The following is a 53,569-nucleotide window of genomic DNA, read 5'->3' as shown; positions in this document are numbered from 1 at the left end:
CAGCAAGCCGCCTGGACCAGCGCGCAACCGCGCGCGCCGCCTGCCCGCGCCTGATTCCGCACAGTTGCACGTGGGCGCCGCAGCGCGCCCCGTGCCTACCCCATCCGTTTTCACAGGATCACCATGCAACGCCGTTCATTCATCACTACGCTGGCCGGGTTGACGCTGGCCGCCTCCACCGCACAGGCCGCCGCCGGCTTCAACGCCATCGACATCACCGGCAGCACCATCGGCCCGGACTACAAACTGACGTATGCCGACGGCAAGCCGGCCTCGCTGCGCGACTTCCGCGGCAAAGTCGTCATGCTGTTCTTCGGCTACACCCAATGCCCGGACGTCTGCCCGACCACCCTCGCCCGCGCAGTGGAAATCAAGCGCCTGCTGGGCGCCGACGCCGACAAGCTGCAAGTGGTATTCATGACCGTCGACCCCGAGCGCGACACCGGAGCGCTGCTGAGCGAATACATGCGCGCCTTCGACCCGACCTTCGTCGCCGTGCGCGGCACTGCCGAACAGACCGCCAGGACCGCCAAGGATTTCAAGGTCTTCTACCGCAAGGTACCGAGCGGCAGCTCGTACAGCATGGACCACACCGCCATCACCTACGTGTTCGACGCCAGCGGCAAAATCCGTCTCGGCTTCAAGCACGACGCCACCGCCCAGCAATGCGCCGACGATTTGCGTCTGCTGCTGCATCCCCCTAAAAAAGACCAAGGCATACTGAAAGGACTGTTCCAATGAAAAAACTGCTCTCCCTGCTGCTGCTGGCCGCGCTGCCTGCACTCGCCCAGGTCACCGTCAGCGAACCGTGGGTACGCGCCACCGTCGCCGCGCAAAAAGCCACCGGCGCCTTCATGACCCTGACCTCGACGCAAGCGGCGAAGCTGGTGGCGGTCAGCTCGCCGGCGGCCGGCGCGGTCGAAGTTCACGAAATGAAAATGGACAACGACATGATGCGCATGCGCCAGGTGCCGGCGCTGGACCTGCCGGCCGGCCAGCCCATCAAGCTGGCACCCGGCGGCTACCACCTGATGCTGCTGAACCTGAAGCAACCGCTGAAGGACGGCGACAAAGTGCCGCTGACACTGGAAATCGAAGACGCGCACAAAGTACGCAGCAAAGTCGAAGTCGAAGCGCCAGTCAAACCGCTGACCGCCGCGCACTAAAAAAAGTCTTACAGCAGCCACCAAAGGCAGGCGGCAATCAGCAGGTAGGGCCAGGATTGCAGCGCGATTTTCCAGTCGGCGCTCGACGGCCAGAATGCCAAAAACTGTGGCGCGACGGCAAACGCCAGCGCGATGTCGACCCACTGGAAGTTCAGGCCGCTCCGGGTACGCCACCAGGCCACCGCGAACGGCAGCAGCACCACCACGAATGGCGCCAGCGCCGACGGCGCGGCGTTGTACCAGCGGACGTTGGTCAGGTGTACCGAACCCAGTTCCCACCCTTGCTTGATGCGCCGAGGTTTCACTGTGAAAGCCGCCGGCCGCGCGCCGGTCAGCGTACCGGCAATCAGGTGCGCCAGTTCGTGCGAGATGGTTCCCGCCAATCTGAACAGCAAAAAGAAGGGGTGCCGCACCGCCAGGGCGCGGATCAGCAGCGCCAGCAGTACGGAGGGCGCAAGGTAGATCAGCATGTCGCGATGGCTGCATAACCACGCCGGCGCCCACACGCTGCATTCGAACAGGCTGTTCATGGCGGCATCCTCGCATGCCGTGGCGGCGCCGTCAATTCTGTGCCTTATGAGGGAGGCGCCGCTTGCCAGTTCAAGGGATTTGCCGCCGCGCCGGGCTGCCTACAATCCGCCATCATCCCCAACCTGCGAGAATCATCATGCAAGATTTACTGACTCCTCAAAACTGTGCCCTGGTGCTGCTCGACCAGCAGGCCGGCCTGCAATTCGGCGTGCAATCGATGGAGCGCCAGACGCTGCTCAACAATTCGGTGGCGCTGCTGGAAACCGCCCTCGCCTTTGCGCTGCCGACCGTGATCAGCACGTCGGCTAGCAAGGTCTACAGCGGCCCGCTGCTGCCCGACCTGCACGCGCTGGCGCCCGAGCATCCGGTGCTGGAACGCCGCAACATGAATGCCTGGGAAGACGACGCGGTGCGCGCGGCGATCGAAGCCACCGGCCGCAAGAAGCTGCTGTTCTCCGGCATGCTGACCGAAGCCTGCATCAGCTTCGCGGTACTGAGCGCGCTCGAAGCCGGTCATGAATGCTATGTAGTGGGCGACGCCTGCGGCGGCCTGACGCTTGCCGGCCACGATCTGGCGCTGCAGCGCATGGCCGGCAAAGGCGCGCAGATGACCAGCTGGCTGCAGGTGCTGCTGGAGCTGCAGCGCGACTGGACCCGCCGCGAGACCTATGACGCGGCGCGCGCGGTGATCGAGAAAAACGGCGGCGGCTACGGCGTGGGATTGCGCTACGCGCGCCAGATGCTGACGCCGCCGTCGGCATGAAAAAAGGGCAGCTTCGCGCTGCCCTTTTGTATTACGCCGCCTCGATGATGGCGTTCAGCGTCGCGCTAGGACGCATCACTTCCGCCGTCTTGACCGGATCAGGGTAGTAGTAACCGCCGATGTCCTTGGCCTGGCCTTGCACGCTGTTCAGCTCGTCAACGATCTTGGTTTCGTTTTCCGACAGGGCCTTGGCGATCGGCGCGAACTTGGCGGCCAGTTCCGCATCTTCGCTCTGCGCCGCCAGCGCCTGCGCCCAGTACAGCGACAGGTAGAAGTGGCTGCCACGGTTGTCCAGCTCGCCGGTGCGCGACGATGGCGACTTGCTGTTGTCCAGCAGCTTGCCGGTGGCGTCGTCCAGGGTCTTGGCCAGGATCTTGGCCTTGGCGTTGCCGTTCTTGATGCCCAGCTCTTCCAGCGACACGGCCAGCGCCAGGAATTCACCCAGCGAATCCCAACGCAGGTGGTTTTCTTCCACCAGCTGCTTGACGTGCTTCGGTGCCGAACCGCCGGCGCCGGTTTCGTACATGCCGCCACCGGCCATCAGCGGCACGATCGACAGCATCTTGGCCGAGGTGCCCAGTTCCAGGATCGGGAACAGATCGGTCAGGTAGTCGCGCAGGATGTTGCCGGTCACCGAGATGGTGTCCAGGCCGCGCGAGACGCGCTCCAGGGTGTAACGCATGGCGCGCACTTGCGACATGATCTGGATGTCCAGGCCGCTGGTGTCGTGGTCCTTCAGGTAGGTCTGCACCTTCTTGATCACTTCGTTTTCGTGCGGACGGTACGGGTCCAGCCAGAACACGGCCGGCATGCCCGAATTGCGCGCGCGGGTCACGGCCAGCTTGACCCAGTCGCGGATCGGCGCATCCTTCACCTGGCACATGCGCCAGATGTCGCCCTGCTCCACGGTCTGGGTCAGCAGCACTTCGCCGGTTTCCAGGTCGGTGATGTTGGCGATGCCGCCTTCCGCCACTTCGAAGGTCTTGTCGTGCGAGCCGTATTCCTCGGCCTGCTGCGCCATCAGGCCGACGTTCGGCACGGTGCCCATGGTGGTCGGGTCGAAGTTGCCGTGCCATTTGCAGAAGTTGATCATCTCCTGGTAGATGCGGGCGAAGGTCGATTCCGGCATCACGGCCTTGACGTCGGCGGTGCGGCCATCGGCGCCCCACATCTTGCCGCCGATGCGGATCATGGCCGGCATCGAGGCGTCGACGATGATGTCGTTCGGCGAGTGGAAGTTGGTGATGCCCTTGGCCGAGTCGACCATGGCCAGCTTCGGACGGTGCTCGTGGCAGGCGTGCAGGTCTTTCAGGATCTCATCCTTTTGCGAGGCCGGCAGCTTTTCGATTTTCTCGTACAGGTTGACCATGCCGTTGTTGACGTTCACGCCCAGTTCTTCGAACACCTTGGCGTGCTTCTCGAACGCGTCCTTGTAGAAGATGCGCACGCAGTGGCCGAACACGATCGGGTGCGACACCTTCATCATGGTGGCTTTCACGTGCAGCGAGAACATCACGCCGGTCTTGTAGGCGTCGTCGATTTCCTTCTCGTAGAACTCCAGCAGCGCTTTCTTGCTCATGAACATGGAGTCGATGATCTCGCCGGCCTGCAGCGCGACCTTGGGTTTCAGCACGATAGTCTTGCCCGAGGGGGTGATCAGTTCCATCTTGACATTGCGCGCCTTGTCCAGGGTCATGGACTTCTCGCCGTGGTAGAAGTCGCCATGGTGCATGTGCGACACGTGGGTGCGCGATGCCTGGCTCCATTCGCCCATCGAGTGCGGGTGCTTGCGCGCGTATTCCTTCACCGCTTTCGGTGCGCGACGGTCCGAGTTGCCTTCGCGCAGAACCGGGTTCACGGCCGAGCCGATGCACTTGCTGTAACGCGCTTTCAGCGCCTTGTCTTCGTCGGTCTTCGGATCTTCAGGGAAGTCCGGCAGCTTGTAGCCCTTGCCTTGCAGTTCGCGGATCGCCGCTTGCAGCTGCGCCACCGAGGCCGAAATGTTCGGCAGCTTGATGATGTTGGCTTCCGGCTTGAGCGTCAGGGCGCCCAGCGCGGCCAGGTTGTTCGGTACTTTTTGCTCGTCGGTCAGGAACTCGGGGAACTCGGCCAGCACGCGCGCCGCGACCGAGATGTCGCTGGACACCACGTCCACGCCGGCCGGGGCGGTGAACTTCTTGATGATGGGCAGCAGGGAATACGTCGCCAGCAGTGGGGCTTCGTCAGTCAGCGTGTAGATGATTTGTGGATTATTTGTTGCCATGTTCATTCCCTCGTAAACGATCGGTGCTTAAAGTTAATACCGCCCGTTATTTTAAACTGTTGCACCGGTGTTTGTGCAAACGATGCCATAGTGTATAAAAAACATCTGGTTGTCTGACAACTACGACCAGGGCGTCACCCGGTCATCTGCTTAAGAATCAGCCAGTTAAACGTTTACTCATGAAATATCTGCAGACATGCAGTTGTATGATGTCTGATATCTGGATATGATCGGCGGACCAATAGTTAGGAGACTGTATGACTACCCAAGCACCACCCGCAAGCGGCGCCACGCGTGTCCGCTGGCTGATCCTGGCAATCCTGTTTGCCGTCACCACCATTAACTATGCCGATCGCGCCACCATCGCGATCGCCGGCCCCGAACTCAAAAAGATGCTGGGCCTGTCTCCGGTACAAATGGGCTTCGTCTTCTCGGCCTTTGCCTGGTCCTACGTGCTGGCGCAATTGCCGGGCGGCTGGCTGCTCGACCGCTTCGGCTCCAAGATCACCTATTTCTTCAGCATCTTCCTGTGGTCGGTGTTCACCATGTTCATGGGCGGCGTCGGCTTTTTCACCGGCGCCACCGCGGTGGCCGTGCTGTTCACGCTGCGCCTGCTGATCGGCGCGGCGGAAGCGCCCTCCTTCCCCGGCAACTCGCGCATCGCCTCGGCCTGGTTCCCGACCGCCGAACGCGGCACGGCGGCCGCCATCTTCAACTCGGCCCAATATTTCGCCACCGTGCTGTTCGCGCCCATCATGGGCTGGCTGGTGCACAGCTTCGGCTGGCAGAGCGTGTTCTTCGTCATGGGCGGCCTGGGCGTGATCATGGCCTTCATCTGGCTGAAAACCGTCTACGGCCCCAAGGATCACCCGCGCGCCAACGCCGCCGAGATCGCCTACATCGAAGCCGGCGGCGCACTGGTCGACCTGGAAACCAAGAACAAGGCGGTCGCCGCCACCCAGCTCGACACCTGGGCCTGCATTCGCCAGCTGCTGGGCAACCGCATGCTGCTGGGCGTGTACATCGGCCAGTACTGCATCAACACCCTGACCTATTTCTTCCTGACCTGGTTCCCGGTCTACCTGGTGCAGGAGCGCCACATGACGATCCTGAAGGCCGGCTTCGTGGCCGCGCTGCCGGCGGTGGCGGGCTTCCTCGGCGGCGTGCTGGGCGGCGTGATTTCGGACCGCCTGATCAAGTCGGGCCGCACGCTGTCGGCGGCGCGCAAGATCCCCATCGTCGGCGGCATGCTGCTGTCCACCACCATGATCATCTGTAACTACGTCGAGGCCGACTGGGTGGTGATCCTGGTGATGTCGCTGGCCTTCTTCGGCAAGGGCATAGGCGCGCTGGGCTGGGCAGTGGTGGCGGACACCTCGCCCAGGGAAGCGGGCGGCATGAGCGGCGCGCTGTTCAACACCTTCGGCAACACCGCCGGCATCACCACCCCGATCGTGATCGGCTACATCCTCGAAGCCACCGGTTCCTTCGCCGGCGCCCTGGTGTTCGTCGGCGCCAACGCGCTGGTGACCATCCTGTGCTACCTGCTGATGGTCGGCGAGATCAAGCGTTTCGAGTTCAAGACGCCGGTGATGCGCAACATCGATCAGGACCGCAGCGCCGCTTAATTCCGCAAGCGGGCCGCACAAGGGGCAATCTTCAGGCAAAATTGGCGGTTTCCAATTTTTGTTTCCTGAATATGCCTCCTCGGCCACGGCTCCAGTTTTCCCTGCGGTATCTCCTGATCATGCTGACCGCGATCGGACTGCTGCCGCTGGCCATCCTTGGTGCGTGGAGCATCCACACCGCCGGTCAGTACCGCGAGCGCGAACAGGAACGCTGGATGCTGGACCTGGCGCGCGCCTTGTCCAGCGCCACCGACGCCGAGCTCGACAACGCGGTTTCCATGCTGGTGACGCTTGGCACCACGCCGGCTTTCCAGCAAAACGACCTGCGCGCCTTCCACCAGGTGGCGCGCACGGCGGTCCAGACCCAGCCCGACTGGCTGGGTATCATCCTCACCGACGCCGGCGGCCGGGTGCTGTTGCGCACCATGGACGCATACGGCGCGCCGCCGCCGCCGCCGGTCGATCCCGCCAGCCTGCGCCAGGTGCTGAGCACACGCCAGCCGGTCGCCGGCCATATCACGCGCGGGCCGGGCGGCCGCCCCGCCTTTCCGGTGCGCATCCCGGTGCGTGACGCCAGGGACAAGGTTTATGTGCTGAGCGCCGTGATCGCGCCGGACCGCATGCTGCGGTTGATCGAGCGCCAGAAAGTGCCGTTCGACGCCGTGATCGCGGTGCGCGATGGCGCGCGCTCGGTGGTCGCGCGCTCCAAAAACCAGGCCGGCCTGGTCGGCGCACCGCCCAGCCCTTCCCTGCTGGCGCTGATGCGGGCGGCCGGTCCGGAAGGCTTCGGCACCGCCATCACCACCGAAGGCAAGGAGACCGCCACCGCGTACACCACGCTGTCGCGCTACGGCTGGGCGATCGTCGTCGGCCGTCCGGCCGCGCAGCTGCATGGCGCCGCGCTCGAACGCATGGGCGTATTCGGCGCCGGCATCGTGCTGTCGCTGCTGGGCTGCATGGGCCTGGCCTCGCTGCTGGCCAACCGGCTGCTGACCACGGTCCGCGCGCTGCAGCAGAACGCCGCCGCGCTGGGCTCGGGCGCGCCGCTGGCGCTGGCGCCGTCGCCGATCACGGAAATCGACATGATCAGCCATGCGCTGGAACTCGCCGAAGGCCAGCGCACCGCGCAGGAACGCGAACGCGCGCAGCTGCTCGATTCGCTGAACCGGGCGCTGGCCAGCCACCAGGCCGCGCTGGCCGAAGCGCGCCAGGCCGGCCGCGCCAAGGATGAATTCCTGGCGGTGCTGGGCCACGAGCTGCGCAATCCGCTGAGCCCCATCGTCACCTCGCTCGACCTGCTGGACTTCCGCGACGAGCCGACCAGCCGCAAGGAGCGCGCCGTGATGCGGCGCCAGGTCAGCCATCTGCGGCGCCTGGTGGATGATCTCCTGGACGTCTCGCGCATCACCTCGGGCAAGCTGCAGCTGGATGCGCGGCCGATCAACCTTGCCGAGGTGGTGCGGCACGCGGTGGCGGCGGCGCCGGGACCGGGCCTGCGCCTGACAGCGCCGGTCGCCGTCTGGGTGCATGGCGACGACAGCCGCCTGACCCAGGTGCTGAACAACCTGCTGTCCAACGCCGCGCGCTTCGGCAGCAGCGCCACCCAGGTCACGCTGGGCGCGGACGAAACGCACGCGCGGCTGCTGGTCAGCGACAATGGCATCGGCATGAGCGAAGAACTGATGACGCGCGTGTTCGAGCCGTTCCAACAGGCGCCGCAATCGCTGGCGCGCCGCACCGGCGGGCTGGGACTGGGCCTGGCCATCGTCCGCAAGATCGTTGAACTGCACGGCGGCCAGGTGACGGCGCGCAGTGACGGCGCGGGCGCGGGCAGCCAGTTCGAAGTAGTGCTGCCGCTGTGTGCCGCGCCGAGCGCCACCGCCCCGGCCGCGGCGGCGGTGGACACGTCCGGCCTGCAGATCCTGCTGGTCGACGACAACGTCGACGCCGCCATCGCCGGTGCCGCGCTGCTGGAGCTGCTGGGCCACGAGGTACGCGTCGCCCACAGCGCCGCCGACGCCTTGCTGGCCGCGCGCCAGCGCCTGCCGCAGGTGGCCATCCTCGACATCGGCCTGCCGGACCTGGACGGCTACGCGCTGGCCGCCGCCATGCGCGAACTGGCCGGCGCGGCGCCGCTGCGGCTGGTGGCCCTGACCGGCTACGGCCAGAAGGACGATGTCGCCCGCGCCTACGCCGCCCGCTTCGACATGCACCTGACCAAGCCGGCCAGCCTGCCCGACCTGCAGCGTGCTACCGCGCCGCTGCAGTGACGGCGGCGAAGCTGCTGGCGTGCGAAAAACCGTGGTGCTCGAGGATCGCGATTAATTCGTCCGGCGCGCCGCCCAGTCGCAGGTTGTCGGCGATCCAGCCGTGCCAGTCCGGCGTCACCACCCGCTCCTCTTCGGCCAGCTCGACGCCCATGATGATACGGGCCAGCAGCGCGTTGATGCGCCGGGTGTCGATCAGGTGCTGCACCACCGTGTGGCCCGAATATGGGTAAGGATACAGCGTGCAGTTGCCCATCAGCGCCAGCCGGTGCGCGTGCATGGCATCGAGGTTGACGGCTTCCTTCGTATTGTCGGCATCCGGCTTGGTGCCGAACAGGAGGTGGATATCCGGCAGCGCGCCGGCGCGGGAAAGCCCCAGCGCCTGCAGGTCGTAATAGCGCGATGGCGGCGGCTTCGCGGCCAGGTCGCGTATCACCGACAGCCAGCGGCGCTCGTGATACAGCAAGGCCTGCGCCGGATCGAGGAAGGACAGCGGCCCGAAAGCCAGCACCTGGTCCGCCTCCAGCAGCAGGCCATACATCAGCGCCGCGTAGGCGCCCATCGACTGGCCGATGGTGATCACTTTGGCGGGCCGGATCGCATCGATCAGCGCGCGCAGGCTGGCCGCCGTTTCATCGGGATGAGCGCCCAGCCCATCGACCCGGCGGTGATACCAGCTGTTGCCCGAATCGCGTACCAGAATCTTGTTGATATGCCGGCCGCTGAGCTGTTCCAGCTTCTTCAGGCGGCCATAAAAATCGAAGTCCGGCCGCGTTTCCCACGAAACGAAGCCGAACGCGATCACCAGGATGTCGCCGGCAACGACGCGGTCGACCAGCACGTCGTCGGTGCTGGTCTTGACGCGGCGGTTATCCAGCGGCGGCAGGTCGGCAATGGAGAGGGACATGACGCCAGCCTACCGCACTGTCGCCGCAGCGTCCACCATTTGCTGTGGTCAGCCCGGTACCGCCTGCGCCAGCCTGGCGCCGAACGTGGTGTCGCTCCAGGCCTGGCGGTTGCCGATCACGTACAGCCGCCGCTTGGCGCGGGTCACCGCGACGTTGACGATGTTGGGCGTGGTCGCCGCCCAGGAACGCGCACCCGGCGTTTTGCCGCCCAGGATGAAGACCACCGACTCGCTCTCCTTGCCCTGGAAGGTGTGCACCGTGCCGACGTGGGATTTCAGCCAGTCGTCGACCGTCTCGTCCTCCACGCCGTCGGCCCAGCGTTCGACGTGCTCGCGCAACAGCGCCTGCATTTCCTCGGCCACCGATTTGAACGGCGATATCAGATACAGCTCCGGCAATTCATCCTTGGCGTCGCACCAGCCCTGCTGCGCGTAGGCGATCACGATGTCGAGCGCCTTGCGGCCCTCTTCCGGATTGAAGTGCTCCTCGAATTCGCCGGCCGTGACATCGATCCAACGCGAAGGCCCGAGCAGCGGCCGCGCCAGCGAAGCCTGTTCCTCGTCGCGCGGATCGGGGCCGAACACCATCTTGTTGTTGTAGGCGATAGCGTTGGAGACGCTGAACATCGGATCGACGCAACGGCGGTGCACGCGCAGCGGCGAGCCGACCCACAGTTCCGAACCGTCGTACTGGCGCACCTGCGCGCCGTACCGGTTGGCGCGGTCGGCCAGATGCTGCGCCGAATAGCTTGTCAGCTGATGCGCCTCGGACGCCTGGTGGAACTTCAGGATTTCGTAATCCAGCTTGCGGTCCATATTGATCACCGGCTCCACCTGCAGCGGATCGCCGACGACCAGCGCCCGCCGCGCGCGCCAGATGGCGCCCAGCGCATGGGACGGCACGGCTTGTCCAGCCTCGTCGATCAGCAGCAGACCGATCTCACCCTCGCCCAGATCGCGGAAGCAGCGCGCCACCGAGGCAAAGGTGCTGGACACCACCGGCACCACCAGGAAGAACGTGGCCCACAGGTGGCGCGCGATCAGCGGCAGATGCTGCTGGACGTGCGCCTCGCCGGACAGCATGGCCAGCGCCAGCCTGAAACTGGTGGCGAACGGCTTGCCCGCCGCCTTGATGAACGCCTGGTGCAGCGCCAGCCCGGCGATGAACACCTCGGCGCGGGCGCGCTGCAAAGCATCGTTGGTGCGCGGCAGCGCCTTTTGTTGTTGGTCCGCCGGCAGCGCGGCGAATTCGGCCGGGTCGAATGCGGCCGGTCCCAGCTCGGCGCGCAGGCGCGCCAGCTGCGCTTCCAGCGCGGCCGCTTCACGCTCCAGCCGTGCCGCCAGCGCGGCCGCATCCTGCTCCGCGCGCTGCAGCGTTGCCAGTTCCGCCTGCCGCTCCGACTGCGTGCGCTTGTTGGCGGCACGCGTTGCGCGCAACTGCAGATAGTCGCTGGCCAGCTCCGCGCGCTGGCGCCCCGCTTCGGCGTGCGCGCCGCGGTTGAACAGATAGGCCAGCAACAACCGCCACCACGGCCAGTCACGGGCCAGTTGGTTGCGCTCGGACAGGTTGACCTGCAAATCGCTGTCCAGCCGCGCGGCATCGGCATCCAGCTGCTCCAGCGCCGCCTGGCATTGTCCGCGCTGCCCGGCGGCCGTTTCCAGTGCCGCCCGCGCCACCGCCAACGCTTGCCGGGCCGACTGGCAGGCCGGCAGCGCCGCGTCGAAGGCGGCGACGCGCTCCTGTATCGCCGTCACGCGCGCGATGGCGTCGGCGAAGCGGGCGCGCGCGCGGCTCCAGTCCAGGCGCTCGGTCGGCAACTGGTCCAGCATGTTCTCGATGCCGTTGTCGGCGAAAACGCCAAGCTGGTCGGCCACGTGGCCACGGTTGCTCTTCTTGCCCAGCGGCGCGGAAATCAAGCCCCAGCAACGCAGGCCATCATCGTCACCGCCGGCCGGCGCAGCCTCGTCGTCATCCGGCGCCGGCTCGTCGCCGTTATCGCCCCGTGAGGTCTTGCCGCCCAACACGGCCTGCGCGGTGGCGGCAAAATAGTCGAAGTCCTGGCCGTCCAGCTGCAGCGGCTGCGGCCAGACCTTGTCCATGTTGGGCAGGTCGCGGGTGATGTTTTCCACCGCCTTGTTGTTCGCGCTGGCGACCACGATGCCGGCGTCGAGCAGCGCTTCATCGAGAAAATAGCTGGGGCCCGTGTAAATCTTGCCGCCCTTGTTGGGCGGATAAGTGATGGTGACCGGGGATTTGCCGAATGCCTGCTCCGGCACGTCGTAACGCGCCAGCACCTCGGCGCGCTGCACGATGCGCGCCGCAATCACGTCCATCAGCAAGGTGGTCTTGCCGGTGCCGGGCGGGCCGTTCACCGAGAAGATACCGCCATCGGCCAGCGTGCGCAGCGCCGTATTGACCGCCACCTGCTGCATCAGGAACAGCGGGAATTTGCTGGGCCAGCGGCCGGGCGGAAAATGATCGGCCCGCAGCAACGCATCCACCACCGGCGGTTGCGTGACATCGATGCGATCTTGCCCGCCACCGGCGCCATCGAGATATGCCTGCACCTGCGACGCGCAGGCGCCACTGCCCGCCATCCCATCGCTGATGCGCTGCAGGTCGTCGACGTAGAAGGAATTGATCGGGTCCATTTCCGGCGGCTTGCGCAGCGGCTTGCCCTTGGCGCTCACCAGCGGCACGCGGTGGATGCAGATCTGCTCGGTCGCCATCAGCTCGCGCGGCTGCCAAGCTAGTTCGCCGACCAGGAATTCGATCACCTGCTGGAACCAGGCACCGTCGGCCACGCCGGACCCGGTATCGGATTGGACGTTGGCGATCTTCTCCTTCAGCGCCTGCAATACCAGTGGCGCGCTGACCGGGCGCCCGAACTTCTTGCTGGCGAAGGCGGCGGAAAAGGCCGCCAGCTGCAGGGTGGCGATGGCGGGACGGCCGTCGGCGCCGACTTCCATCGCGCACAAAAACGTCTTGCCGGTCCTCTTGCGCTGGTGATTACCGCCCGGATCGGGCTGCGCGCTGGTGCGGAACAATTCGAACAGCTCCGTTTCCAGCACCTGCTTCTGCACCAGCGCGAAATACACGAAGTATTTGTGGTCCTGCACCAGCGGCTGCCCGGTCTTCTGCCACGGCAGCGGGTCGCTGTAGCGCAGCGTGTAGTGGCGGCGCTTGCGCGGGCTGGGAATGTCCGGATACGTCAGCGCATCGACGTCCAGCCAGTAGCGCAGCGTGTTGGCGTGGGCGGCCACGGCTTAGTGCGTGTCGGAATAGAAGCAGCGGCCGCAGGCCTGACGGTAGCTTTCGTTGCCGCCGATGCTGATCTGCTCACCTTCCTTGATGCGCTTGCCATCGGCATCGACACGGATGTTCATGGTCGCCTTCTTGCCGCAGCTGCAGATGTTCTTGATTTCCTCGATGTCGTCGGCCAGCGCCAGCAGGTAGGCCGAGCCGGGAAACGGTTCGCCCAGGAAGTCGGAACGCAGGCCGTAGGTGATCACCGGAATGCCGCGCACCTGCGCCAGCTGGTGCAGCTGGCGGACCTGCTCGCGCGACAGGAATTGCGCCTCGTCGATCAGCAGGCAGGCGACCTTGGTATCGATCTTGTCGAGGAAATTGGTCTGCGCGTCGAACACCTCGGTCTCGCGCTGCGGTCCCAGGCGCGAAGTCACCTTGCCGACGCCATAGCGATTGTCGATCGCCGCGGTGAACAGGCGCACTCGCTGGCCCTGCTCTTCATAGTTGTGCGCCACTTGCAGCATGGCGGTGGATTTGCCTGCGTTCATCGCAGAGTATCGGAAATAGAGCTTTGCCACTGACAGCCTCTTATCGGTAAGAGCGCCATTATAGCGCCACTTCAAGCCGATAAATTTTGCCTATCATCACCATTGATAAAATTCTCTTCCGATTTAATCGGACGCGCTGTAATATTCACACATCGGGCAACAACGCCCAGCCACTCACCAGGAGAAGATCATGAAAACCATCGCCATCGCTCTGTCCGTTGCCACCCTGTTCGCTTCCGCCGCCGTCTCCGCGCAGGAAACCGATTACACGGGCTATACCGGTTTCGTCTCCACCAAAACCCGCGCCGAAGTCAAAGCCGAAACGCTGGCCGCCATCCAGCGCGGTGAAGTGCGCGACGGCGAACAATATGGCGCTCCGGTCCAGGCTGCGCCCGTCGCCAAAACCCGCGCCGATGTGAAAGCAGAACTGGCCGCTTATCGCAAGACCCACAAGGAAGTGGCCGACGACATCGTTTCGGTTCAATAATTCATCGCATACGCTTAGATAGCACAAACTTAAAAACAGCTTAAGGAGTACCATCATGAAAAACATCGCCATCGCCCTGTCTGTCGCCGCCCTGTTCGCTTCCGCCGCCGCCTCGGCCCAGGAAAACGTCGCATATCCGGACACCGGCGCCATCGTCTCGACCAAGACCCGCGCCGAAGTGAAAGCCGAAACCCTGGCCGCCATCCAGCGCGGTGAAGTACGCGACGGCGAACAGTATGGCCAGTTCCCGACCGACGTCCGGGCGCAGTCAAAAACCCGCGCCGACGTGAAGGCGGAACTGGCCGCGTACCGCAAAACCCACAAGCAAGTGCCCGACGACACGGCCTTCTGATCGGGCTGCGGCATCCGCCGAAACAGTGCATACTGGTCGCTGGCATAGCCAGGAGACCATTATGCGCACCCCTGCACTATTCAAGCTGATCGGCAATACGCCGCTGGTCGAGGTGACCCGCCTCGATACGGGGCCTTGCCAGCTGTTCCTCAAACTGGAATCGCAAAACCCCGGCGGCTCGATCAAGGACCGGATCGGCATCGCCATGATCGAGGCGGCCGAAGCCCAGGGCTTGCTCAAGCCCGGCGGCACCATCATCGAAGCGACCGCCGGCAACACCGGCCTTGGCCTGGCCCTGGTGGGCCGGCTGAAGGGCTACCGTGTGCTGCTGGTGGTGCCGGACAAGATGTCGACCGAAAAGGTGCTGCACCTGAAGGCGCTGGGCGCCGAAGTGCGCACCACGCGCTCGGACGTCGGCAAGGGCCACCCCGAGTATTACCAGGATTACGCCGCGCGGCTGGCCGCCGAGATGCCGGGCGCCTGGTTTTCCGACCAGTTCAACAATCCCGCCAATCCGCTGGCGCACGAAACCACCACCGGCCCGGAAATCTGGGAACAGATGGGGCATGACATCGACGCTATCGTGGTCGGCGTAGGCTCGTCCGGCACGCTGACAGGGCTGACGCGCTACTTCCGCAAGGTCGCGCCCCACGTCGAATTCATCCTGGCCGATCCCGCCGGTTCCATCCTGGCCGAATACGTGGCCACCGGCCATGTGTCGGAAACCAGCGGCTCATGGGCGGTGGAAGGCATAGGCGAGGATTTCATCCCCGCCATCGCCGACATGACGGCCATCCGCAAGGCCTACACCATTCCCGATGTCGAAAGCTTCGCCACCGCGCGCGCCCTGCTGCGCGAGGAAGCCATCCCCGGCGGTTCCTCCACCGGCACGCTGCTGGCTGCCGCGCTGCGCTACTGCCGCGAACAGACCGCACCCAAGCGCGTGGTCAGCTTCGTCTGCGACACCGGCACGCGCTATCTGTCCAAGGTCTACAACGATGGCTGGATGCGCGACCAGGGCCTGCTCGAACGCAAGCAGGAACACGACCTGCGCGACCTGATCGGCCGCCGCTTCGACGCCGGTGAAGTGATCAGCGTCTCTCCCGAGGACACGCTGATGATCGCCTTCAACCGCATGCGCGCGGCCGACGTGGCTCAGCTGCCGGTGATCGCCAGGGGTCAGCTGGCCGGCATCATCGACGAATCGGACCTGCTGCTGACGGTGGGCGCGGAGCCCGAGCGCTTCAACAACCCGGTCGGCGCCACCATGACCACGCGGCTGGAGAAACTGCCGCCGTCGGCCGACATGCACGCCCTGCGCGGCGTGCTGGATCGCGGCCTGACCGCGGTGGTGGCCGAAGGCGACAAGTTCTACGGCCTGATTACCCGTTACGACCTGCTCAACCACCTGCGAAGGACGCTATCTTGAACGATCAAAAAGCCGCACTGGCCACGCGCGTGATCCACGCCGGCCAGGCCCCCGATCCCTCGACCGGCGCCATCATGCCGCCGATTTACGCCACCTCCACCTTTGTGCAGGAAAGTCCCGGCGTGCACAAAGGCCTGGACTACGGCCGTTCGCACAACCCCACGCGCTGGGCGCTGGAACGCTGTGTGGCCGACCTGGAAAGCGGCGCCCAAGGGTTCGCCTTCGCCTCCGGTCTGGCGGCGATATCGACGGTGCTGGAACTGGCCGACGCCGGCTCGCACATCATCGCCGGCGACGACATGTACGGCGGCACCTACCGCCTGTTCGAGCGCGTGCGCCGACGCAGCGCCGGCCACGATTTCACCTATGTCGACCTGACCAACCCGGAAAATCTGCTGGCCGCGCTGCGGCCGGAAACGAAAATGGTGTGGGTGGAGACGCCGACCAATCCCATGCTGAAACTGGCGGACCTGCAGGCCATCGCCAAAATCTGCCGCGAGCGCGGCGTGATCGCGGTGGCCGACAACACCTTCGCCAGCCCCATCGTGCAGCGGCCGCTGGAGCACGGCTTCGACATCGTGGTGCACTCGGCCACCAAGTACCTGAACGGTCACTCCGACATCATCGGCGGCATCGCGGTGGTCGGCGGCGAGGCACGCCAGCAGCCGTGGCGCGAGCAGCTGGCCTTCTTGCAGAACTCCGTCGGCGCCATCGCCGGCCCGTTCGACAGCTTCCTGGCGCTGCGCGGGGTGAAGACGCTGGCCATCCGCATGGAACGCCATTGCGCCAGCGCGCTGGAACTGGCGCGCTGGCTGGAACAGCAGCCGCAGGTGCGCAAGGTGTTCTATCCCGGTCTGGAATCGCATCCGCAGCACGCGCTGGCGCGGCGGCAGATGCAGGGCTTCGGCGGCATCATTTCGATCGACCTGAATACCGACCTGGCCGGCTCGCGCCGCTTCCTGGAAGCCTGCCGGGTGTTCGCGCTGGCCGAGAGCCTGGGCGGGGTCGAAAGCCTGATCGAACATCCGGCGCTGATGACCCACGCCAGCATCCCGGCCGAACAGCGCGCGGTGTTGGGAATCGGCGACGGTTTGATACGGCTTTCGGTCGGAATCGAAGATATAGGGGATTTAAAGGCCGATATCCAGCGTTCGCTGCACGCGATTTAGATGCTAAGATCCGCCGCATCTATCGTATCGATGCAAGAACAACATGGAATATGTCCTGATTATCGTCGGCGTGCTGGCGCTCGGCTTTGCCTATTCGATCCTGGTGGCGGCGGCCAAGCCGGTGGTCGGCAGCGATTATTACAAGGTGTCCAAGGATGGCCGCGTGCTGCTGTCGGCCGGCCCGAAAGTACAGGCGCTCAAGCCCACCCTGTATCCGGAGGGCCTGAAGGTCAAGCTGCGCGGCGGCAGCCGCACTGGCGAATTTTACGTGCACGACCTGGTGGCCGAAGCTTTTTTGCCGAATCCGAACCGGCTGCCGGCGGTGCGTCACCTCGACGGCAACGTGCGCAACAACAAGGTCGAGAACCTGCAGTGGGCGCACCTCACCGACATCGAGCATCCGGAGCCGGTGGTGTTCCCCCAGCCGTGAATCATTGCCCCGGGTGGTAGCTGCGCTCCAGGTTTTTCAGCACATCCGCCTTGTAGAACAGCACTTCCTTGAACTCCCCGCGTGCGTACATCGCGGCCTGGTCGTAGAAATGCGGCGAGGCCGGATTGCCGCTCTCCCCGCCCGCCAGAATGCTGCGCGCCTTGATGCGCGGCCCGAATTCCACCGCCGCCACGAAGCTGTTGCCACGCTCGCCGTATATGCGCTTGGTGGTCTGCTTCGACGTCATGCCGAAGGCCGCCAGCGAGCCCCAATTGCCCGAGGCGAATGGCACTGGCAGGCTCGGTTTGCTGTCGTCGAAAGGCTGGACGACATCGCCGGTCAGGCGCTGGAAGCGGTTGATTTCGCCCCACGGCGTCTGCCAGTTGCCGAAGTCGGCTGCCAGCTTGTCGGAGGCGCGCTGCAGCGCGTCCAGGCGCTGTTGCGGCGTCAGCGCGGCCTGGATGTAGTCCAGCACCTGCACTTCCTTGGTCTTGGCCTGCGGCAGATTCGTGGTCCACAGATCCTGCAGCCAGTAGACCGCCAGCGAGGTGGCGGTCGATGCCAGCGTATAGCGCATGTCCCAGCCGCGCAGCAGCGCGATCTGCTGCGCCAGCGCCGCCTTGCGCGCATCGCCGGCCGGCAGCTCGTCGTAGGCGTTGAACAGCTGCGGCAGCAGCGGCTCGAAGGCCGGCAGCTGGTTGTCGTAAGCGGCGGCGATCAGGCTGTCGATGGTGAAGTCTTTTTTGTTCTCCAGCACACGCACGGCGTGGATGCCGCGCGCATTCTCGCCATACACCGACATATAGGCCGGATAATCTCCGGCCTTGGGGCTGTAGGCACCGGCCACGGTATAGGGCCAGTTGTTGGTGTTCTGGATCCAGCCGCTCTTCGGGTTGAACAGGGTGATGGTCTCCTTCACCTCGTGCAGCCCTTGCCATTCGGTGGCCGGGTCGCTGCCGTCCACCGGATGCTCCCAGTCGAACTTCGGATCGCGACGCGGAATGAAGTTACCGTGGAAGTAGGCGATGTTGCCGTCGGCGTCGGCGTACACGGTGTTGTTGGACGAGTTGGTGCGCAGCTCCATCGACTTGTAGAAGGCCCGGTAGTTGCGGGCCTTGGTGCGCGTGAACGATTGCGTCAACGCCTTCAGCGGCTCGTTCATCAGGCGCACGGCGACCCACTTGCCGTCCTTGGCCCGCACGATCGGGCCGTGGTGGCTGTAGTAGACGCGTACTACCTTGCTGGCCATGCCGCTGGCGGTCTTGTACGGCAGCGTGATGTCGACCGGCTTGAGCGCACGCTGCTCGCTGCCGTACTGGTAGTACAGCTGGCCGTCCTTCTCGCTGATCGTCTCAAGGTATTCGTCGATGACGTCGCCGCCGCCCGACGTATGCATCCAGCCGATGCGGTCGTTGAAGCCCTGGTAGACGAAGAACTGGCCCCAGGTGACGGCGCCATAGGCGTTCAGGCCCTCGTCGCTGTGCACCTGCACCTCGGGACGGAAGTAAAACGAGGTGTGCGGATTGATCATCAACAGCGCGTGGCGGTTGCGGGTGTTGGCCGGGGCGATGGCGAAGCCGTTCGAGCCGCTGGGCTCCCTGTCCATGTCGATGCCGTCACCGGACGACATCAGCACCGGCGCCATCATCGGCGCCTTGGCGCCGTTAGCATACAGTTCCTGCAGCTGCTTGATGTCGATGGTTTCGATGTCGCCGCCGATGCTGCCCTCGCTGAAACTGAGCGCCATCCACGGCTCGAAATGCGTGATCAGCTTCGGTTTTACATCCGGATGGGTGAGCAGATGGTAGTTCAGCCCATCGGCCCAGGCGTTCATCAGCTTTTTCAGCCACGCCGGGCTGGCGGCGTACTGGCGCTGCAGTTCTTCCGGATTGATGAACAGCTTCATGCGCAGGTCGCGATACAGCTCGCCCTCGCCTTCCACCTCGGCCAGCCGGCCCATGGCATTGATGAAGTTCAGCTCCACGCGCGGGAAGTCATCCTCGGCCTGCGCGTACAACAGGCCGAATACCGCATCGGCGTCGGTCTTGCCGTAGACGTGCGGGATGCCCCACTTGTCGCGCAGGATGGTGACGCGCTGCGCGGCCGCCTTCAGGCGCACCGCCTCGGACTGCACCGGAGCCGCCGCAACCGCCGCCCCACTCGTTGAAATCAGACAGATTAAAGCCAGGGGGGCATGCAATTGCCGCATGGGCGAGGACTCCAGTGAGGTTTATCAGGCGTTGACCAACTCGGAAATGCGCAACTGCAGCGCGGTGATTTCGGCCAGCAGGGCCGCGTTCTTTTCACGCAGGGCGTTGTTTTCCGCGCGCAGTTCGTCCACCTCGGTAGGCTGGTGGCCGTAGTCGGCCGATGGCGGCGCTTTGGCCTCCTTTGGCTCCTTGGCCGGACGGCCGGCGTTGCGCAGCTCGCGCACTTCGCGCGCAGCCTTCTGCAGTTCCTTCTTGCCGCCGGCGACCGCCGCCAGCTGCTGCTCCTCCGACAGCGAGGCCACGTTGGCGGCGGCGTTGATCGAAATGGTACCGGTGCGCACCGCCTCCACCAGCTCCGGCGTGGCGGTCTTCTGGATCTTTTCGATCTGGCCGATGGTGGCGGTGCTGAGACGGGCGGCGCGGGCGATGTCTTCGCGCGAGGCCAGCGGCATCACGGTCGACTTTTTCGGCGCGGCTTCCTCGCCTTCGGGCGGCGCGACGGCGGCGTCCTCGGCGGCGGCCTGGGCCGCCAGCTCCAGCGCGCGGGCCCGCACGATTTCCTTCTTGCGCAGCGCCAGCACGCCGCGCTGATAGTCGGAAATGCTGCGCCGGCCCAGATTGTTATCGATCATCCACAGCTTGACGTCTTCCAGATTGCGGAAGCTGGTGTTTTCCGTCACCTTGAACGGGATGCCGTGCTCCTGGCAGATCTTGTAGCGGTTATGGCCATCGACCAGCACGTCCTGCCACAGCACCAGCGCATCGCGGCAGCCTTCGCCCAGGATGCTGCTTTCCAGCGCCTGGAATTCGCTCTCGGTCAACGGTTCGATATAGGACCGCAGCTCCTCGTTAATTTTGATTTGCATATCTTTCCTTGATTACCGGCGCCAGGCCCTGCCCGATCGCCGTCCCGCATGCTACACCATCCGGCGGCCGGACCAAAGGGCCAGCTTGCAACATGGTTACTAAGGCAATTTTAAGAAAGCGCCTTTATCATCACCAGCAGTCAAACGTGCTTTCTCCGCCCATTGACTCAAAGCCCCGACAGGCCCAGCCTCCTGTTCGGGGCTTTGTTTTTTGGAAAATTGCAACATCCGTTCCACTCTGACAATGACATGAATATTTTTTCATGCTACAGTACATGCATTGTGGTAAATATTAATTCTCCGGAGAAAGACATGATCGCAAAGAACGCGCTCAAACTGGCCACGTTTGCCGTGGCCGCTCTTTTCAGCAACGTTGCCGGCGCGGTCGTGACCGACCTGACCGGTCAGTATCAGCTGCAATCGTCCGCCACCGCCGTGGCCGGTCAGAACCATGCCTACACCTTTACGTACACCGTCACCAACCTGGGCCAGGGCTACGCCGGCACCCAAACCGGTCTCGACGGCCTGACCATCTTCGTGCCCACCAGCGCCACCCTGATTGACTACAGTGTTCCGACCTCGTACGCCGGCAGCCCAGGCTACTGGCAAGGCACGGCCGCCAGCACCTTCGATCTCGCCATGGGCGGCAGCAACACCTCGCAAAATCTGGCCGCGCCAACTGGCTACCTGGCAGTCACCTTCTGGGGCATGAACACCCAGTCGGTGTACCAGGTCGGCAGCACCGCTACCTTCAGCATCAGCCTCGGCAATGTTGACGTCGGCAGCAACACCGCCGGCCTGACCACCTACTATGGCTACGCCACGCCGCCAGCGGGGCAGGAATTCGTCAGCAATCAGTACGGCAACTACACCACCTTCGCCACCACCGCCGTGGGCGCCGTAACCGCCGTACCGGAACCGGACACCTACGCGATGCTGCTGGCCGGTCTGGGCGCTGTTGGCCTGATCGCGCGCCGCCGCCGTCGGGGCTGACCGCCAGCCGGACAAAAAACGCGCCACGGCGCGTTTTTTTTATGCCATGATGCGGCCTTCATAACAAGGATTCAATATGGTCAACTACATCATCCGCGTGTTCTACCCCGAAGCAAACAGCGACACCTTCGATCGCCTCAACGTGGAACTTGCCAAGTACAACATCGCCGGCGCCATCAAGGCCGACGACGGCAAAGGCTATTATCTGCCGCTGGGCGAGTACTGCTACGCCGGCAACGAGACCATCAACGAGGTGCGCGATGCCGTGTTCCGCCTGGCCAGCGTGATCCAGCCCGAGCCACAGGTGCTGGTGGTGGAAGTCACCACCCTCGCATGGGCCGGTTTCCAGCCGTTGGAAAACGCCTGATCCTTGGTGTCAGCCCGCCCAGCGGGCTTTTTTTTCGGCTATCGACCAGTGACCCTCATTTAAAAAATTCAATATTGTCTACCTGCGCACCATAATATTCAATCAACATTTCTGCGCTGTCCGAAATGATAATCTGATCTTCCCTGGCCAGATTTCGCCGTATTCATGGCTGAACCGGCGTGCCAGGGCAACCTGTGGACCAAACGTCTTGCAGCTCCGCGGTAAGACCATCAAAAATCATACCGGAGGTAAATGAAATGCTGAAGCGATTAGCTGTAGCAAGCCTGATGCTATGCGCCGCCAGCGGCGCCATGGCAGATGATCAGGTCTGGAATGCGGGGGCCATTCCCGCCAGTCCGGGCTTGTATTTCGTCACCGTGCACCACGCCCTGGGCGACTTTGCCGACATCGTCAATTTTTCGGTCGGAGATGGCAACCTCGGCGTTTCCGCCGCGGCGCTGTCGGTGCCCAGCCCGTTCGATAATGGTTATCTGAGCACAATTTCCAGTCTCAACTACTCGATTTGGCTCGACGGCACCCAGATCGCCAGCTCCACCAATGGTGCGGCGTTCACCAAATCGCTCACCGCCGGCAGCTATGAGCTGCACGTCAGCGGCACCGCCGAAAGCTGGGCCGGCATCGGCGGCACATATGGCCTGGGCCTGTCGGTCTCGCCGGTACCTGAACCGGTCACGGTCGGCATGTTGATTGCCGGCCTGGGCATCCTCGGCATGGCGCGCCGCCGCGACGATGCGGCCAACGATAAATTCTCCTGATTTGCGTCGCGGGCAAGGTGACGGAAGCGCCTTGCCTGCCCCTACCGCTCCGCCTTGGCGCGCGCCTTGGCCTCCGCCTTGATGTCGGCACAGGACATGGGCTTCCCCGCCTTGGCCGCGTCGTCTTCCAGCTGCTTGCACCCATTGTAGTCGTGTACAAACACCGCCACATAACCGAACACCGACAGCACCACCGCGACAATCGCCGCGGCCAATATGAATTTGACGGTTTTTTCCGACGCCATGAACAACCTTCCTTGTGAATGAGGCGAGATGCTACCACGCCCTCCGTCAGGCGATGAGAGGTATCTGCGAGGCACCGCCCATGATGCGATGTCGTCGAATTCAATGTTGTCTGGCAGTTACGGCTAGTTCATGTCATAATATCGGGCTCACACCTGCCTCGATGGTGAAATTGGTAGACACAGGAGACTTAAAATCTCCCGCCGCAAGGCGTGCCGGTTCGATTCCGGCTCGAGGCACCAGCCCCCATTTTCCGAAAGTAAGACTAAAGATGATTTTCCACGATATCACAGGGGAAATCTGTTTTTTCGTCGCCTTCGTTTTGGCTGAAAACAGTTCTATTCAGACAAAATAGTGCTACCATTTGCCAAAAATTGGCAAAGGATTTGGCAAATGGCAGCACCTAAAAAGGTCGATGGAAAGTGGCGGCATAGGGTGATGGTCAGAGGTAAGCGCACCTCGGGCACATTCGATACCAAGGCGGCAGCCCTCGCCTGGGAGGCTGAGCAACGAGCGGTCGCGAGGTCCGAGCCAGGCGCCACCACGCAGACCTGCAAGGATGCATTTGACAAATACGAGCGCGAAGTATCGAGGAAGAAGAAGGGCCGTCGGTGGGAGGCGCTCCGCCTCGCTGCTTTCGGCCGCCTCCAACTTCCCGCGATGAACAATGCCGTTTTTGGCGAGCTCAAGGTCAGGGATATCAACCAGTCCCATATAGCCGCATTTCGAGATGCCCGCTTGGAATCCGTCACCGGTGCGACGGTGGACCGCGAAATGACGCTGCTGTCCAATGTCTTCACCATTGCCCGCAAAGAGTGGAAATGGATCTCCGCCAGCCCGACGACCGATGTCAGCCGCCCCAAGAGTGCGCCACCACGATTCCGCCGGATCAACCAGGAGGAGATCGATCAGATCTGCATCGCACTGGGCTGGCAGAACAAGGTACCGGCGACCAAGCAACAGCGTGTGGCCGCCGCCTTCCTGTTCGCCATCGAGACGGCAATGCGCTCCGGTGAGATTTGCAAGCTCACGAAGGCTACGGTATCCGCCCCTGTCGCAACAGTTTTGGACCCGAAGAATGGTGAGGATCGTCGCGTGCCGATGTCCCCCCGTGCCATCGAGTTGTGGAATATGGTGGGCGACGGTTTTGGCATCAGTTCCCCATCTATTGACGCCATATTTCGGAAGGCTCGGGATGAGCGCACCACCATCAAGGATCTACACTTTCACGACACTCGGCACGAAGCCATAACCCGCCTGGCAAAGAAGCTACATGTCCTCGACCTGGCCAGAATGACCGGGCACAAGGACATCAAGAAATTGATGATCTATTACAACGAGTCAGCGGAAGATATTGCAGCAAAATTGTAGTCGCCCCCCTATCTCAGCATCCTCGCCTCGTGTTTCGTCAGTTCGCGCTCCGGGATGTCGTAGCGGCAGAACCAGCCGTCGCGCACGACCCGTTGCGGCCGGACGCCGTGCGCGCTGTGAATGCGCAAACCTCCCAACTCGAACCCTTCTTCGGACATGAATTCGATGTAGGCATCCACCAGACGCTTCGTCGGCAACGTTGAGATCGAGTAGCTAAGCAATTCTGCGCAGGTTGTCTGCCGCTGCAGTTCGCTCGAATATTGATCGCCGAGGGCCAGCCGGCCGCCGCTGCCGCTGCGCTCGCGCCAAGCGCGGCCAGGATCGCGAACGCCGGCGGTATAGGTGTCGATGACCTTGAAGCCGGCCGCGCGCTCCGGCGGCGCCAGTTGGCACAGCCAGGTTTGCGCCACGCCGCGGATGACATGCCCATCGCGCAGCTCTTCCACACCGCTCAGCACCAAGGTCCAACCTTGGAACTTCACCGGGCGCGGCAACTTCAGCTGCGCGAGGATGCGCTGCTCACCGATCGGCATTAGCCTGGCCACCTTGATCGGCCGGCGGTTGCCCTGCTCCGTGATATCGACCACCACCACCTCCAGCAGCGAAGCGCCCTCCACCGCTGGCACCGGAGCCGGCAGCACCGCGCCATCCTCTCTTCGAATTGTTACCCACGCGCGCATGCTAATTGCCTCAAATCAATAACTGTACAAACATACAGTATAATCAGCAAAACAAAAACGCGCTATTATTTGTATATCAACACTGGAGATTCTTGCTATGTGCGTGAACTTTCGACCGCCGGATCCTGAAATGCTCGAGGCTGTCATGGGCGTGATCATCGACCTGCACGACACTGGCTTCTGGCGGGCGGAGACCTGGAAGGACTACGGCGCGCCGATCGTACGCCGCAGCGCCAGTGGCCAGCGCGAGGGCCTGGTGGCAACCTACGGGATGGTGCCGCGCAAGCGCATCCCGCAGGGCGTGAAGCCCTTCGACACGATGAACGCACGCGCCGAGACGGTTGGCGGGCTGCGTTCGTTCTCGGGCGCCTGGAAGAAATCGCAGCTGTGCTTGGTGCCGATGACTGCCTTCTACGAGCCGAATTACGAGAGCGGCAAGCCCTTGCGCTGGGGGATTGGTATGGCGGACGAATCGATGTTCGCCGTCGCCGGCCTGTGGCGGGAGTGGGAAGGCGAAGCCGGGCCGGAGCATTCGTTCACCCAGCTGACGATCAATGCCGACGAGCACCCGCTGATGCGGCGCTTCCACAAGCCGGGCGATGAGAAACGCGCGCTGGTGATCGTGCCACACACAGAATGGGATGACTGGCTGAACTGCAGCGATCCCGAGTATGCGCGCAGCTTCCTGCGGCACTACCCGGCCGAGCTGATGCGCACCTGGGAATTTCCGGTGCCGCCGCGGGCGAAGAAGGCTGAGCCGGAAACGCCGGCGCCAGATGTGCAGATTGGGTTGCTATGAGCGATGAATTGGAAGAAGGCAGGCCGATCGAGGGTAGTCTGGTACGGTTTATCTCGTACGCCGACGGGCCCATCATGACGGTGCTGAACTCGGCCCTGGGCGAGCAGCACGATTGGGAGGGCGTGCGCAACGGCATTCTCTGCCGCTGGTACGTTGAAGGCGAAGAGGAATATGAGGTGTTCCGGCCCGGCCAATTATCGATCGTAAAATTGAAGACAGGCGATGCTGACGAAGCTCCTTAAGATGCATGCAAGCAATATTTTATTCATTTAAATAGTGAGGTGTTTTTGCTATACTCAAGAAATGAATACTTATCCTGGCATTTTAATTGCAGTAGATGGCATTGACGGGGCCGGCAAGACCACGCAAGTGCATCTGCTCAAGGCAGCGCTCGAGAGCACCGGTGAGACGGTAGTTGTTTCCAAAGAGCCTACCGATGGCCAGTGGGGCCAGAAGCTGCGCGATTCGGCATTTAACGGCAGACTACCTTTTGAGGAAGAGTTGGATGCCTTTATTCTTGATCGGCAAGATCACCTAAAGCGGAAAATCATTCCCGCTCTCGAGGCTGGTAACGTTGTTATTTTAGATCGTTATTTTTATTCCACGATCGCCTACCAGGGCATCCTTGTTGACGACCACAGAAGCATTGAGCAACGAATTCGTGCTGATGTGGTTGCTCCAGATGTCGCTTTTTGGCTGGATCTTCCTGCGGATCTTGCTGTGTATCGTGTAACGGCCCGCGATGGAAAGGCAAATCTTTTCGAGCGTCAAGAAGACCTGGCGAAAGCTGGCGAGATTTTCCGCGCGATTGCGATTACCGATCCAACCCTTCAGCGCGTGGACGCCACCATGTCGGTGGAACTTCTTTACCAAAAGCTAGTATCGCATTTGATTGACGGGGCGCTGAAGGCTAAGCGATGCAAGAAATCATATGGATGCGATGACCCATATCATTGCATGCCTCGAATGACAAACTCATGCGGCTGGTGGGCTGCGAAAGAAAAGCTGACTAGAGTTGCCGAGGCTGCGTAATCAGACTCTCGCCTAGCTGCAAATTTAGTGGCAGCCAACGATAACCGCCTCCAGCTCGCCGGTGTACTTCCGGTACCGCGCCCAGTCGCGCACCAATGCCAGGATCTTGTCGCCGTCGCTGGCCGTGGCCGGCAGCCGGTCGAACTCGTACTCGGGTCGGGCCGGCGCGTCCTTCACGCAGGACACCGGGACTGGTACCTGGACAATCTGCGTGGACGGCGCCGGTGTGCTGGCGCAGCTGACAAGCAGCACCGTGGCGGCCAAACCTGCCGTTTTGGTCAAGTTGACGATTTTCCGCTTCATCGCACCTTCTCCAGCAACTGGTTCACGTAAGGCATTGCGTCGGCGCAGCCGGTCGCCTGCGCGCCGGCCAGCTGCTGCAGTGCCTGGTCGAAACGGCGGCCGCTCACGGCGGCGGCCTGCCGGGCAGCGTCACCGCGCGCCTCCGCCTCGCGCGCCAGCTTGGCCTGCGCCAGGATCGCAGTGTTCTGAGTCGTGATGCCGGCGCGCAGCTCGGCGTTGACGCCCTGCTCCGCCTTGAGGTCGGTCAGGGCCTTGTCGCGTGCGGTGCTGGCCAGCCACCAGCCGGTGCCGGCGCCCGCGCCCACCACCAGCAGCAGGAAGGCCAGCACCAGGGTCGCTACCTTCCACAACTGGCCGGCCAGCGCGCCGCCGGCGCCGGCCACAACTTCTTCGATCGCATTCATGGTTTTGGCTCCGTCACAGCTTTCGCCCACAGCGCCGCGCCGTGCGCCACCACCACGCCGCCCAGCGCGCCGGCCAGCTCGGTCAGGTTAATCGGTGCGCCGCGCCAGGCATTCCACGCCGCGGCGGCGATGATGACGGCCGTCGACACTGCCCAGGACACGCGGCCGATGTCGTACGACTCACCGTCCGCACAAGTGAAGAGATCCTTGGCGAAGCTCATGGTGCCGCCCATGCCGGTTCATATTTCGGCGCACGCACCAGGATCACGTTGCGCACGTGCTCGCGGTTGATGTCGCAGGCTGATCGGCCGCCGTACAGCGGCTGGCGCGATTTCAGGCAGTGCAGTTCGACGTGACCGAACCACTGGCCAGGATCACAGCCCTTCGCCATGGCGCAGGCGCGGCGCTCGCGCTGTACGCCGGCCGGGCCGCCGTTGTAGCCGGCATCACCGAACTCCAGCATCGCCGGCGCCTGGCGGAACTGCCGCGCGGAGTCGCGCGACATCAGCACCAGGGCGCGCAGCTGCAGGTCGGCCCGCTGGTACACACTCGACCAGGACAGCGCACCCAGCTCGGCGCCGTACTGCTCGCGCAGGTCGGCCAGCGCGTCGAAGCGCAGGCTGCCGTCGGCGCGGTAGGCGCGGGTGATCTGGCCGACGCCGGCACCCTCCTCGCGCGCGGTCTTCAGTTGCGCACCTGGGTTCCAGCAGCCGCGCGAGTGCAGCGTGATGCACGACTCCTGCTCGACCAGGCTGGCCAGCAGCACCGGATGCGGGTGATCAGGCCACAGGCGCTGCTGCTCCGCCTTCAGCACTGGCAGGTAACGCACGGCGCCGGCCGGCAGTTCAGCGGCATGCGCGCGCGGCGAGAACACCATCAGCAGGCCGACCAGCAGGATTGAGATCGCGATCAGCGCCAGGCCGGCGCCCGTCGGCTCTTTGCTCGCCGTTTCGAATAGCTTGCTCATGTCGGCGGCCGGATAGTCCAGCAGCTTCTTGCGCACCCAGTGCGAGGCGGCGACCGCCCAAATCCCCTGCAGCATCGCTAGGCCGCCGAGCGCAGTTGCCCAACCGCTGTCGGGGTCCGATGCGAGCGACGCCGCGGCCGCCAACAGGGTCAGGCCGAAGAGGAATACCGCGCGGTGGCGGGTGATATAGGTCCAGATTTTCATTTCATACCTTTCATTGAACCGTAGGCGGCGAAGCCCACGAGGATTGCGACGATGGCCTTCCACACCACACCCCATACGCCGCGGCCGAGATCGCCGTAGAACCGCTCGGCGACCTTGTTTTCGAACCGATCGACAATCGCATCAATGTCGGCGTCGGTGAGTTTGCGTTCTTCTTCCGGCATGCCAGCCCTTTCTTTGGACGATAAAAAACCCGCCGGAGCGGGTGGAGGTGTTACGCGGTGGGTGCTGGCGCCGGATCGGGTGGCGGGTCTTCCGGTGGCGGCGGCCAGGTACTGGGGTCGTCCGGGTCGATGCCGTCGCGCCAGCGCCAAGTGTAGCCGTGCTCAGCGCAATACCATTCGGCGAAGCAGCGCGACGCGACGATGGTGGTGAAGTGGTTTCCGCTCCCGTCGAGGAGCTCGACGTCGCCAGTCTTCTCGAAACCGGTGCAGGTGTAGGAAGTGGTCATGTTGATCCTCACGGTGCTTGAATGATGGCGAAAGCGGCACCACCGGCGCCGGACGTGACCGTCACGCTGACGATGGAATTGCTGGAAAAAGCTACGCCGCCGCTCGCGCCGCCATAGTTTGCGGTGCCGCTCGTAAAGGTTAATCCGCTGCTGCCGTTCGAGGCCGCCAGTCCGCCAGTTCCGCCAAAGTGGTCAGTTTGGCCGGTTTGCCTGGAGGCGGTTGTGCCAATTACCGCGCCACTTCCGGCGCCACTACTTGCTGCAAGAGAACTCGAAATATCCGCCTGTGTTCCTTGGCCGGTAAATCGTAACGGAGCCATATACACAACCGAACTGAAGTTTGTGTCTATTCCGGGGCCGCCGACAAAAAGTCCGGGTGTCGTCACGTTGCTGGAAGGTCCGTTGGCGCCAGCACCGCCGCTCGCCGCTTGCCCCAGATCAGAACCGATAACATCCCCACTCTTCCCGCCCACACCTGCGCCACCAGAAGCATATTGGTTACCGCCACCACCGGTGCCGGTGGTCGTCACCGTACCGCTGGAATACGGTGTTCCGCGCCATGTCACAACTGCGCCGCCAGTGGCGGCAACTGCGTTGACAGAAGGCGCGGATGCGGTCGCGGTTCCGGACGGTCCGCCCGAAAAGTTGAAGTCGCCGCCTGACGCGGTGCCGCCGACGGCGCCGACGGCGACGGCGTTTCCTGACGTAGCCACGCTGCCCACACCTTTTTTGCCGCCCCCGGCCACCAGCGATACGCCATTGCCCGTAAAGGTACTGTCTGCCGCATCGTTACCGCTCAACGTTTGGTTGCCAGTCTGCATCACCAACGTCACCCCTGCGCCACGCGCGCCCAGCACGAGAGTGTAAGCATCGCCGGCATTCGCGTAGAAATCTTTGATCACCAAGCCGCCGCCCGAACCGCCGCTTGCAGCAACTCGAGCGCCGCTCGAACCGATGGCCAAGCCGCCAGAACCGCATCCGGCAACCAGGATGATTCGGTGCAGGCCGGACACCTTGGCCGTCCAGACGGTCGAGCCGAGCAGGATCTCCACATTGCGCCAGCTGCCGCCGTTACCAGTGCCGGTATTGCGGCGTACCGTCACCAGGAAGGTCGAGACGGTATCAGCCACAATGTCCAGTTCATCGCCCGGATTGATCGCGGTCGACCCGCCATGCACGAAGAAGTTGGCGCTGCTGACGACCGGGAAGGTGGATTCCGCTTTCAGCGTGCGCGCGGCGCCGGCCTGCGGCGCATTCGGCAAGCCAGTGATCGCGGCGGTCTGTGTGATGGGAACATAGTTACCGCCAGCGTTCCACACGTCCGGCGTCGCCGAGCTGGCTGGCGCGGCGCCCTTCTTTGCATTCAGTGGACCGGTCAGCGAGCCGCCGGCGGTGCCGCCGGTCGGGCCTTGTGCACCACCAGGAGCGATCACCCAGTCGTTATACGTGCCGGCAGGGCCTTCGGTCTGCGTGACGGTCGCGGTCAGCGTGGTCCCAACATACGACGCGGCGGTGCCGAACATACGCGCCGTCGGCGTGCCGACGCTCACCATCTGCAGCACCACGCCGGCCGTGAACTGCTTTCCGGTCGCGACGGCAAACACTTTGGAACCGTTGCCGAGAACGACCGAGGAGGTGCTGGTGGCGATCAGGCCCGTCGCCGAATTGGCCGCCGCCGTCGCACTGTCGGATGCCTCCTGCGCCTTGGTAGTGGCGATACTGGCCTTGGTAGTAGCAATGCCCGCCTGGGTGGTGGCGGTGCCGGCCTGGTCAGTCGCCGTGCTCGCGCTGGCGGCTGCTGCGTCGGCCAGATCCTTCGTCGCCAGCGCGTTGGCGTAGACATTGTCGCTGAGCGCGTTCATTTGAATGCCGAACGGCCGAAGATCAGCGACAAAAAGATCCGCCTCCTCATCGAAGTTGTCCGGATCATCGATGCTCGGGCCTTCCGGGAGCACATCGGCGTGCACTGGTGCAGTTATCGTCATTACATCTCCTCCACTTGCAGCGTGATCACGCCGTAGTCAAAGCCCTTCAGGTTCAAGCTGAACTCCTTGTGAATACCGAAAATAAAAAGAGGCTCGAAGTAGTCGAGCGTGAAATCATCCAGGCCCGACCATACCGCCGGCCGGCCGTTGAGCAGTTCGCGCAGTTCGAGAATTTGGCTTGTCAGACTCTTGTCGAACCATACGGTCATGTCGACCTTCGGCACCGAGCGCTCCGGTTCGAGCGTCAAGTTCCCGAACTTGTCGCGTTCGATATTCGAAAAGTTGAGGTGGTCCGATGTCGGCTCGTACTGGACATCGCCGATGTAGACCGCATTGCCGATCAGGATGCCGCCCACCGCCCGCCGCCCGGACCCAGGCTTGGCCACGGTCACCGTGATCTGCGCATTCCGATATGGTGGCAAATCGAAGTACTGCACGCTGGTTCGGCTTTTGAACAAACCGAAGAACCATTCTTTCCAACTGCGGCTCTTGCGTTTGCTGAGGTTGGCTGTGACCGAGTACTTCTGCACGCCGCCGACTGTCTGGGTCACCGTCACGGTGCGTGCGTCGAGGCCGATGACCGCGATCGACGACGCTCGGTCAGTCAGCTGAATGGTCTGCACAATATCGACTGGCGCCTCTGTCTGCGTGTTGCGCAAGTTATCGAATGAGGCTCTTTTGTTCGTCGGTCCGATCACCAGCCAGGCCGTGCCGCCCGTGAGCGGCTGACCGTGATTGCCCGCGACTTCAGACTCGTACACCAGATGCGCCACTGGATCGATCACACGGTCGCCCAAGCCGTAGGTCGCGGCTGGATCGTAGACAGCGTATGTGGCGCCGATGTTCTGCCACCACGTCGGGCTGGTGGCCGGAGCATGACCGGTATTCGCCGCCTGGAGGGATTTCCAGACGGTGATCACGCCTCCGACGGTGCCAGTGGCGGCCGTCGCGCCGGCGGCGTACGTTGTGCCCATGGCATGCATCGCCGGCGGCGTCTCCACGATCGTGCTACTCACCAGCATCGCATCGGTGATTTCGATGGGAGCGGTCACGCGCATTAAGCAAACTCCTTCACTGCAATAAAGTCGCCGCGCCCGGCGACGCGCTTGATCACCTTGGCAACGTCGCCGGTGTTTTCGGCGGTACTGGCGGCCGCCGCCTTAAGTTCGCGCATCTCGGCGCGCAGCGCGCGCACTTCAGCGATCAACTCGGCATTGCCCGCACCAGGTGTGCGCAGGCGCGCCATCAGCTCGCGGTTGTCGGCGGCCGGGATGATTCGCTCGTCCTTGTGGATGTACGCCGGCATGTCCTGCGGCACCGAGTTCGTACCAACCGCGAACGGATGCAACTTCTTGTACTCGTCGCTGTCGAGGAATCCCTGCTTGATCTGATCCCAGGTGGCACCCGCCGCAAGCGATGCTTCCCAGGAATCCACGCCGGCCGCTTCGCCGGTACGGCCAAGCAGTGTTTTGTAGAGCTCTTGGATCTTGGCCTCGTTCGATTCGGCGATCGCATCCTTCACGTCCACTCCGTTCCCGGCTTGCCCCTTCCAGTAGTCGACCTCGCTGGTGCTCGCCGGACGGCCGAGATATTGCTGGTAGGCGTTCTGGGTGATGGAGCCAGCAGCAGCGATGCTGTTATTCATCGCTGCAGTGATGGACGATGCCAGTGCTGCCAATGCCTGTGGGATCGACATCAGCGCCGTGCTGACGCCGTTAAGCGCGTCAAGCTGCGCCTTGCCCTGGTCAAGCATCTGGTCCAGCTTTGCCAGATCGGCCGCATGGTTTTTATCCAGCAGCGTTTTCTGGTCCTGCAGCGTCTTCAGCGTCAGCTGGTCGGTGGACAGTTGGGTGTCGGTGTAGCCGGCCAGAGCGCCCACGGTGTTCTTCGTGCGGTACAGATCGCGCTGGTAGTCCAGATAGGAGCCGAACTGACCCGAAGCATCCTTGCCAACCGTGGCCAAGGCGTTCTTGATGCTGTCGGCGTCCGGCAGCGGACCGCCGGCCTTCGCGATGGCCAGCGCCGCCTCGAGCTGCGCCTGCGCCGCTTGACGGTCCGCCTTCTCTTGCCCCGGCACCGACATAGCGTCGAGCGTCGAATGCAGCGTCTGAGACAGGCTTTGCAACTTGCTGACCGAGGCGGTCACGCCGTCGATGCTCGATTGCAGGCCGTCGGCGGCCGTCTGGTAAATTGCGTTGAGCTTGTCCTTCTCCCGGCCGACGACCGTCTGAAGATCAGAATATGCCTGGCCGGCCGTGTCGAGCAGCGCTTGCGCAGCATCTTTCGCGGCGTCAGCCGCCGCTTTCGTCGCCTCAGCGGCAGCCTCGGCGGCATCCTTCGCCGCCTGCGCCGCGACCACCTGGTCGTAGAGCGCCAGGTTGTGCGCGTCGATCGCGTTGCGCGCCTTCTCGGCCAACTGCGCCTGAGTCATCGTCAACTCGTCCAACTTATTCTGCAGGTCCGCACGCTCGCTGGCGATATCGGCGGCCGACTTCTCGCTGGCGTGCACCTGTGCGAACGCATCCTGCAACCCCATCAGGCCCGCGTACAGTTTCTGGCCGCTTTCGCTGCTCAGGTCCAGTCCCATCACCAGTTGCTTGAACTGATCTTTCGTCTGCGGGATAGTGGTCAGGCCAAGGGCGGCGAGCTGCTCGTCCAGCTGCTTGGCGATCGGCGCCAGGCGCTCGGCATCGCTCAGATAGTTCTGTGCGAACGAGCTGGCCTGTGAGGTGAAGGCGTCCAGGCCGCCGGACAGCAGGATGATCTGCGCCCGGGCGGCCTCGCTGGCCAGGCCGGCAGCCCCGAACGCGGTCGACATGTCCTTGCCGAGGATCTGCGCCACCTGGTTCGTCGCATTGAACTCATTGGTGATGCGGGTCAGCGCGGCGGCGGTGGACTCGCTCGGCGCCTTCAACGCGGCGATCTGCTGCAGCGTCACCTGCGCGCCGAATACTGCCTCACCGGAGTCGCGCAGCGCGGCGCGGTAGGCCAGCAGGTTCTGCACTTCGGTCGCCAGCTCGGCCGACGTACCCGAGAAGCCATCTTCCAGCTTCGACAGACCCGGCTCAATTCCCTCGAGGATGTTCATGATGCGGTCGTTGAACACCTTCGACAGCGCGGCGCCTGCCTCCGCCGAGCCGATCTGGCCCTCGGCGCCGACGTGCGCGGTATCGGTCTTGCCGGTCAGGTACGAAGTGACGTTGGACTTCTCGGACGTGGTCAGGTACTTGGCAAGCGCGTCGTCGGCCATGCCGACTGTCTTGACGAAGTTCTGCACCGTCTCCGACTCGGCCGGCGCCCAGAAGGTGCTCGACACGCCGAAGGTGCCGAACGACGACGTGGTGCTGGCGCCGGCGATATAGCTGTCGTTTTTGCCCTCGTTGCCGCGCTCGTTGATCGAGATGTTGCCGGCGGAGTTGTTGCTGTTGAAGGTCAGGCGCGTGTCGGACTCGGGGCCATCCGAGAAAAGCTTGTCGAGCACCTTGTAGGCGACAATGGCGGCGCCGACGTACGGTAGCGCGGTGCTGATCGCCGAGCCAAGCGACGCGGCGCTCGCCTCTGCGGTCATGCCGGCGGCACTGAAGGTTTCGGCGGCCGACATGGCTTCGCCGCCAACGTTGGCAAAGCCGGCGCCGAAGGCGCTCAGGCTGGACGAGCCGATGCCGTTGCCGATAGCAGCGATGCCGCTGCCGAGCGTGCCGGTCAGCCCGCCCAGGCTCTTGCCGGTCACCGTGTTGTAAATCGAACTGGCGTTTCCGGCGGCGCTCAGCAGGCCGTTGCCGGCGCCGGCGGCCTGTGGTGCGCCTGGGTTCAGCAGCGATGCGATGCCGTTGGCGGCGAACTGGATCGGCACCTCCAGGCCCAGCTGAATGATCTGCGCCTTCAACTTCTTCCAGGCGTTGCCGCCGCCGTTGGCGATCGCGTCGGCCAGCGTGCTGCTGACGTGCTTGGCGGTATCGTCCCATTCGTGCGCAGCCTTCTTTGCCGCATCGGCATTCGCTTGCAGCACCGCCGCATCAGCCAGCATCTGGGACAGCTGGCGGCGCTTCGCGACCTCATCATCCAGATAGCTCAGCCGCATCGTGTAGATGGCCAGGCTCTTCTCGTCCAAGTCCATCTTGTTCATGGCGTCGCGCAGGTAGTCGGCGTCGCTGGCCAGCTGCACAGTCTCCAGATCGATAGCGGCTTGTTTCGCCAATTCGATCTGATCCTTGGATTTGCCGATCTCGGCGTTGTGCAGCTTCTGCTTGTCGATCGCATCGTCCACTCGCTTACCTTCGGCGATGCCAAGTGCCTGCACGCCCTTGATCGCGTCCTGATAGGACTTCTCGACATTAGCCGCAGCGTTGATGGAATCTTCACCGCCCACGGTGCGCATGTCGTCCACGAACTTCTGGTGCGCGGCAGTGAGCTGGTCGTATTTCGACTTCGCCGCGGCGACTTCGGCTGGATTCTTCGCTGCGGCCAAAGACGCCTGGACCAGCGCGGTTTCTTTGGCATACGTGATCGCTTCGGCCGCGAGGTAATCCGCGCGCGCCGCAGCACGGCCGGCATAGAATGCATCGTCCGACAGACCAAATTTTTCGTGATAGACAGCCAGCATCTTGTCGCGTGAGTCGTAAATGCGCTTCTCAGCGTCCAGCGCAGCCTGTTCGTTTTGCAGCCGATCTTGCAATACCTTCGCGCGGTCGTCCTGTCCCTTCTCAGGCTTGGAGTGCGCCTTGATCAGCGCGGCGGTGTGCTCGTTGACGGCATCCTGCCCCAGTAGCGGGCTGTCAGGATTTGCTGCGGCAACCTTGGCGAGATCCTCCCCGTACTGGCGAAGCTTAATATCCAGTTCGCTGAGGTTCTTGGCTTCCAGCTTCTGGTTGTCCTGCAGGATCCGCGAGGCGGCATGCGCGCCATCCGACTGGACGATGGCCTTGTCGCGATCCGCGGCAGCTTTCTCATTAACTGCATTCAGCTCAGCTTGCGCTTTCGTCAGTGCCCTTACGTCGGCTGCGCGGATCGCGGCGAGCGTGCGCTGGTCATACGAAGATCGGTCGCCACCATTGATAGCGGCATACTGGCCATTGTCGATCTGAGCAATCTCTTTTGTAAGCCGCGCAACCTCCATGGCGGGCGTAGTCTTTTTCCCAAGGTCACCCAGGTAGTCGATGACACCGCCCACCTCGTGCTTCACGGCATTCCAGTAGCGCGCGATGGTGCCGAGATTTTCGGTAATGCTTTCGGCGCGCTCCTTGGTCACGTCCGACATTGTTTTCAACGCAAGGGACGAGGCGGCGCGGGCGTCACCCTCTTTTTCGAGGGCGCGAATTTGCTCGTAGACGGCCTCGGTCAAGAAGTGATACTGGTCGTTGAGCTCGAGAGCGCGCTTCGAGACCATTTCCGTTGCTCGCGCACTGTTCCCATAGCCCTGAACCGCCAACTTCTCGAAGTCCTTGATGATGCTATCCGTGGACTTGCCGGTGGCATGCTCCCAAGCGACGGTCGCCTCCGTGATGTAGCCGATCTGCTCGCCGGAGAATTTGCCGCTCGCCGCGAGTTCAGTGGCAACTTTCTTGGCTTCGCCGATGCTTCCGCCGGCGGCAGCTGCGGCATGCGCGAGGTCATTTAATTGATCCGCCGTCACGCCGGCATAATTGCCCGTCATAATGAGCGCATCGTTCATGTGCTTTTGATCCAGCGCGCCCTTGACGGCAGCGTAACCAACCAGACCAAGGACGCCGACCACGCCAGCAATTGCCACGCCGGCGGCACTGAACAGCAACCCAGCGGCGCCGGTCTGCTCACCCAGCACCATCATCGAGCCGCCGAACTTCTGGAAGTTGCCCTGGCTGAGCTCGTGCGCCAGCACCAGCAGTTCGCGGCGCGCGCCAACGGTCGACAGCGAGAAGTCATCCATGTGGTGGCCGGCGTCCTTGACCTGGGCGATCAGCGGCGCCGCGGCGTCGGCGACACCCAGCTGCGCAGCGCGGTGCGCGAGCAGCTCCTTCGTGGTCAGGTTCTGCGTCGCCACCTGCTCCTGCAGCTTCTTGATGAAGGAATCGGCGGCTGCCGTCGCCCGGTCTTCGGCAGCCGCGAGCTCGCGGGCGGCCTGCTCCTCGCGATGCATGGCGTCGATGCTGGCGCCCAGCACGGCGGCGCGATCCTGCGTGGCCTGGGCCAGACCGCGCTCGGCGGCCGTGTAGCGCGCCAGCTCTTCACGCGAGAGACCGAACACGTCGATCTCGCGCTGCAGTGACTTCAGGTAAGCATCGTTGGCCTGCTCGAGCAGCCGGGCCTGCTCAGCGGCGCGGCGCATGATTTCGGCCGTATCGTTCATCTGGCCGTTGCTCACTCGCACGCGCTGACCGGTTCGCTCGCTGGTTTCCCCCAGTTGATCGATGGCCGTGCTGGCACCATCGACCGACGGCTTGACCTTGTTGACGGCCTCGTCCACGCGCTTTGCAGCGTCCGTGAACTTGTCCAGCTCAGCATTAGCCTGGGTGACCTGCGAGGTGTTGATCTCGAGGCCCAGCGAAGCGATATCGGTCATGCGGATTCTTTCTGGTTCTGGTACGACAAATACAGGTCGTCCAGCCGGTCAATCAGGGTGTGCTCGTAGGGACTCAAGCTGAGTCGCTGACGCGCGCACCACTTCAACACCTCATCGCTCGAAAGCGGATTCAGCGCCATGCCGGCCTGACGCCGGCGATTCAGCGTGGTGAACCATTCCCACAGGTCGGTCAGCTCGTAGGGGCAGCGTGGAGGATCCGGCGCCACCTCCGCCTTGTAGAAGGGGTGACGCTTTGCGGCGTCAAGGTGATCCCCCTTCGAATTGCCGTCAGCGGCCTTGCTTAGCCGTTGGAACTGGTGGCCGGCGAAGTCGAGGAGGCTTTGGGCAAGAGCTTCGAAAAATTTGCGTCTTTTTCCAGGCCGGCCGTCACCGCGTCCACCCAGGTCGGGCGGCTATCGAAGCCAGCTTTGATCAGGTTTTTGTCGAACGGCGCCGGCGCGCCTGCGCTGGTGAAGCCGAACCAGCCAACGGTGACGGCCAACGCGATGCGCTTGGCGTTTTCGTTCGACAGGTCGACTGCCAGCGCGGCGCCTTCGTCGGTCTTGGTGTCGATAGCGGTACCGGTGCGCGCGCCGCGCTTCAGGTTCTCGGCGCGAATGGTCTTCGTGATCTCCTGGTATTGGTGGCTGTTCTTGCCGACGCAGATCAGGCCGCTGACCGCGTCGCCGTCGGCGTTGAAGATCAGGTCAACGTTGAAGGTTGCCGGATCGGCCGGCGCTGCGGTCAGGGCGGAGATATCGAAGCCGGTGGCGATGATGGTTTGAGCAGTGTTCATGGTGTTGCCTTTCGCGGGAATATAGGTGCCCGTGCCGGCCGCCGCGCCCCGCGAAAGGCGACAGCGACCGGTCGGTGCTGGTGATGGCTTACGCCAAAAGGGATTACCGGCGGCGCCGGCGGTGAATTACAGGGTCGTGTCCTGCCAGGCGACGGTGGTGCTGTCGAACTGGATGTCCGTTGCGCGGGAACGCAAAATGTCAAAAGCGCAGGTGACGATTTTGTTTTTCTCGCCGTCATCCACCTTCGCCGAGGTGATCTTGATGCGGCCAGCCGAGATGGCCATGCAGTCGGCCAGCGGACCACTGCCTGCTGCCATGACATACGCCAGCGGTACCTCGATCTCTTCCTTGAAGTAATCCAGGTAGGCGCTGTCTTGCAGCATCACCGTGAACTGGCCGGTGCCGGCGATCTTGCCGCGCGAGACAGCAGTGGCGTATTTGGTGCCGATCACGCTGTCGAGCTTGCCCTGGCCGTCGATGCTGATTGACATGCCAGTGCAAATTTGCGACGGAATTCCGGCGACCGACAGCATGGCGGTGGCGCCAGAAAACTTACCGGTACCCGGCGGCGCGGCGGGTGCTGCGAAGTACGGCGCCGGCGTCGTGTCGAGCTCTTTTTTGCCCATCAGGGTAAAGTTCAGCGTGGTCAGGCCGTTCGGCTGGATCGACAGATCACCTTTGCTGACAAAGTTATCGACGAACACACGGTTCACGGAAATGCCGGGGTCCTGTACCTCGGAGGTGAAAAAGTCGCGAGTGTGGCCGGTCAGCGGCGTGAAGGTGCGCTTGCCCGGCGCGGCGATCGCCACGTTGTCGCCGGCCGCCTTGGTCACGATGCTGCTGCCGTCCAGATATTGACCGGACAGCTTCGTCGGGGTGACAGCGGTCAGGAAGAAATTCTTGCCGTTGTTCGCGGCGGCTGGCGCAGCGAAGCCGGTAATGCGCACGACGGTACCAGCCCGGTGGCCGTCGGTGATGAACGAGCCGGCGCTACGGGTAAAGCCATCGGCTACCGCGGCGATGGTGGCTGCTGCGGCGGTGGTGCCAGCGACGGTGAAGTCGCGGCGCAGCAGCGCGGCGATCAGGTCGGCGTACGTGCCGCAGGAGGCTTCCGCGTTCAGTGCGCCAGCCACGCGGAAGTTGCCCAGACGCGTGTCGCTCTGCTGCTGGCTCGGATCGATCTCGTTCGAACTATACTTGTCGGCCTCGGTGTCGAAGGTGGCGGTGACGCGCGGGTACAACTTGCCGTTGCCGGCCAGCGCCTGGGTGCCCTCGGCGGTCTGCTTCGCCAGCACCAGCAGGCTGTCAATACCATTTGCAGTGGTTGCCATGTGAAAAGCCTTTCGGAAATAAAAAAGGCCCGCACATGGCGAGCCAGAAATGAAAAACCGCCTTGCGGCGGCTTGGGTGGTGAATCAGGTGAAGATATCGGCGTGCCAGCGGATGCGCACGTCTTGGCGCCAGTGGCCGTCCTCCGACGAGCCGGCGGACAACTCCGGCGTGCGATCGATCTGCACGTCGACGCCGCCTGAGCTGAAGGTGGCGCCGCGCTTGAACAGTGCCCGCAAGAGGCCGGCGCGGGTTGCACACTCCAGGGTGCCTATCCCATCCGGATATTTCAGCGTGACCTGGAAAATGCCCTGCTCCTGGTAGAAGCCGGCGCCGACCGTGGCGTTGTTCGGCTGGCCGGGCAGCAGGTACGCTTCACAGTACGGGCGGTCCGGCAGCGGCTCGTAGCCCTCGCCTTGGTGCACGATGTCGATGGCCGGATCGACGCTGGCCAGCGCCTCCTCCAGTGCGTCGCGGATGTTGATGATCGGATCGGTCATAGGCCGTAACTCTCGTATCCCTGCTTGAAGTCGGCGACGCTGGTGCCGGCGCGCACACCGTTGACGGCGTCGTTGACGATATTGTTCCACTCCACCACGGTCAACGCCACGACGCCGACCGGCGCCTGGCGCGACCAGCCGCGCTCGATGCACTGCGCGTACGGCAGGTTGTTCATTAGGTAGAAGACCTGGCCCGCTTTTGCTATTGATACGACGATGGCATGCGAGTCCAAGGTTGCCTTGCCGTCTTGGTCGATCGCATCAAGGACGCCGCCGGCCGGAGTGCCGATCGACATCTGCCAATTTGCTCGAAAACGGCCGCCGACATACCCTGCGCCGCCCATGCGATACGACGATGTCTCGCCGCTCAGAAAGCCCAGTTGCCAGTCTTTTTTCGGTCCGGTTGCGCCAAACTTTCCGAACACTTTCGGAGCATTCGGGTTGTGCTTCCAGTACTTTGGATCACCAACCGGGGAGCGGTTGATGATGCGTTTGTCGATCTCCATCAACGCATACCTGGTCACCTGATCAGCATTGCTCTTCGTCTTCTCCACCCAAGCGCTTATCTGCAGTGCGAAAGTGCTCATCAGATCCGCGCCACCAGCTGCCACATCACCACCACGCCGGCCGGCGCCACCTTGTCGATGTTCTTGATGGCGTACTTCACGCCGCCAGCCAGCACCAGATCCTCAACCTTCGGCTCCGGCAGCGCGGCGCCGGCGTCATCGAAGGCTGACATCAGGATCTTGCGGTCACCGGACTTGATCAGGCTGCCGTTGATGGCGCCGACGCCCAGGTCGTGCGCGGTGACGCCGGTTTCTATGCCCCAGGCATGCTTAGTGATCGGCACGCCCGGTTGCTTGGCGCCGCCGGCGTAGACGCCCGGCTGCTTCAGCGTCAACTCGAGCAACTGACCGGTTCGCCGCAGCGTCTTGTCGGCGCGGCGCGCGGTGGCGGTATAGTCGGTCATTCCAGCTCCAGCGTATCGATGCCCATGCCGCACGTGATGTCGAGCGCACAGGCGACCTCAACCGCCTCTCGGGCAGACTTCCCGAGATACATAGCTGCCAGCGCATAATCACGACCACCGCCCATGGCGCAGAATGCATCTTCCACCAGTTCGTAGTGGCCGCCGCCATTGCCGACATATTCGCGTACTTCGCCACTCGGGCAAACGACAATCGCATCGGCCCAGTTATCCCTATCGGGACTGGCGGGCCAGCGCTCCAATGGCGCCCCAGCGTTAAACCATTCCAGCAGCGCGCGGGCGTGCGACGCCTTGCCTGCGAAGCCGACAAGGCCAGTCTGTGTGCGATGGATTTTTGTGACGGTCGAGGCGTGCCCGGCGCAGGTGCTCTGCTTGTCGGCGGCCAGCGTTTTACCGTCCCATGCAATGATCGTCATCCGCGCACCATCCGACCCGAAAGGCTCGAGCCGCACAGGTACGGCGCCAGCATGCGATCCACCGACCGGAAGCGCGGCGCCTCGGGCGCGCCGTTCTCGTACTCGGTGGTAATCGGGCCGACGGTCTCGCGAGTAATCGTGCGATCGAGGTCCGGCGACAATTCGACGCCGGTCGCCGCCCGCAGCGCCAGGTCGGCGCACGCGGTGCGCACCTCGGCCGGCACAACGTTGGACGGCAGGATCGAAGCGTAGCGGCCATAGCCAACGTCATCGAGCTCCACGTCGTAGCGCGGCCAGTCCAGCGCCTGGCTGCTGGTCGTGCGCATACCCTTCCAGCGAGCGCGATAGGTCTGCTGCATGTAGGCCGTGGCGCGGCGCAGCGCCTGCTCGCGCAGGTCGTCGCTGGCCAACGCGGCCCAGGCGGCGTTGCCCATTGCGGCGTGGTGCGCGGTCGCGTCGGCGACGCTGATGTAGCTTTCGGCATTTGGCAGGCCGGTGCCGGTTTCAGTTAGCATTGGTATAGCTCTTTGGTAACAGCACGCAATAGGAGGAGGAAAAATGCAGACGAACGACGAACTCGAAGATCTAATATCTCAAAGCGGCGGCAGATTTTCGCCAACGGGCGTTTCGAAAAGCTTCGATGAATTAATTAATTCATGCAAGGCCGGAATAAGTAATTATGTATCTATTTTAGCGCATAGATGGTTTACCGACAAATTGCGCCCAATTTACTTTGACGTGCTTAACGGTGACCGGATAAATGCATTCGCGTATTCATCGCCTGATGAGAAAAATGGCTTTGATTTTATTGGTGTGAATAGTATCGCCATTTCGACTATATTCAATTATTTTTATAGAATATTTTGCAATCCAAAGGTATTTTCCGAATTTTCAAAGACATCACCAGAAGAAACGACTAAGGCTAGACTAGAGTCATTTTCTGATCTTGCTCGCACCTCAGCGGCGCTAGCTGTACAGCCGGAAGACCCCAAACGACGAGAGTACGCAAGTCAGTTCGCCTGCCTCGCCGTAGAATTTCTCATCTATCACGAATTTGCACACATTAATAATGGACATACTAGGTGGCTTCAAAAGATCACTGGCAAGAACCAAATACAGGAAATGGATTCTGACGCACAAAATACCGACATATATTTACAAAGGCGCGCGCTCGAAATGGACGCCGATAGCGCAGCGGTCCAGTACCTACTCTTAGAATTGCTTGATCGACGTCGGCAGTACTTGCCTATCGCGCAGTACATCAAGTCAAATGATATTTCTGGACATTTGATATTGCCTGAAGTTCTTAATAGACACGAACTATTCTCAACACCCATCGCATGCTATAGGACTACGGCTCGCGTCGCCTATTCGTTCTTTCGCTTGTTAAATCCAAGGGAGTGGCCGGGGGCGAACACTCGGACGCATCCAGAGGCTGCGCATCGCATGTTTTACTGCATCGGAGTAATTCACCCACTTGCCGAGAGGTATGTCGACCTGGGTACATCGGCGGAGGAAGCACTCGAAGCAGCTTGGGAATGTGTTCCGGAAATTGAAACGGCATTTGGCGATCTATTCGGGTCAGAGCCAGACCTCAAAGCAATACGATCTGTCATTCAAGACGAAGCTGGACGTATCAAAGCACTATCTGAACTGAAGGAGGCGTGGGCAACTATGCGTGATGATCTGACAAAGATGAAGCGACACGGTCGTAATTTAGCCTAACGAGCTTACTCACGCGCAGGTCAACAACTCAATCCCTCGGCGGTAATTTGCTTCAACCATCGCGTTGTACGCCTTGGCGCTGTAGTGAATGCGGTCACCGATGAACATGCCATCCGCCAACTGCGTCTGACCTGTCCCATCCACCGCGCCCGACACGATCGCGCTTTGGTTGATGATGTCAAAGCCGGTGGCGGCGAGTGCGGAGTTGGCGCCGAGCCGCACGATATCCGTGGCACCGAATGGCTTCTGGTCGCTATTATAGGGTTGGAAGTCAAACAACCATGGACGGCATTTGGCGCCGGCGAAGGTGTCGGCCAGGCGCAGAGCGAAACGGCTACGCATGAGGTCGATGTCTGATTGCGCGATCGTCGATGCGATATCGTTGCCAGAAAACATTTTGTACATTGCGACGTCTGGAATCAAGCCAGCAGCGAACGCAGCTTTGATGTTGGCTTGCCAAACGTTCGTGGACGCGCCGGACCAGCCGCAGGACATTGCCTCAACCGTAAAGCCCAGGTTCAGGCCATTTATCTTCTCAGCCATCGGCAGGCACAAGCCCTCGCCGATAAACTGGTCGCGGCGCTCATTGTTCGAATCACCCCATTCGCCGATGGTGTAGACCCGACCCTGAGAGACGATCTGCGCGCCCAAAATTGGGCACGACGATGCGAGCGAGCCGGCGAAGGCGGCATTAGTTGCGTTGCCCCCGGCAGTAGTGCGCCTAATGCGTGCCTGCGGACCGGAGCCCGGCCGCGAGGCCCAGTTATCGAACGAATCAGTGCCGTCGCCGAGCAAGACGATACGGTTGCCGCCGCTGACCCAAGCGCGGCAGGAGTGTAGTGCACCACGGCCGCCGTCCGTGCGTTTTTTCGATGGCTGGCGCAGCCAATCGGTAACCGTATAGACGATGTTGGAATCAGTCGACGGCGCGGCCAGAGTCATCGTGCTGTTGCCGCCGGCGGAGAGGAATTGAGTGAACGTGGCCGCATCGATGTCCGCAAAGGAATCCGCCGCGTAAGCTGTGGCCAGGAAGGTCGGCGCGTCCGACGCAACGCCGGCCTTGCGGGACTGTCCAAAAATCCAGCGGATCGCATCGATCGGCGCGGCAAACGATAAAGTCATCTCCCAGGAATAGCCGGTCGCATTGTTGACGACGTTCGCCACACGCCCCGTAAGCATGCGGGTGGCGATATTGCCGCTAGAAACACCAGAATTCGGAAAGGCTGAGGCAGCCGGATACAGAGCCGGCAACCCGTGGGACACTTCGAAAGCGCCCGTTGCGCACGAAATCAAGAAGCGCTGCTCGTCCGCAAACGGGCCGATCTTCGGTGCGCCGCCAGCACTTAGCGGCCAAGAACGAACCGAGTTCGTGCCACCAAGACTCGGATCAAGCTGGTACGCGATGCCGCTTGCGCTTTCATAGCCATCCAACATCAAAACCCGCCCGGCAGGCAGAGTCACGGTTTTGGGGAGTTCACCTGCGCGGATCGTGGTAAGTTTGGACATTGGCTATCTCGGTTGCAGAATGGAGAAAGCCCGCGCGCGGCGGGCGGGATTGCATCGATCAGGCGCCAGTCAGCAGCGCGACCAGCTCAGCCTTGTTTGCGGCTGCCGGGTACTTGGTGCCCTTGGCGTCCAGAGCAGCGTGCAGCTGCTCTTTGCTCATTGCCGCGGGATCGGTTGGCGCCGAGGTGGTGCCAGCGGCAGCCAGCGCGGCCAGGCGCAGCGCTTCCGCTTCGTTGGCCTGCTCACGCGCCAGCACCGCCTGCTCGCGCTCATCCAGCAGACTGGCGCGCTGGTTCAGGTGCATTTCGAAGTCGTCCAGCTGCTCTTTGCGGGCCTGCAACTGCTTGGCGCCCGACATCAGTTCGGCCAGGGTGGGCACGCCGTCGCCGCCCAGGCCGACCGCGCCGGTGCCATCACCCAGGCTCTCGCCTTCGAACAGCTCGTGCTTGTCCGGATTGAAGTCCGCCTTCTCGATGATGACGAATGGACCCTGGCTGTCCGGGTCGGTGGATTTGATTTTGATGGTGGTCATGATGAACTCGCGGTGAGGCCCAGCGGCGCGCAGCAGCCGGGCCGGGTGGATTAGCCCAGCAGGATGCCCGAGTGGCGCTTGGCGATCAGCTTCTTGCCCCACGCCAGGTTGACCTCGTAACGCACCTGACGCTTTTGGCGATACAGCGCGAACTCGTAGGTGATCTTGGTGATTGGATCGGTCACCATCATCACGTCATCGGCGCAGTCGCCACCTTCCGGCATGGCCGGCGCGCGGGTCGCCAGCTGGATCGCGGTGCGGTGGAACGCGATGTTGCGGGTCGCGGCGGCCACGACGGTGACGGCCGTCGCCGACGGCGGAATAGCCTGCAGCAGGCCCGGTTCGGACAGCGTGATGGTGCCGCCGGCCGAAACGTTGGCGTTGCCGGCGTCCAGCAGGTATTTGCGCGAGTCGCCGGCGAACTGCACAAAGTCGCCAGCCAGGATCGCGCCGGTACCCGCGGCGGCCAGGGTGATCACGGTGGCGCCGACCGCGTAGCCTGCGGTGTTGGTCGTCGCCGAGGCGCCGGTACCGACGGCGACGGTGCCTTTGATGGCCGCCGACTGGTGGATGTCCAGGCCTTCAACTTGGCCGATGATGCCGCGACGCAGCAGGTCTTCGGTACCAGCTTCGTTCGCCTTGAACAGCACCGCCTGCTTGCCGCGAATGTTGCGGATCGCAGCCGAGCCCAGCACCAGGTGGCGATCCGAGTCCGGCGCGCCGTTCTCGTCCAGAATCTCGTTCATGCCGGCGAAGTCCGAGAAATCGCTGGCAGTTCCGAACGGCGTGGTGCCGGCGGTGCCGTAGCTGCGGCTGGCCGACTTGTACAGTTCAGTGTACAGGTCCACTTCCATTTCGTTGCTCAGCGTACGGATCGCCTGGGCGATGCGGTCACGGTTGATCTGCACCAGCGTGCCGGCCGATTGCAGGCCCTTGGTCTCCTCGCCGGTGATGCCGAAAGGTACCGAGCGGGACTTCGAGATGGTCATGTCGACCTTGCCGATCGATTGGTTCGGCGTGTCTTGCGCGAATGGGCTCGGGGTCAGGTCTTCCGCCACCATCGCGCCGACGACCGGCGAGCTGATGGTCTGATTCAGCGCGGCACGTTCGGCGCTGAAGTCCTGCGATACCGCGGTGATGAAACCAATTTTCTCGCGCGACACGACATCCATCGCTTCGTAGATGGTTGGGATCAGACCAGTCAGAGTGAGTGCACCCATGTTAAAACCTTTCGGAGATGAAAAAAGGCCCGCCGAAGCGAGCCTTATCGAGTGAGTTGAGTTGTCAGATTTGTTAGGCCATCCAGCCCAAAACACCAATCCCCATCCGGGTCATGGCAGCTGCATTACTTAAATTGCTGCCGACGGCAGGGGCTCAGTCCACGAACACGGCGCCTTCCTTGATGGCGGCCTGGCGGGCGCCGGCGTCCATGCCGTCGAACTGGGCGCGCGTAATTTCACGCTTGCCGCCACTGCCCGACTTGCCGCTTTGATGGGCGCCGCTGCCGGATGCGCCGGAGCCCTTCAGGATCTGGTCCTTGAACGGGCACGCCTGCACCAGCTGAGCGAGGCCTTCGTCGAAGTCGGCGACTTCGCCGGGGCGGGTCGGAGAGTAGATCTTGTTGCCGGCAGCGTCGTACGGCACGATCTTGCCGTCTTCGACCTTGAAATTTCCGCCGAAGTAGGCGCGGGCCATCTCAGCGGGGATGGCCAGGCGCATTGGGTGCTTGTCGTCGCTCAGCAGCTTGGAGCCCGAGAAGCCGCCGCCGACCATATGGTTGTTCAGTTCTGCGGTGCGCTTATCCAGCGTCGCGGTCAGTTCTTGAATCTGGGTGGCGCTGGCCTTGGCTGCGGCAGCGACTTGCTCCTGCGCGGCGCGGGCGGCCGCGTCCTTGATTTCCTGCACCTGCGCGGCAGTCTTCAGGTCGCCAGCAGACAGGCTTTTGACGGTTTCCAGCGCTTTGCGTGCGGCCTCGCCGTCTTCGATGCCTTCGAAGCCTTTCAGCCGCGCTTCCGCTGCTTCCTTGGCTTCACGGTGCCCCTTCGCCTCGCCGTTCAGGCGGGTGATGGTGCCCAGCGTGGCGTCCGCGTCGAACGGCGCTTCGGTGCCGTTCGTGTGAACGAAAATCGGCAGTTTCTTTTCGGCGTCGATCACGATGGCGCCGTTGGCATCGGTTTTGAATGGCATGGTGAGGTCTTTCCGGGCATCCGCCCTATCGATGGCCGTCCGGCCGTTGCGCCGCGTCGCATCCGCTTGCGGCAATAAAAAAGCCACCAGGTTGCCCGGGCGGCCTTCGTTGAGACGTAAAAAAACCCGCCTGGGCGGGTTGCTTATGCTTCTATGACTTGCTCCCTGCGCAAGCCGCAGTGCTTGCAAGCGTAGTAAAGGGACTGTGTTCCGTCTGGCCTAGGCATCGACATGTCTCTGCGCTGAAAGTCGTGTTCGCACTCTCGGGCGCCGGTCGTTTGCTTGAAGACGATATGGGCGGGTTCAGCGCCCTGCGCCACCAGCTCCACACCGCCCAGCGGGGCGCCATCGGGCAACTTGATCGTGGCACCACCGAGGCCCAGCTCCTGCAGGTGTTTGATCGCCACCGCAAGCCTATCGACCGTCAGATCAGGCGGGAGCGGCGCGGTAAGTAAGGTTTTGGCATCGAAGGTCATGCCCCGATTCTACCTCAGTTCGCGTACGCCTCCCGCAGCTTTTCCAGCGACAGCGGCCGGCCGCTCATGTCCACTAACTGCGCCGGCGTCAGCTTTCCGGCGCGGAACAGCTCTGCCCTACCCTTGCCCAGCGTCTCGTCTTGGTAGGCCGGCCCCATCACCTTGAGGAAGTCGGCAAAGGTGGTCTTCGCACTGAGCGGGCCGGCGGCCGAGGCGCGCTGGCCAGGATCCGGATCGTCCATGTCGATGCCCATCTCGCGTAGCGTCTTCATGATCGCCACCTCGGCGCTACGGCAGTTCCAATGCCGCGGCACGCCACCGTTGTATTCCAGCTTGTTGCCGTTGATCGGCCGGTAGTCCCAATCCCACTGCGCGCCGCTGTAAGCGATGCACGTCAGGCTGGTGTGGCTGTCCAGCGTGCTCACCTGCATGATGCCGTTGGTGATATCGCGGTTCAGTTCGAGCGTGGCGCGGCGCGCGGCGGCGGCGACCGTTGTCATACTGGTTTGCACAACGGCTGCCGCATTCTTGCGCGCCAGCGGCAAGACGCCCGGGTGGCCCGGCACGATTTCGGGTACCGCCGGACCTTTCGCCGTCGGCGCGGCGGGCGCCGGCTTAACCTTGACCTCTTCGCCAACGATGCGCTTGATGATCTGCGCGTTCGTCTCACCCTGGGCGGCGCCGATCCGGATTTGGTTGGCGACCTTGAACTGCGTGTCCTGCTGCTGGCGCAACCACCAGTTCTTCGCGGGCGAGCCTTGGATGAGGATGTCGCTGGCCAGCTTCTTCAGGTAACCCTCGGTCGGGATGCCGATACCCATGCGCACAGCCGCGCTGATCTCGCCCGGCGCCGCGCGGCCGATCACGCTGGTCAGCGCCTTCTTGACGCCCAGCGCTTCGACTTCGGCGACCGCGCGCAGGTCCATCTGCAGCTGCGCCTGACCGTAATATTTGGCAATCAGCGCGTTCGATTCGCGCAGCACGGCCGCCTTCGCCTGCTTGCCGGCGTCGGACATCTCCACCGCGTTCGCCAGCAGCGCGACGATGTCCTTTTGCATCAGCACCAGCAGCGCGATCACCTTGGCCTTGATTTCGGCCTCGGCGCGCAGCATGTTGACGCCGTTGGCCAGCAGCACCTCCAGCAGCCACTGCTCGAGCGCGCTCATTAGTCAGCAGCCGGTGCCGGTGCGGGCGCCGAGCTGGGAGTTGGCGCGCCAAGCATGCCCATGTCGAACTCCGGCGGCTCGGCGGCGATGCGCTCCTGCACGTCGGCCCAGACCAGGTCCGGATTGATGATGCCGTAGCGGCGCATTTCGTTGAACGCGTCCTCTTTCGACATCAGGCGGTTGTTCACCAGCTGCACCAGCGACAGGACAAACGGCGCCGCCGCGGCCAGGATCGCATCGGACGAGAAGTCCTTGAAGATGTCGGTCTTGCCCTTGAACTCCAGGCCCACCCACTCGTGCATCAGTGTGATGGCGTTGTCCAGCGCATCCTCTTCGCCCTCAACCATCAGCTTCAACTGGCTTTTGGCCTCGCCGTCCTCGATGTTGTTCTGCGTGGCGGTCGTGGCCACCTGAGATTCCACCAACAGCTCGGCGCCCATGGCGCGCATCTGGTCTTCCAGATCCTTCAGCGACAGGCGGCCGGCCTCGATCGCCGCGCCGGAGTGCTCGATGTATTTGGCCTCAGCACCGATCGGCAGCCGCAGGAAGGCTTTCGGTCCGATCTCGATCTTGTCGTCGTCCTGCACGCCGGAGATGGCCAAGACCGGCACGCGCGCGGTGTGCAGGATCGAATCCTGATCGCTCGACGACTGCCAGTGCTTGATGTTCAGGTCCGCCATGTCCAGCAGCGGCGGAACGGCGGTCATGAAGCCGGTGCGCTTCGTGTAGAAGGTCACCAGCGGCACTTTGCCCAGCGAGACTGGGCCAGATTTGTCCAACGACCATTCTTCGGCGGCCTGGCCGCTGGTCGGCTTTTCAACCTTACGGTAGGTAGCCCAGGTCGTCGGCGTCAGCACGCGAATCTGCGCGATGGTCTTGGTACCGAACTCGCCATTGTTCTCTTCGACCGATTCCATGAAGCGCAGCATCGCCAGCGATTCCTGTCCGTCGGCGCCGCGCGTGCTGCGCCAGCCGAGGATCTGCTTCGGGGTGATGTGCACCAGGTACGGCCGCACGCCTGCAGACTGCTCCGCCGCCTTGGTCGGGTACAGCGCTTTGCCGTCTTTATCGACGGTGGTGGGCATGTCGACCAGGATGTGCGTCAGGCCGTACGCCAAGCCCGCCTGCAGCAGCTTGTGCGCGAACACGGTCACGTTGTTACCGCACAAATCGATGTTTTCGAGCCACGTCTTACCCGGCTCTTCGATATCGCGCACGGTCGTCGCCTCGGCGAACGGCTTGGCCGCCATGTTCTCGATGGTGCGGCCGGTCGCGTTGTACAGCGTGCTGGTTTTCTTGCGGAAGTCGTAAGCTTCTTGACTCTCGGCTGGAAACTTAGGTAAGAAGTCCGTGCCGGCAGCACGCATCGCCTTCGTGCCGCCCACCAAAGCGTCGATCTTCGCCCAGTCGCCCTCCATGGCCGCGACGGCTGATGATTTGTCGTTGACCTTGGACATAGATTCCTTGCTTAGATTCGGAGCTCGCCCGCCTGGGCATTGCGCTTGACGACCGGCCAGCGCTTCGTGATGAAGTAGCCACCGGCGTCGTTGTTGTGGTCGAAGCCGCCCTTCTTGTCCGGCTCGCCCTTGTCGTCGTAGATCTGGCGCTCAAGGCAGAGCGTGAACTTCTGGCACTTATTCGTGTTCACCAGCAGCCGACGCTCGTCGTACGTATTGCACAGCATGGCGTTCATGCTGTTGATGCGGTCTTTGACTGACGGGTTGGTCGAGTCAACCACCACGGTGAACTTCGCGCCGCGCAGCAGCGACAGGTCCGACTCGCTCGCGCAACTCGACTTGCGATTCTGGCCGGACGCATCCGGATAGACCGCGATCGTATGCTGCTGGCCGGCCTGCTGGTAGCGATCCTTGATTTTCTGGATCATGGCCGGCGTATCGAACACTTCCGAGAATTCATCCACGGCGCGCGGCAGGCCGTCGCGAATCACAAACACCACCGCGGCCATCTTGCCCACGTTGAAGTCCATGCCGATGTGCAGCGCGTCGCCGGGCTTGACCGTGTCGTCGGTGTGATTCTTCCGGCGGTCGAAGCAGTAGTAGATGACGCCTTGGTAGTTCTCGAAGCTGGCCAGGTACTCCTGCCGGAACGTGCGCGGGTCCATCTTGCGCCGCGCCGCCTCGAGCTCTTCCACCGGCACATTACCGCCATCGACCGAGGTGTACAGCCAGCTTTTGTGGTCCGGCTCTTTACCCTGCCCGTCCAGATAGCTGTCGTAGCAGTGGTTGAAGCCCTTCGGCGTGCCGATCCGTAGCGCGTGGCCGCCAATCCGCTGCTCGCCGTTGACGCTATAGCGGCACGTCGACAGCATCGGCCGCAAGACTTCCTCCCAAGCCTCGTACGGGCAGTCCGCCCATTCGTCCACCAGCGCGAAGAAGAGTCCCGAGCCGCGCAGGTTGTCGTAGGCGTCCAGGCCGACGATGCGCACCACGTGGCCGGCCTTCGTCGTGATCGAACACTCGGTCTCGTTCGGCTTGCTCGCGCGCCAACTGGAGGGGATGGCCTGTTTCAGGCGTCGCCAAAAAACGCGCTTGGCCTGCTTGAACGTCGGCGCGCCGTACCAGATTTCGTCCTCAACGCTGACGCCCCACTCGGCCGCCAGGCGAACAGCGCGCCGGATCTCAGCCTTGCCGAGGAACGTCTTGCCGAAGCGCCGGCCGCACACCGCGTCACGGAAGCGCGCTTTTTTCTGCCAACCCCAGACGTAGATGTTCGCCTGCTTCGGCGTCAGGACGACCGGCGGATCAGAGTATGGGCTGGTCTGGGACATCTTCGTCAGGCTTCAGCACGTACTCGGGCGTCTTCGGGATGCCGCCGTCATCGGTGCCGACTGGCGCTCTTGGCGCGTCCAGGCGGCGGTTCACGTAGACGTCGCCGACTTCCTTGGCGGCCTGCTCGATGATCTGCATGGCCAGAGGCATGTTGCCTTTGCTCTCAGCCCTTTCGGCCATCCGGTCCAAAGCGCGAAGGCGATAGGCACGATTGGCAATCCCGATCTCGGCCGTCTCTTCGCGGAAGCGCTTGCGCGTGTCTTCGAACAGCGTGCGCCACTTGATGTTCAGAGTCCGGCCGGCGTACTTGGTCGGGTCGTACGTCTCCACCTGCTGGCGGGTGACGTCGAGCTTGAATTCTTCCTTGACCTGCGCGACAACCTGCGTCGGCTTGTCGAAGCACGCCAGCGCCTGCACGATGAAGGCTTTGACGTCATCCTTGAGTGCAGCCATATGGGTTGCCTTCCGTCAAGGGGCCGTCAATGTCAAGCCGCCTTCAGCAGACAGGTATCAGTGCCCTTAAATGTGGTTCCAAGTGCGGCGCGCACGCACATCGCGCACAGTGCGGACGGAAACGCCGAACTGTCTCGCCAGCATCTCCTCAGCGCCCGCGCCGCGAATTGCAGCCACGGCATGTTCAGTTAGTTTGGAGTAACCGTTCGATTCTCCGGCAGCGCGCAATTTGCCGTAGCTGTAGGCATGCAGCCGGTTACCACTGGCAGTCACCCATTCCAAATTGGCGACGTGGTTGTTATCCCTGCTCGCGTCGATGTGATTAACCTCCGTTGCACCTTGGGGTTGTTCAAGGAACGCTTCAGCCACCAGTCGGTGAATGCGAACGGATTTGCGAGTGCCAGGAGCTGAGAGATTCACCGATGGGTAACCACATACCAGAAATGATGCGAGAATCGCACCGGCCACGCCGCTGTTGCGAGTCGTCAGGCGCTTAACGCGACCATGCGAGCTAACTGCGTAATTCGGCCAGCCGGGCGCGACACGCCACTCTTCCATATCCATATCATCCTCGGGAGCATGTGCCGCAAGCGCGGCTGATTGACGCAGAGCTCACCGTCGGGCCAGCTGCGACCGCATCTATCAGCCGCTGAACCTCTGGCGTCGCGCCATAACGAGCCACCACGCCGACGAATTCTTCAATGTCATGTGCGCGCAGCGTTAGTTTCGGGAGCCCTTCTTTAGTGAACTTGGGTGAGCCGAACTCGTCGAGCTCCTGTCCTATATGCATCAGCTCATGCTCCACCAGCGCGCAAAACTCGGCGTCGCTGCACTCCAAGCAGTAGCGTGCGTCGAGCGTGATCAGGTACGCGGGTACGTAGCCGAACCAGTCGGACATCTGCTGTTGCTGGCGGCCTTTCTGCCACGGCCCGCAGCGGAAGGTGACCTCCTCGCATTGGCCGATCACCGTGCGGCCTTGCTTGGCAAAGCTGCCAGGCGCCCAGAGGAACTGCACATCGGCGTATTCCAGGTGCGCGTGGTCTTCATTGAATAGCTGGCCGCCCTCGGTCAGGATCTCGCGGCGCGCCCAGGTCAGCACCTCGGGCGCAGGCACGAACCGGATGTTCATCGGGTCGGCGAACGACTCCGGCGGCAGCGGGCGGCCCGCGCTTGGCGCGGCTGGCTTCTTAGCCATCGCTACTGCTGGTCGACCGACAGCATCACCGGTGGCATGGTGCGTCCGAGGATGGCCAGCTCGACACTTCCGCCGGCGTTCAGCACGGCCAGCTCTTCCTGGCTAGGGCGCCA

56 protein-coding genes and 1 tRNA gene (1 of these 57 running past the window's edge) are annotated in these 53,569 nt (G+C 63.0%); 19 read left to right on the top strand and 38 right to left on the bottom strand.

Annotated elements, in window-relative coordinates; translation table 11 throughout:
- Positions 1-123: 123 nt before the first annotated feature.
- Both E4L98_RS25275 and E4L98_RS25270 read left to right on the top strand, forming a co-directional pair.
- Complete coding sequence (locus E4L98_RS25275; RefSeq protein WP_135204292.1) at positions 124-741, top strand: SCO family protein; 618 nt, start codon at positions 124-126, stop codon at positions 739-741.
- Positions 738-1,166 carry a copper chaperone PCu(A)C gene (locus tag E4L98_RS25270; RefSeq protein ID WP_135204291.1) on the top strand — a complete coding sequence of 143 codons (429 nt, stop codon included), beginning with the start codon at positions 738-740 and terminating at the stop codon, positions 1,164-1,166. The genes E4L98_RS25275 and E4L98_RS25270 overlap by 4 nt, the downstream gene beginning before the upstream one ends.
- Positions 1,167-1,174: 8 nt before the next feature.
- Here the strand turns inward: E4L98_RS25270 and E4L98_RS25265 are convergent, their stop codons facing one another.
- The gene (locus tag E4L98_RS25265) at positions 1,175-1,696 is read right to left on the bottom strand and encodes a hypothetical protein (protein ID WP_135204290.1); all 522 of its coding nucleotides are present in this window, start codon (positions 1,694-1,696) and stop codon (positions 1,175-1,177) included.
- Between the two features lie 137 nt (positions 1,697-1,833).
- Here E4L98_RS25265 and E4L98_RS25260 point away from each other — a divergent pair, with 137 nt between their 5' ends.
- Positions 1,834-2,460, top strand: a complete 627-nt coding sequence (locus E4L98_RS25260) for a hydrolase (RefSeq protein ID WP_135204289.1) — start codon at positions 1,834-1,836, stop codon at positions 2,458-2,460.
- A gap of 31 nt (positions 2,461-2,491) precedes the next feature.
- Here E4L98_RS25260 and E4L98_RS25255 read toward each other — a convergent pair whose 3' ends face one another.
- Positions 2,492-4,723, bottom strand: coding sequence for an NADP-dependent isocitrate dehydrogenase (locus tag E4L98_RS25255; RefSeq protein WP_135204288.1), 2,232 nt, complete (start codon positions 4,721-4,723; stop codon positions 2,492-2,494).
- A gap of 257 nt (positions 4,724-4,980) precedes the next feature.
- Between E4L98_RS25255 and E4L98_RS25250 the strand changes: the two genes are divergently transcribed.
- Positions 4,981-6,351, top strand: coding sequence for an MFS transporter (locus tag E4L98_RS25250; protein ID WP_135204287.1), 1,371 nt, complete (start codon positions 4,981-4,983; stop codon positions 6,349-6,351).
- A 119-nt stretch (positions 6,352-6,470) separates the two neighbouring features.
- Positions 6,471-8,621 carry a hybrid sensor histidine kinase/response regulator gene (locus E4L98_RS25245; protein WP_229257562.1) on the top strand — a complete coding sequence of 717 codons (2,151 nt, stop codon included), beginning with the start codon at positions 6,471-6,473 and terminating at the stop codon, positions 8,619-8,621.
- Here the strand turns inward: E4L98_RS25245 and E4L98_RS25240 are convergent.
- From E4L98_RS25240 to E4L98_RS25230, 3 genes are read right to left on the bottom strand one after another with little or no spacing between them, the layout of a single operon-like run.
- A complete protein-coding gene (locus E4L98_RS25240) occupies positions 8,602-9,525 on the bottom strand; it encodes a hypothetical protein (protein WP_135204285.1) in 924 nt (307 codons plus the stop codon). The two genes, E4L98_RS25245 and E4L98_RS25240, sit on opposite strands and share 20 nt — an antisense overlap.
- A gap of 48 nt (positions 9,526-9,573) precedes the next feature.
- Positions 9,574-12,789 (bottom strand): DEAD/DEAH box helicase, encoded by a 3,216-nt coding sequence (locus E4L98_RS25235; RefSeq protein ID WP_135204284.1) that lies wholly within the window; start codon positions 12,787-12,789, stop codon positions 9,574-9,576.
- Between the two features lie 3 nt (positions 12,790-12,792).
- Positions 12,793-13,353 carry a thymidine kinase gene (locus E4L98_RS25230; protein ID WP_135204283.1) on the bottom strand — a complete coding sequence of 187 codons (561 nt, stop codon included), beginning with the start codon at positions 13,351-13,353 and terminating at the stop codon, positions 12,793-12,795.
- 160 nt (positions 13,354-13,513) lie between these two features.
- Here E4L98_RS25230 and E4L98_RS25225 point away from each other — a divergent pair, with 160 nt between their 5' ends.
- From E4L98_RS25225 to E4L98_RS25205, 5 genes are all read left to right on the top strand, one after another.
- Complete coding sequence (locus tag E4L98_RS25225) at positions 13,514-13,810, top strand: DUF4148 domain-containing protein (RefSeq protein ID WP_135204282.1); 297 nt, start codon at positions 13,514-13,516, stop codon at positions 13,808-13,810.
- A gap of 55 nt (positions 13,811-13,865) precedes the next feature.
- On the top strand, positions 13,866-14,162 hold the full coding sequence (locus E4L98_RS25220) for a DUF4148 domain-containing protein (protein WP_135204281.1): 297 nt from the start codon (positions 13,866-13,868) through the stop codon (positions 14,160-14,162).
- Between the two features lie 61 nt (positions 14,163-14,223).
- Complete coding sequence (locus tag E4L98_RS25215; RefSeq protein ID WP_135204280.1) at positions 14,224-15,591, top strand: pyridoxal-phosphate dependent enzyme; 1,368 nt, start codon at positions 14,224-14,226, stop codon at positions 15,589-15,591.
- Positions 15,588-16,760: a trans-sulfuration enzyme family protein gene (locus tag E4L98_RS25210; RefSeq protein WP_135204279.1), complete on the top strand. Its 1,173-nt coding sequence runs from the start codon at positions 15,588-15,590 to the stop codon at positions 16,758-16,760. The genes E4L98_RS25215 and E4L98_RS25210 overlap by 4 nt, the downstream gene beginning before the upstream one ends.
- Before the next feature lie 43 nt (positions 16,761-16,803).
- A complete protein-coding gene (locus tag E4L98_RS25205; RefSeq protein ID WP_135204278.1) occupies positions 16,804-17,190 on the top strand; it encodes an HNH endonuclease family protein in 387 nt (128 codons plus the stop codon).
- A gap of 1 nt (position 17,191) precedes the next feature.
- On the opposite strand, the gene E4L98_RS25200 is transcribed toward E4L98_RS25205, so the two are convergent.
- Together E4L98_RS25200 and E4L98_RS25195 are read right to left on the bottom strand one after the other, a co-directional pair.
- Positions 17,192-19,324, bottom strand: coding sequence for a penicillin acylase family protein (locus E4L98_RS25200; RefSeq protein ID WP_229257560.1), 2,133 nt, complete (start codon positions 19,322-19,324; stop codon positions 17,192-17,194).
- Between the two features lie 99 nt (positions 19,325-19,423).
- Entirely contained in the window at positions 19,424-20,266 is an 843-nt protein-coding gene (locus tag E4L98_RS25195) for a ParB N-terminal domain-containing protein (RefSeq protein WP_135204276.1), read from the bottom strand.
- 312 nt (positions 20,267-20,578) lie between these two features.
- Here E4L98_RS25195 and E4L98_RS25190 point away from each other — a divergent pair, with 312 nt between their 5' ends.
- The 3 genes from E4L98_RS25190 to E4L98_RS25180 all read left to right on the top strand — a co-directional run bounded on the left by E4L98_RS25190 (position 20,579) and on the right by E4L98_RS25180 (position 22,402).
- Positions 20,579-21,259: a PEP-CTERM sorting domain-containing protein gene (locus E4L98_RS25190; RefSeq protein ID WP_135204275.1), complete on the top strand. Its 681-nt coding sequence runs from the start codon at positions 20,579-20,581 to the stop codon at positions 21,257-21,259.
- Between the two features lie 76 nt (positions 21,260-21,335).
- Entirely contained in the window at positions 21,336-21,626 is a 291-nt protein-coding gene (locus tag E4L98_RS25185) for a hypothetical protein (protein WP_135204274.1), read from the top strand.
- A 257-nt stretch (positions 21,627-21,883) separates the two neighbouring features.
- Positions 21,884-22,402, top strand: coding sequence for an FxDxF family PEP-CTERM protein (locus E4L98_RS25180; protein ID WP_135204273.1), 519 nt, complete (start codon positions 21,884-21,886; stop codon positions 22,400-22,402).
- 41 nt (positions 22,403-22,443) lie between these two features.
- On the opposite strand, the gene E4L98_RS25175 is transcribed toward E4L98_RS25180, so the two are convergent.
- Positions 22,444-22,647, bottom strand: coding sequence for a hypothetical protein (locus tag E4L98_RS25175; protein ID WP_135204272.1), 204 nt, complete (start codon positions 22,645-22,647; stop codon positions 22,444-22,446).
- Between the two features lie 155 nt (positions 22,648-22,802).
- Here E4L98_RS25175 and E4L98_RS25170 point away from each other — a divergent pair.
- Positions 22,803-22,887 (top strand) — tRNA-Leu (locus E4L98_RS25170).
- A gap of 151 nt (positions 22,888-23,038) precedes the next feature.
- Positions 23,039-24,016, top strand: coding sequence for a tyrosine-type recombinase/integrase (locus E4L98_RS25165; RefSeq protein WP_135204271.1), 978 nt, complete (start codon positions 23,039-23,041; stop codon positions 24,014-24,016).
- 8 nt (positions 24,017-24,024) lie between these two features.
- Here E4L98_RS25165 and E4L98_RS25160 read toward each other — a convergent pair whose 3' ends face one another.
- Complete coding sequence (locus E4L98_RS25160; protein ID WP_135204270.1) at positions 24,025-24,696, bottom strand: hypothetical protein; 672 nt, start codon at positions 24,694-24,696, stop codon at positions 24,025-24,027.
- 97 nt (positions 24,697-24,793) lie between these two features.
- Here E4L98_RS25160 and E4L98_RS25155 point away from each other — a divergent pair, with 97 nt between their 5' ends.
- The 3 genes from E4L98_RS25155 (at position 24,794) to tmk (ending at position 26,527) form a co-directional block, all read left to right on the top strand.
- Positions 24,794-25,495 (top strand): SOS response-associated peptidase, encoded by a 702-nt coding sequence (locus E4L98_RS25155; protein ID WP_135204269.1) that lies wholly within the window; start codon positions 24,794-24,796, stop codon positions 25,493-25,495.
- Complete coding sequence (locus tag E4L98_RS25150) at positions 25,492-25,737, top strand: hypothetical protein (protein WP_135204268.1); 246 nt, start codon at positions 25,492-25,494, stop codon at positions 25,735-25,737. The genes E4L98_RS25155 and E4L98_RS25150 overlap by 4 nt, the downstream gene beginning before the upstream one ends.
- Before the next feature lie 61 nt (positions 25,738-25,798).
- A complete protein-coding gene (gene tmk, locus E4L98_RS25145; RefSeq protein ID WP_135204267.1) occupies positions 25,799-26,527 on the top strand; it encodes a dTMP kinase in 729 nt (242 codons plus the stop codon).
- 24 nt (positions 26,528-26,551) lie between these two features.
- Here tmk and E4L98_RS25140 read toward each other — a convergent pair whose 3' ends face one another.
- The 17 genes from E4L98_RS25140 to E4L98_RS25060 all read right to left on the bottom strand — a co-directional run bounded on the left by E4L98_RS25140 (position 26,552) and on the right by E4L98_RS25060 (position 41,942).
- On the bottom strand, positions 26,552-26,830 hold the full coding sequence (locus tag E4L98_RS25140) for a hypothetical protein (RefSeq protein WP_135204266.1): 279 nt from the start codon (positions 26,828-26,830) through the stop codon (positions 26,552-26,554).
- Complete coding sequence (locus E4L98_RS25135) at positions 26,827-27,234, bottom strand: hypothetical protein (protein WP_135204265.1); 408 nt, start codon at positions 27,232-27,234, stop codon at positions 26,827-26,829. Before E4L98_RS25135 ends, E4L98_RS25140 begins: the two co-directional genes overlap by 4 nt.
- Positions 27,231-27,455: a hypothetical protein gene (locus E4L98_RS25130; protein ID WP_135204264.1), complete on the bottom strand. Its 225-nt coding sequence runs from the start codon at positions 27,453-27,455 to the stop codon at positions 27,231-27,233. Before E4L98_RS25130 ends, E4L98_RS25135 begins: the two co-directional genes overlap by 4 nt.
- Complete coding sequence (locus E4L98_RS25125) at positions 27,452-28,405, bottom strand: lysozyme family protein (protein WP_135204263.1); 954 nt, start codon at positions 28,403-28,405, stop codon at positions 27,452-27,454. The genes E4L98_RS25130 and E4L98_RS25125 overlap by 4 nt, the downstream gene beginning before the upstream one ends.
- Entirely contained in the window at positions 28,402-28,587 is a 186-nt protein-coding gene (locus E4L98_RS25120; RefSeq protein ID WP_135204262.1) for a hypothetical protein, read from the bottom strand. The genes E4L98_RS25125 and E4L98_RS25120 overlap by 4 nt, the downstream gene beginning before the upstream one ends.
- Positions 28,588-28,637: 50 nt before the next feature.
- Positions 28,638-28,874, bottom strand: coding sequence for a hypothetical protein (locus E4L98_RS25115; RefSeq protein WP_135204261.1), 237 nt, complete (start codon positions 28,872-28,874; stop codon positions 28,638-28,640).
- An 8-nt stretch (positions 28,875-28,882) separates the two neighbouring features.
- Complete coding sequence (locus tag E4L98_RS25110) at positions 28,883-30,859, bottom strand: hypothetical protein (RefSeq protein WP_135204260.1); 1,977 nt, start codon at positions 30,857-30,859, stop codon at positions 28,883-28,885.
- Positions 30,859-31,917 carry a hypothetical protein gene (locus tag E4L98_RS25105; RefSeq protein ID WP_135204259.1) on the bottom strand — a complete coding sequence of 353 codons (1,059 nt, stop codon included), beginning with the start codon at positions 31,915-31,917 and terminating at the stop codon, positions 30,859-30,861. Before E4L98_RS25105 ends, E4L98_RS25110 begins: the two co-directional genes overlap by 1 nt.
- Positions 31,917-37,397: a phage tail length tape measure family protein gene (locus E4L98_RS25100; protein ID WP_135204258.1), complete on the bottom strand. Its 5,481-nt coding sequence runs from the start codon at positions 37,395-37,397 to the stop codon at positions 31,917-31,919. The genes E4L98_RS25105 and E4L98_RS25100 overlap by 1 nt, the downstream gene beginning before the upstream one ends.
- Positions 37,394-37,624 carry a phage tail assembly chaperone gene (locus tag E4L98_RS25095; RefSeq protein ID WP_135204257.1) on the bottom strand — a complete coding sequence of 77 codons (231 nt, stop codon included), beginning with the start codon at positions 37,622-37,624 and terminating at the stop codon, positions 37,394-37,396. The genes E4L98_RS25100 and E4L98_RS25095 overlap by 4 nt, the downstream gene beginning before the upstream one ends.
- A gap of 74 nt (positions 37,625-37,698) precedes the next feature.
- Positions 37,699-38,193 (bottom strand): hypothetical protein, encoded by a 495-nt coding sequence (locus E4L98_RS25090; protein WP_135204256.1) that lies wholly within the window; start codon positions 38,191-38,193, stop codon positions 37,699-37,701.
- Positions 38,194-38,319: 126 nt separating this feature from the next.
- Positions 38,320-39,525 carry a phage tail tube protein gene (locus E4L98_RS25085; RefSeq protein ID WP_135204255.1) on the bottom strand — a complete coding sequence of 402 codons (1,206 nt, stop codon included), beginning with the start codon at positions 39,523-39,525 and terminating at the stop codon, positions 38,320-38,322.
- A gap of 84 nt (positions 39,526-39,609) precedes the next feature.
- Entirely contained in the window at positions 39,610-40,023 is a 414-nt protein-coding gene (locus tag E4L98_RS25080; RefSeq protein ID WP_135204254.1) for a phage tail terminator-like protein, read from the bottom strand.
- Positions 40,020-40,610: a hypothetical protein gene (locus E4L98_RS25075; RefSeq protein ID WP_135204253.1), complete on the bottom strand. Its 591-nt coding sequence runs from the start codon at positions 40,608-40,610 to the stop codon at positions 40,020-40,022. Before E4L98_RS25075 ends, E4L98_RS25080 begins: the two co-directional genes overlap by 4 nt.
- On the bottom strand, positions 40,610-40,993 hold the full coding sequence (locus E4L98_RS25070) for a hypothetical protein (RefSeq protein WP_135204252.1): 384 nt from the start codon (positions 40,991-40,993) through the stop codon (positions 40,610-40,612). The genes E4L98_RS25075 and E4L98_RS25070 overlap by 1 nt, the downstream gene beginning before the upstream one ends.
- Positions 40,990-41,427, bottom strand: a complete 438-nt coding sequence (locus tag E4L98_RS25065) for a hypothetical protein (protein WP_135204251.1) — start codon at positions 41,425-41,427, stop codon at positions 40,990-40,992. The genes E4L98_RS25070 and E4L98_RS25065 overlap by 4 nt, the downstream gene beginning before the upstream one ends.
- Positions 41,424-41,942 (bottom strand): DnaT-like ssDNA-binding protein, encoded by a 519-nt coding sequence (locus tag E4L98_RS25060; protein ID WP_135204250.1) that lies wholly within the window; start codon positions 41,940-41,942, stop codon positions 41,424-41,426. Before E4L98_RS25060 ends, E4L98_RS25065 begins: the two co-directional genes overlap by 4 nt.
- A gap of 43 nt (positions 41,943-41,985) precedes the next feature.
- Here E4L98_RS25060 and E4L98_RS25055 point away from each other — a divergent pair, with 43 nt between their 5' ends.
- Positions 41,986-43,152: a phage exclusion protein Lit family protein gene (locus E4L98_RS25055; RefSeq protein ID WP_135204249.1), complete on the top strand. Its 1,167-nt coding sequence runs from the start codon at positions 41,986-41,988 to the stop codon at positions 43,150-43,152.
- A 9-nt stretch (positions 43,153-43,161) separates the two neighbouring features.
- Here the strand turns inward: E4L98_RS25055 and E4L98_RS25050 are convergent, their stop codons facing one another.
- From E4L98_RS25050 to E4L98_RS24995, 12 genes are all read right to left on the bottom strand, one after another.
- Entirely contained in the window at positions 43,162-44,658 is a 1,497-nt protein-coding gene (locus E4L98_RS25050) for a hypothetical protein (RefSeq protein WP_135204248.1), read from the bottom strand.
- A 58-nt stretch (positions 44,659-44,716) separates the two neighbouring features.
- Entirely contained in the window at positions 44,717-45,190 is a 474-nt protein-coding gene (locus E4L98_RS25045; RefSeq protein ID WP_135204247.1) for a hypothetical protein, read from the bottom strand.
- Positions 45,191-45,240: 50 nt separating this feature from the next.
- Positions 45,241-46,410, bottom strand: coding sequence for a major capsid protein (locus E4L98_RS25040; RefSeq protein WP_135204246.1), 1,170 nt, complete (start codon positions 46,408-46,410; stop codon positions 45,241-45,243).
- A 154-nt stretch (positions 46,411-46,564) separates the two neighbouring features.
- Positions 46,565-47,377, bottom strand: a complete 813-nt coding sequence (locus E4L98_RS25035) for a DUF6651 domain-containing protein (RefSeq protein ID WP_135204245.1) — start codon at positions 47,375-47,377, stop codon at positions 46,565-46,567.
- Positions 47,378-47,520: 143 nt separating this feature from the next.
- Positions 47,521-47,853: a hypothetical protein gene (locus E4L98_RS25030; RefSeq protein WP_135204244.1), complete on the bottom strand. Its 333-nt coding sequence runs from the start codon at positions 47,851-47,853 to the stop codon at positions 47,521-47,523.
- 14 nt (positions 47,854-47,867) lie between these two features.
- Positions 47,868-49,019, bottom strand: a complete 1,152-nt coding sequence (locus E4L98_RS25025; protein ID WP_135204243.1) for a hypothetical protein — start codon at positions 49,017-49,019, stop codon at positions 47,868-47,870.
- Complete coding sequence (locus E4L98_RS25020) at positions 49,019-50,476, bottom strand: DUF4055 domain-containing protein (RefSeq protein WP_135204242.1); 1,458 nt, start codon at positions 50,474-50,476, stop codon at positions 49,019-49,021. The genes E4L98_RS25025 and E4L98_RS25020 overlap by 1 nt, the downstream gene beginning before the upstream one ends.
- 11 nt (positions 50,477-50,487) lie before the next feature.
- Complete coding sequence (locus E4L98_RS25015; RefSeq protein ID WP_135204241.1) at positions 50,488-51,807, bottom strand: phage terminase large subunit family protein; 1,320 nt, start codon at positions 51,805-51,807, stop codon at positions 50,488-50,490.
- A complete protein-coding gene (locus E4L98_RS25010) occupies positions 51,782-52,261 on the bottom strand; it encodes a DUF2280 domain-containing protein (RefSeq protein ID WP_135204240.1) in 480 nt (159 codons plus the stop codon). Before E4L98_RS25010 ends, E4L98_RS25015 begins: the two co-directional genes overlap by 26 nt.
- 66 nt (positions 52,262-52,327) lie before the next feature.
- Positions 52,328-52,825 (bottom strand): NUMOD4 domain-containing protein, encoded by a 498-nt coding sequence (locus E4L98_RS25005; RefSeq protein WP_205746829.1) that lies wholly within the window; start codon positions 52,823-52,825, stop codon positions 52,328-52,330.
- Between the two features lies 1 nt (position 52,826).
- Positions 52,827-53,456, bottom strand: coding sequence for a putative metallopeptidase (locus tag E4L98_RS25000; protein ID WP_205746828.1), 630 nt, complete (start codon positions 53,454-53,456; stop codon positions 52,827-52,829).
- Positions 53,457-53,458: 2 nt separating this feature from the next.
- Positions 53,459-53,569, bottom strand: partial view of a hypothetical protein gene (locus tag E4L98_RS24995; protein WP_135204239.1) — the final stretch only. It continues 135 nt past the right edge of the window; the window shows 111 of its 246 coding nt (coding positions 136-246); its start codon lies off the right edge, out of view; it ends in the stop codon at positions 53,459-53,461.

The sequence above is a fragment of the Duganella callida genome (genome assembly GCF_004614165.1).
In the GTDB taxonomy this organism is placed as follows: Bacteria; Pseudomonadota; Gammaproteobacteria; order Burkholderiales; family Burkholderiaceae_D; genus Rugamonas; species Rugamonas callida.
This window is presented reverse-complemented; position numbering and strand designations above follow the sequence as displayed.

Coding starts and splice junctions, on each gene's coding strand:
- E4L98_RS25020 (WP_135204242.1), bottom strand. CDS start 50,476: ATGTCCAAGGTCAACGACAAATCATCAGCCGTCGCGGCCATGGAGGGC.
- E4L98_RS25025 (WP_135204243.1), bottom strand. CDS start 49,019: ATGAGCGCGCTCGAGCAGTGGCTGCTGGAGGTGCTGCTGGCCAACGGC.
- E4L98_RS25125 (WP_135204263.1), bottom strand. CDS start 28,405: ATGAAAATCTGGACCTATATCACCCGCCACCGCGCGGTATTCCTCTTC.
- E4L98_RS25065 (WP_135204251.1), bottom strand. CDS start 41,427: ATGACGATCATTGCATGGGACGGTAAAACGCTGGCCGCCGACAAGCAG.
- E4L98_RS25040 (WP_135204246.1), bottom strand. CDS start 46,410: ATGGGTGCACTCACTCTGACTGGTCTGATCCCAACCATCTACGAAGCG.
- E4L98_RS25270 (WP_135204291.1), top strand. CDS start 738: ATGAAAAAACTGCTCTCCCTGCTGCTGCTGGCCGCGCTGCCTGCACTC.
- E4L98_RS25245 (WP_229257562.1), top strand. CDS start 6,471: ATGCTGACCGCGATCGGACTGCTGCCGCTGGCCATCCTTGGTGCGTGG.
- E4L98_RS25265 (WP_135204290.1), bottom strand. CDS start 1,696: ATGAACAGCCTGTTCGAATGCAGCGTGTGGGCGCCGGCGTGGTTATGC.
- E4L98_RS25000 (WP_205746828.1), bottom strand. CDS start 53,456: ATGGCTAAGAAGCCAGCCGCGCCAAGCGCGGGCCGCCCGCTGCCGCCG.
- E4L98_RS25175 (WP_135204272.1), bottom strand. CDS start 22,647: ATGGCGTCGGAAAAAACCGTCAAATTCATATTGGCCGCGGCGATTGTC.
- E4L98_RS25050 (WP_135204248.1), bottom strand. CDS start 44,658: ATGTCCAAACTTACCACGATCCGCGCAGGTGAACTCCCCAAAACCGTG.
- E4L98_RS25240 (WP_135204285.1), bottom strand. CDS start 9,525: ATGTCCCTCTCCATTGCCGACCTGCCGCCGCTGGATAACCGCCGCGTC.
- E4L98_RS25080 (WP_135204254.1), bottom strand. CDS start 40,023: ATGACCGATCCGATCATCAACATCCGCGACGCACTGGAGGAGGCGCTG.
- E4L98_RS25135 (WP_135204265.1), bottom strand. CDS start 27,234: ATGAATGCGATCGAAGAAGTTGTGGCCGGCGCCGGCGGCGCGCTGGCC.
- E4L98_RS25160 (WP_135204270.1), bottom strand. CDS start 24,696: ATGCGCGCGTGGGTAACAATTCGAAGAGAGGATGGCGCGGTGCTGCCG.
- E4L98_RS25255 (WP_135204288.1), bottom strand. CDS start 4,723: ATGGCAACAAATAATCCACAAATCATCTACACGCTGACTGACGAAGCC.
- E4L98_RS25005 (WP_205746829.1), bottom strand. CDS start 52,825: ATGGATATGGAAGAGTGGCGTGTCGCGCCCGGCTGGCCGAATTACGCA.
- E4L98_RS25180 (WP_135204273.1), top strand. CDS start 21,884: ATGCTGAAGCGATTAGCTGTAGCAAGCCTGATGCTATGCGCCGCCAGC.
- E4L98_RS25155 (WP_135204269.1), top strand. CDS start 24,794: ATGTGCGTGAACTTTCGACCGCCGGATCCTGAAATGCTCGAGGCTGTC.
- E4L98_RS25015 (WP_135204241.1), bottom strand. CDS start 51,807: ATGTCCCAGACCAGCCCATACTCTGATCCGCCGGTCGTCCTGACGCCG.
- E4L98_RS25075 (WP_135204253.1), bottom strand. CDS start 40,610: ATGAGCACTTTCGCACTGCAGATAAGCGCTTGGGTGGAGAAGACGAAG.
- E4L98_RS25110 (WP_135204260.1), bottom strand. CDS start 30,859: ATGACGATAACTGCACCAGTGCACGCCGATGTGCTCCCGGAAGGCCCG.
- tmk (WP_135204267.1), top strand. CDS start 25,799: ATGAATACTTATCCTGGCATTTTAATTGCAGTAGATGGCATTGACGGG.
- E4L98_RS25215 (WP_135204280.1), top strand. CDS start 14,224: ATGCGCACCCCTGCACTATTCAAGCTGATCGGCAATACGCCGCTGGTC.
- E4L98_RS25195 (WP_135204276.1), bottom strand. CDS start 20,266: ATGCAAATCAAAATTAACGAGGAGCTGCGGTCCTATATCGAACCGTTG.
- E4L98_RS25140 (WP_135204266.1), bottom strand. CDS start 26,830: ATGAAGCGGAAAATCGTCAACTTGACCAAAACGGCAGGTTTGGCCGCC.
- E4L98_RS25090 (WP_135204256.1), bottom strand. CDS start 38,193: ATGAACACTGCTCAAACCATCATCGCCACCGGCTTCGATATCTCCGCC.
- E4L98_RS25010 (WP_135204240.1), bottom strand. CDS start 52,261: ATGGCTGCACTCAAGGATGACGTCAAAGCCTTCATCGTGCAGGCGCTG.
- E4L98_RS25055 (WP_135204249.1), top strand. CDS start 41,986: ATGCAGACGAACGACGAACTCGAAGATCTAATATCTCAAAGCGGCGGC.
- E4L98_RS25085 (WP_135204255.1), bottom strand. CDS start 39,525: ATGGCAACCACTGCAAATGGTATTGACAGCCTGCTGGTGCTGGCGAAG.
- E4L98_RS25070 (WP_135204252.1), bottom strand. CDS start 40,993: ATGACCGACTATACCGCCACCGCGCGCCGCGCCGACAAGACGCTGCGG.
- E4L98_RS25130 (WP_135204264.1), bottom strand. CDS start 27,455: ATGAGCTTCGCCAAGGATCTCTTCACTTGTGCGGACGGTGAGTCGTAC.
- E4L98_RS25260 (WP_135204289.1), top strand. CDS start 1,834: ATGCAAGATTTACTGACTCCTCAAAACTGTGCCCTGGTGCTGCTCGAC.
- E4L98_RS25105 (WP_135204259.1), bottom strand. CDS start 31,917: ATGCGCGTGACCGCTCCCATCGAAATCACCGATGCGATGCTGGTGAGT.
- E4L98_RS25220 (WP_135204281.1), top strand. CDS start 13,866: ATGAAAAACATCGCCATCGCCCTGTCTGTCGCCGCCCTGTTCGCTTCC.
- E4L98_RS25190 (WP_135204275.1), top strand. CDS start 20,579: ATGATCGCAAAGAACGCGCTCAAACTGGCCACGTTTGCCGTGGCCGCT.
- E4L98_RS25060 (WP_135204250.1), bottom strand. CDS start 41,942: ATGCTAACTGAAACCGGCACCGGCCTGCCAAATGCCGAAAGCTACATC.
- E4L98_RS25045 (WP_135204247.1), bottom strand. CDS start 45,190: ATGACCACCATCAAAATCAAATCCACCGACCCGGACAGCCAGGGTCCA.
- E4L98_RS25120 (WP_135204262.1), bottom strand. CDS start 28,587: ATGCCGGAAGAAGAACGCAAACTCACCGACGCCGACATTGATGCGATT.
- E4L98_RS25185 (WP_135204274.1), top strand. CDS start 21,336: ATGGTCAACTACATCATCCGCGTGTTCTACCCCGAAGCAAACAGCGAC.
- E4L98_RS25225 (WP_135204282.1), top strand. CDS start 13,514: ATGAAAACCATCGCCATCGCTCTGTCCGTTGCCACCCTGTTCGCTTCC.
- E4L98_RS25035 (WP_135204245.1), bottom strand. CDS start 47,377: ATGCCATTCAAAACCGATGCCAACGGCGCCATCGTGATCGACGCCGAA.
- E4L98_RS25165 (WP_135204271.1), top strand. CDS start 23,039: ATGGCAGCACCTAAAAAGGTCGATGGAAAGTGGCGGCATAGGGTGATG.
- E4L98_RS25100 (WP_135204258.1), bottom strand. CDS start 37,397: ATGACCGATATCGCTTCGCTGGGCCTCGAGATCAACACCTCGCAGGTC.
- E4L98_RS25030 (WP_135204244.1), bottom strand. CDS start 47,853: ATGACCTTCGATGCCAAAACCTTACTTACCGCGCCGCTCCCGCCTGAT.
- E4L98_RS25205 (WP_135204278.1), top strand. CDS start 16,804: ATGGAATATGTCCTGATTATCGTCGGCGTGCTGGCGCTCGGCTTTGCC.
- E4L98_RS25150 (WP_135204268.1), top strand. CDS start 25,492: ATGAGCGATGAATTGGAAGAAGGCAGGCCGATCGAGGGTAGTCTGGTA.
- E4L98_RS25115 (WP_135204261.1), bottom strand. CDS start 28,874: ATGACCACTTCCTACACCTGCACCGGTTTCGAGAAGACTGGCGACGTC.
- E4L98_RS25275 (WP_135204292.1), top strand. CDS start 124: ATGCAACGCCGTTCATTCATCACTACGCTGGCCGGGTTGACGCTGGCC.
- E4L98_RS25250 (WP_135204287.1), top strand. CDS start 4,981: ATGACTACCCAAGCACCACCCGCAAGCGGCGCCACGCGTGTCCGCTGG.